Source organism: Lelliottia jeotgali, from assembly GCF_977070485.1.
On record NZ_CDRVFO010000005.1, the window covers coordinates 112,342 to 169,011 of the forward strand.

Consider the following 56,670-nt stretch of genomic DNA (forward strand, 5'->3'; position numbering starts at 1 on the left):
CCCGGCGTTGGCTTTTGTCGAGCGCTTGGACAACCCGCCGGAGTTTCCGGATGCCGATCCGGCGGGGGGCTTGAAGGCCTTGGTATTTCGCGGTAAGTCACCGGCCTGATGCTCTGGGACAGATTCACTGAGCGTCATAATGGCGCCCAGTGAGGGCAGAGCTCAATTACTGGCCGGTATAGATCTGGTCAAACACCCCACCATCGTTGAAGTGGGTCTTCTGCACGGTGCGCCAGTCACCGAAGGTTTTCTCCACCGACAGGAAGTCGACCTTCGGGAAGCGGTCGGTGTACTTGGCCAGTACGGTTGCATCACGCGGACGCAGGTAGTTCTGTGCCGCGATTTCCTGGGCTGCCGGCGACCATAGGTACTTGAGGTACTCCTCGGCCACGGCCTGGGTGCCCTTCTTCGCTACCACTTTGTCGACCACACTCACCGGTGGTTCGGCCTCGGCCGACACGCTCGGGTAGACCACTTCGAACTGGTCGCGGCCGAATTCGCGGGCGATCATTTCGGCTTCGTTCTCGAAGGTCACCAGCACATCGCCGATCTGGTTGGTCATGAAAGTCGTGGTCGCGGCACGGCCACCAGTATCGAGTACCGGTGCCTGCTTGAACAGCTTGCCGACGAAGTCCTTGGCCTTGTTTTCGTCACCACCTTGCTTGAGCACATAGCCCCAGGCCGACAGGTAGGTGTAGCGGCCGTTACCCGAGGTCTTCGGGTTGGGCACGATTACCTGCACGCCGTCCTTGAGCAGGTCGGGCCAGTCTTTCAGTGCCTTGGGGTTGCCCTTGCGCACGATGAACACAGTGGCTGAGGTGAACGGGGCGCTATTGTTGGGCAAACGTGTCACCCAATTGTCCGCTACCCGTTGGCCGTTGTCGGCCAGGGCGTTGATGTCGGTGGCCATGTTCATGGTGATGACGTCGGCCGGCAGGCCGTCGATCACTGCACGCGCCTGCTTGCTCGAGCCACCGAAGGACATCTGCACGTTGACCTTCTCGTTGTGCTCGGCTTCCCAGTGCTTCTGGAACGCTGGGTTGTAGTCCTTATAGAAGTCGCGCATCACGTCGTAGGAAACGTTGAGCAGGGTCGGAGCGGCCTGAGCGAGAGTGCCGAGCGTCAGGCCGGCGGCCAGTAGCGAAGCAGTGAAGATTTTTTTCACGATGCGTCCTTGTTCCGAAGTGTTTAGTAATTTTTCGCGACTATAGCGTTTCGTTATTGAATGACTAAAGACCGAATGGCTCTTTGCTTATTCTGTTTTTGGGAACAGCACGTTGCCACAGCGCGAGCAGAATGCTGCGCCATGTTCATGGCTGTCCTTGTGGCAGGTAGGGCAGTCATGGTGCAGCCGCTCCCCGCGCATGGCATTGGCCAGCTCGGCAGTGAAGATCCCGGTGGGCACGGCAATGATCGAGTAACCCGTGATCATTACCAGGGACGACAGCACCTGCCCCAGCGGTGTTTTCGGCACAATATCGCCAAAGCCCACGGTCGTGAGCGTGACAATGGCCCAGTAGATGCCTTTGGGGATGCTGGTAAAGCCGTGCTCGGGGCCCTCGATCACATACATCAAGGTGCCAAACACAGTGACCAGTGTCGACACGCTGAGCAGAAACACGATGATCTTCTGCTTGCTGCCGCGCAGTGCCGCCATCAGGTAATTCGCTTGGTTCAAATACTGGCCGAGCTTGAGCACCCGGAAAATCCGCAGCATGCGGATCACCCGGATGATCAGCAGGTACTGCGCGTCGCTGTAGTACAGGGCGATGATCCCCGGCACGATCGCCAGCAGGTCGACCAGGCCGTAGAAGCTGAAGGCGTAGCGCATGGGCTTGGGCGAGCAGTAAAGGCGCGTGATGTACTCGGCGAGAAAGATCGCGGTGAAGCCCCACTCGATACCCGCCAACAGGCCTGCGTAGTTCTGGTGAATCTCGTCGATGCTGTCGAGGATCACCGTGACCAGGCTGGCCAGGATGATCAGCAGGAGGGTCTTGTCGAAGCGCCGGCCGGCGACGGTGTCGGTCTGGAAAACGATGACGTAGAGCCGTTCGCGCAGGCTCTCAGGGTTATTCATGGGCTCGTTCCACAAAAGCAATGGGCTGAGCCTAGGGGTTGCGTTTCAGCTGTGCAAGCGGCTGGCATTGCGATGCCTGGGCTGGGCCAGGTGGCTGCCCAAGTGCATCAGCCAGCAGGCGGCGACGAACGGGGCGGTCAGGCCAGGTACCGGTAGCAGCTTGAACAGCGGTTGCAGCATTAGAGCCAGGGCAATCGCCAGTAGGGTTACCCATGGCTTTTCACCCTGCCTGCTGAAGGCCAGCGCCGCCAGTGCCGCGTTGAAGCCGTACAGACCCAGCCAGGCAGATTGCGCTTCGGCGAACAAGGCCACGCTGCCACCGATGGCCGAGCCGATCACCGCCCACATTGCCGCATAAGGGTTGGCGATGAACATGCCGACGATGATCAGCAACCCGGCCAGGGGCTGGTCGAGCAGGAAGATCTGGCCTACGCCACGCGCCAGGGCATACAGCGGGTCGGCTTCGACGAAGCCGCTGGGCGAGGGGCTGGCGAAGAGCAGCACGGCCCAGCCCAGCAGCACAAACGGTGCGGTATAGGCGATCAGCAGCTTGCCCCCGCGCTTGCGCCACTGGTGGGTAATGATGCTGGACAGCCCGCCGGCAGCGATGATCAGCGGTGGCAATATGGCCGACCAGGGCAGCACGGCGCTGATCAGGATGCCGATCAACACGCCGTTGTAGCTGTACAGCCCGGCCTGACGGTCGGCGCGGTCGTAGCCGCGGGCCTGGGCGGTAAGCAGGCCGGCCAGGGCGCCGAGCAGGGCGCCGCCGACCAGGTTGGGCGCGGTCAGCAGAATGGCCAGCAGGCAGCACAGACCGCATAGGGGATTGCGCAGCAGCAGCACCTGGCTGAAACCGTTGAGTAGCGCCGTGGCCCAGTCGGGGGACGGGTTGACGAAATTTTTGGTGTACATGGGCAGTCGGTAAGGTTGAGGGAGGAGCGGTGGGCCTCTTTGGGCCTCGGTTTTCCGCGTGTCTGTTGTTGTAGTGCCAGGGGAGGGCTTTGCCCTCCTTTCGCGACGCAAGGCCGCTCCTACAGGGTTTCGCGTTCGCCGGTAGGAGCGGCCTTGTGTCGCGAAAGGGGCGCAAAGCGCCCCCGGCAATCTCAGACCAAGGTCTCGATCCGCAGGCTGTTGGTCGAGCCCGGCTTGCCGAACGGCACACCGGCAGTGATCAGCAACGTATCACCACGGCTGGCCATGCCTTGCGCCTGGGCAATTTCCAGTGCGGTGGAGACCACCTCATCTACCTGGCGCAAACGGTCATTGACCACCGAGTGCACGCCCCAGGTCACGCTCAGGCGGCGGGCAGTGACCAGGTTCGGCGTCAGGTTGAGGATCGGCGCCCGTGGCCGCTCGCGTGCTGCGCGCAGGGTCGAAGCCCCCGACTCGCTGTAGTTGACCAGCACCGCCACCGGCAGGATGCCGCTGATGCGGCGGATCGCGCAGCTGATGGCGTCCGACACCGTAGCTTCAGCCTTGGGCCGGCCAACGTCGAGTTGCGCCTGGTAGTCCGGGCCGTTCTCCACCTGGCGGATGATCTTGCTCATCATCTGCACGGCTTCCAGTGGGTAATCACCCGAGGCGGTCTCGGCCGACAGCATCACCGCATCGGCGCCCTCGGCCACGGCATTGGCCACGTCAGTGACTTCGGCGCGGGTCGGGGCCGGCGAGAAACGCATGGATTCGAGCATCTGCGTGGCCACCACCACCGGTTTACCCAGCTGACGGCAGGTGCCGATGATGCGTTTCTGGATTTGCGGCACGCTTTCGGCCGGCACTTCCACGCCAAGGTCACCGCGGGCCACCATGATCGCGTCTGCCAGTTCGGCGATGGCTTGCAGCTGTTCGACTGCCGATGGCTTCTCGATCTTGGCCATCAGGTAGGCGCGATCGCCAATCAGCTGGCGTGCTTCGACGATGTCCTCAGGGCGCTGCACGAACGACAGGGCCACCCAGTCCACGCCCAGTTCCAGGCCAAAGGCCAGGTCGCGGCGGTCCTTTTCAGTAAGCGGGGAGAGGTCGAGTACTGCCTGCGGTACGTTGACGCCCTTGCGATCGGACAGCTCGCCACCGTTCAGCACTTCAGTGTCGATGGCGTCGTTGTGCTTGGCGGTGACGCGCAGCCGCAGCTTGCCGTCGTCCAGCAGCAGGTCCATGCCGGGCTCCAGCGCGGCGATGATCTCTGGGTGTGGCAGGTTGACCCGGCGGCTGTCGCCCGGGGTCTTGTCCAGGTCCAGGCGCAGGGCCTGGCCGCGTTGCAGCTGCACCTTGCCTTCCGCGAAGCGGCCCACGCGCAGCTTGGGCCCTTGCAAGTCCATGAGAATGCCCAGCGGGTAGTTCAGTTGCTGCTCGACCTCGCGGATCCACTGGTAGCGCAGGGCGTGGTCGGCGTGCTCGCCGTGGCTGAAGTTGAGGCGGAAGATGTTCACTCCGGCTTCTACCAGCTGGCGGATATCGTCGATGCCATTGATCGCAGGGCCGAGGGTGGCGAGGATTTTGACTTTTTTATCAGGCGTCATGATTGTGCAGTCTCAAGGATCAGGATGGCGCGGAAGTCGTTGACGTTGGTGCGGGTCGGTTCAGTGACGATCAGCGCATCGAGTGCGGCGAAATAGCCGTAGCCGTTGTTGTTGTCCAGCTCGTCACTGGCCGACAGGCCCAGTGCCTCGGCGCGGGCAAAGCTGTCTGGCGTCATGTAGGCGCCGGCGTTTTCTTCCGAGCCGTCGATGCCGTCGGTATCGCCAGCCAGGGCGTATACGCCCGGCAGGCCCTTTAGGCTTTCGGTGAGGCTGAGCAAAAACTCCGCATTGCGCCCACCACGGCCATTGCCGCGTACGGTGACAGTGGTTTCGCCGCCAGAAAGGATCACGCAAGGCGCCTTCAGCGGCTGTCCGTGCTGGACGATCTGCCGGGTGATACCGGCATGCACCTTGGCCACTTCGCGCGATTCACCCTCCAGGTCGCCGAGGATCAGCGGGCTGAAACCGGCCTGGCGGGCTTGCACTGCAGCGGCTTCAAGCGATTGCTGGGGCCTGGCGATCAGCTGGAAGTGGCTGCGGGCCAGGGCCGGGTCATCGGCCTTGACGGTTTCTGAGGCGGGGTTGTTGAGCCAGTCGATGACGGCCTTGGGCGCTTCGATGTTGTAGCGCTTGAGGATCGCCAGGGCATCGGCCGAGGTGCTCGGGTCGGCCACGGTGGGGCCGGAGGCGATGACCGTAGCCAGATCGCCGGGCACATCGGAAATGGCATAGGTGTAGACAGTGGCGGGCCAGCAGGCTTTGGCCAGGCGGCCGCCCTTGATCGCCGAGAGGTGCTTGCGCACACAGTTCATCTCGCCGATGGTAGCGCCAGACTTGAGCAGTGCCTTGTTGATCTGTTGCTTGTCGGCCAGGGTCAGGCCTTCGGCTGGCAGCGCCAGCAGGGCCGAACCACCACCGGAGAGCAGGAAGATGACGCGGTCGTCTTCGTTCAGGTTGCTGACCAGTTCCAGCACACGTTTGGCCACGGCCAGACCAGCGGCGTCGGGGACCGGGTGGGCGGCTTCGACCACTTCGATCTTCTGGCAGTTGGCGCCATGACCGTAACGTGTGACCACCAGCCCGGACACTTCACCCTGCCAGCTCTTCTCGACCACTTCGGCCATGGCCGCTGCGGCTTTGCCGGCGCCGATGACGATGACCCGGCCGCTACGGTCGGCGGGCAGGTAGGGTTCGAGGACTTGACGGGGGTGGGCGGCAGCGATGGCTGTGTCGAACAGGTCGCGGAGAAATTTTTGCGGATCGACCGACATGGCAGGCTCCCAATTATTGTTGTTCTGCAGAATCGAAAACGCCCCTGGAACTGCCTCCGTGCAGGCCGAACCAGGGGCGGTCCCCAGAGCTGCAAGCTTCAAGCTACAAGCCGCAAGTAAAAGCAGACCTGCTTTTGCTTGCCGCTCGAGGCTTACAGCTTGAAGCTTATTTCTCGCCGCGGATCGAGAAGTTGGCCATGTGCTCCAGGCCTTTGATCAGCGCCGAGTGGTCCCAGTTGCCGCCGCCCAGTGCCACGCAGGTGCTGAACACTTGCTGGGCGTTGGAGGTGTTGGGCAGGTTGATGCCCAGCTCCTTGGCGCCTTGCAGGGCCAGGTTCAGGTCTTTCTGGTGCAGGTTGATGCGGAAGCCTGGGTCGAAGGTACCTTTGATCATGCGCTCGGCATGCACTTCGAGGATCTTCGAGGAGGCGAAGCCGCCCATCAGCGCTTCACGCACCTTGGCAGGGTCTGCGCCGTTCTTGGCCGCGAACAGCAGGGCTTCACTGACGGCCTGGATGTTCAGGGCGACGATGATCTGGTTGGCGACCTTGGCGGTCTGGCCGTCACCGTTGCCGCCGACGCGGGTGATGTTCTTGCCCATGGCTTCGAACAGCGGCAGGGCGCGTTCGAAGGCGTTCGGGCAGCCACCGACCATGATGCTCAGGGTCGCGGCCTTGGCACCGACTTCACCACCGGACACTGGCGCGTCCAGATAGGCGGCGCCAGTGGCCTTGATCTTCTCGGCAAAGACTTTGGTGGCGGTCGGGGAGATCGAGCTCATGTCGATCACCACCTTGTTCGGGCCTACACCTTCGGCGACGCCGTTTTCACCGAACAGAACGCTTTCGACCTGCGGGGTGTCCGGCACCATGACGATGATGAACTCGGCTTCCTGGGCAACCTCTTTCGGGTTGGCCAGCGCCACTGCGCCAGCGGCGATCAGGTCAGCCGGTGCGGCCTCGTGGTGGGTGGAAACGAAAATGCTGTGACCTGCTTTTTGCAGGTTCTGAGCCATGGGCTTGCCCATGATGCCGGTGCCGAGGAAACCGATTTTAGCCATGAGAAATTACCTCTTTTATATTTATGTGAGCAGGCGACCCGGCCCCCTGTAGGGGCGGCCTTGTGTCGCGAAGGGGCGCGCAGCGGCCCCTCGATCTCAGTTACGCAGGAAATCTGCCGGGGGTGCTTTGTAGCCCTTCGCGACACAAGGCCGCCCCTGCAGCAGGTTCTGCGAGCGTTCTTAGATTGCGTTGTGTGTCTTCAGCCAGCCCAGGCCTGCTTCGGTGGTGGTCAGCGGCTTGTACTCCGCGCCTACCCAACCCTGGTAACCGATGCGGTCCAGGTGTTCGAACAGGAAGCGGTAGTTGATTTCGCCGGTGCCCGGCTCGTTACGGCCCGGGTTGTCGGCCAGCTGGATGTGGTTGATCAGTTTCAGGTTGGCTTCCATGGTGCGAGCCAGGTCACCTTCCATGATCTGCATGTGGTAGATGTCGTACTGCAGGAACAGGTTGTCGCTGCCCACTTCGGCCTGGATTTCCAGGGCCTGCCGGGTAGTGTTCAGGTAGAAGCCCGGGATGTCGCGGGTGTTGATCATTTCCATGACCAGGCGAATGCCAGCGGCTTTGAGCTTGTCGGCGGCGAACTTCAGGTTGTCGACGAAAGTCTTGCGCACGTCGGCGCACTGCAGACCTTGCGGGCGAATGCCGGCCAGGCAGTTGACCTGGGTGTTGCCCAGCACCTTGGCGTATTCGATGGCCTTGTCGACACCGGCGCGGAATTCTTCGACGCGGTCGGGATGGCAGGCGATTCCGCGCTCACCTTTGCCCCAATCACCGGCCGGCAGGTTGAAAAGCACCTGGGTCAGGCCGTGGGCGTCGAGCTGCTGCTTGATTTCGGCAGCGCTGAAGTCGTACGGGAAGAGGTATTCGACGCCGCTGAAACCAGCATCGGCGGCAGCCTTGAAGCGGGCCAGGAAGTCCTGTTCGGTGAACAGCATGGACAGGTTGGCAGCGAAGCGAGGCATGATGTGTCTCCTTGCGATGAAGGCCCCCGGCGCCCTCAGGTAGGGCGCAGCACGGGGGCGTCAGGCGATCAGTCCAGCATCGAGATGGCGGTTGGCGCGTCGTTGCCGACCAGGGCCAGGTCTTCGAACTCGTTGACCGCGTTGATCTCGGTGCCCATGGAAATGTTGGTCACACGCTCCAGAATCACTTCCACCACGACCGGTACTCGGAACTCTTCGGCCATCTTCTGTGCCTTGAGCAGTGCCGGGGCAATTTCACCCGGCTCGAAGACACGGATGGCCTTGCAGCCCAGGCCTTCGACCACGGCGACGTGATCGACACCGTAGGTGGCGGCGTCGGTGGAGTTGATGTTCTCGAACGCCAGTTGTACACAGTAATCCATGTCGAAGCCACGCTGCGCCTGACGGATCAGGCCCAGGTAGGCGTTGTTCACCAGCACGTGTACGTACGGCAGGTTGAACTGCGCGCCCACGGCCAGCTCTTCGATCATGAACTGGAAGTCGTAGTCACCCGACAGCGCCACAACCTTGCGTTTCGGGTCGGCCTTGACCACACCCAGTGCCGCCGGGATGGTCCAGCCGAGCGGGCCGGCCTGGCCACAGTTGATCCAGTGGCGTGGCTTGTATACGTGCAGGAACTGCGCGCCGGCGATTTGCGACAGGCCAATGGTGCTGACGTAGCAGGTGTCCTTGCCGAACACCTGGTTCATCTCTTCGTAAACGCGCTGCGGCTTGACCGGTACGTTGTCGAAGTGGGTCTTGCGCTGCAGGCTCGATTTACGCTGCTGGCAGTCTTCCAGCCAGGCTTTGCGGCACTGCAGCTTGCCGGCGGCTTTCCACTCGCGGGCCACTTCGATGAACACGTCCAGCGCCAGGCCTGCATCGGAAACGATACCCAGGTCAGGAGTGAACACGCGGCCGATCTGGGTAGGCTCGATGTCGACGTGAACGAATTTGCGGCCTTCGGTGTAAACGTCAACGGAACCGGTGTGACGGTTGGCCCAACGGTTACCGATACCGAACACCAGGTCGGACTTGAGCAGGGTGGCGTTGCCGTAGCGGTGCGAGGTCTGCAGGCCGACCATGCCGACCATCTGGGCGTGGTCGTCCGGGATGGTGCCCCAGCCCATCAGGGTCGGGATGACTGGCACGCCGGTCAGTTCGGCGAACTCCACCAGCTTGTCGCTGGCGTCGGCGTTGATGATGCCGCCACCGGCCACCAGCAGTGGGCGCTCGGCGTCGTTGAGCAGGGCCAGGGCTTTTTCAGCCTGCACGCGAGTGGCGCAGGGCTTGTTGACGGCCAGCGGCTCGTAGGCGTCGATGTCGAACTCGATTTCGGCCATCTGCACGTCGAACGGCAGGTCGATCAACACAGGGCCTGGGCGGCCGGTACGCATTTCGTAGAAGGCTTTCTGGAAGGCATAAGGCACTTGGCCTGGTTCCAGAACGGTGGTCGCCCACTTGGTGACGGGCTTGACGATGCTGGTGATGTCGACAGCCTGGAAGTCTTCCTTGTGCAGACGGGCACGTGGCGCCTGGCCAGTGATGCAGAGAATCGGGATGGAGTCGGCCGATGCGCTGTACAGGCCGGTGACCATGTCGGTGCCGGCGGGGCCGGAGGTGCCGATGCACACGCCGATGTTGCCTGGGTTGGCGCGGGTGTAACCCTCGGCCATGTGCGAGGCGCCTTCAACGTGACGAGCGAGGACGTGATCGATGCCACCGACTTTTTTCAGGGCCGAGTACAACGGGTTGATGGCAGCCCCTGGGATGCCGAACGCGGTATCTACACCTTCACGGCGCATGACCAGAACGGCTGCATCGATTGCTCTCATTTTGCTCATGGGTTGTGCCTCATCGATTTTGTAATTGTATACAACTTGCTTTGTGCCAGAGTGTATTCACGGCTGGCGGTTCAGGTCAATGGGTTTTCATCGGGGGAGGTTGCTTTCGTCCGAGCGCCCATGAAAACGGCGATTTGCGTCATCGCATACGATCGTTTCAATTTATTGTATACAAAAGTGATTGCAGTTGTGTTCTATTTGAATGATCGATTTTCAACTGCCCTCCGGGCTTCTCACAACAAGAAGAGGACCTTTCCATGAACGCTTTGAACCTGAAAGTCGCTGTCAGCCTGGTGAACGCAGCGCTGGCGGCGGGCCGCAAGATCAATGCTGCGCCGTTGACGGTGGTGGTGCTGGATGCCGGTGGGCATGTGCTGGCCCTGCAGCGCGAAGATGGCGCCAGCCTGATTCGCCCTGAGGTGGCCACGGGCAAGGCCTGGGGCGCGATTGCCCTGGGCAAGGGCTCGCGCTTGCTGGCGCTGGATGCGCAGCAGCGGCCGGCGTTTTTTGCCGCGTTGAATGGTGTGGGTGAGCGGCCGGTGGTGCCGGCGCCAGGTGGCGTGCTGATTCGCGATCAGGACGGCAAGGTGCTGGGTGCGGTAGGGATCAGCGGCGATACGTCGGATATCGACGAGCAGTGTGCGATCAGTGCGATCGAAGAGGCGGGGTTGACGGCGGATGCGGGTGTAGCTGCGTAAGGCTTTAAATTGCCGGGGCCGCGTTGCGGCCCTTTCGCGACACGAGGCCGCTCCTACAGAGGTTACCCAATCTCTTGTAGGAGCGGCCTTGTCTCGCGATAGGGCTGCAGAGCAGCCCCACTGGCCTTGTCAGGCCGCCTCGGGCTCACAGCCTTTGAGCACCAGCCGAATGATGGTTTCGGCTGCTGCTTCGTAATCACTGTCGGCCAGCTTGGCCTTGCCGGTGATCACCGAAATTTGCCAGTCGAAATCGGCATAGGTCTGAGTTGCCGCCCAGATGCTGAACATCAGGTGGTGCGCGTCGACCTTGGCAATCTGCCCGCGCTCGATCCAGCGCTCGATGCACTCGATGTTGTGGCGTGCCTGCTCGTTGAGCTGTTCCACCTGGTTGGGCGAGAGGTGCGGCGCACCGTGCATGATCTCGCTGGCGAACACCTTCGAGGCATGCGGCAGGTCGCGCGAAATGCGGATCTTCGAGCGGATGTACGAACTCAGCACTTCCTTGGGGTCGCCGTCGGCATTGAACGGCGTGGACGCCTGCATGATCGGCGCGATGATGCTCTCCAGGACCTCGCGGTAGAGGTTGTCCTTGGACTTGAAGTAGTAGTACACGTTCGGCTTGGGCAGGCCGGCCTTGGCCGCGATATCGCTGGTCTTGGTGGCGGCGAAGCCCTTGTCGGCGAATTCCTCGCTGGCCGCGCGCAGGATCAGTTCCTTGTTGCGCTCGCGAATGGTGCTCATGGTCAGGGATCTTCCTCGTGTCTGGCCACCTCTAAGAGGGATCGGGCATGGTAGCACCGGGCCCGAGGGGGGCTCAAGGCAGCGACTTTGGGCTAGACTCCGGCCCATTCATTTCACGGGAAACAGGCAGACATGGCAGGAAGCAGTTTACTGGTACTGATCGACGACATTGCTACGGTACTTGACGATGTCTCGTTGATGACCAAGGTTGCGGCGAAGAAAACCGCGGGTGTGCTGGGCGACGACCTGGCACTCAACGCCCAGCAGGTCACCGGTGTGCGCGCCGAGCGCGAGATCCCGGTGGTGTGGGCGGTGGCCAAGGGCTCGTTCGTCAACAAGGCGATCCTGGTGCCGGCGGCGCTGCTGATCAGCGCGTTCATCCCATGGGCGGTGACGCCGTTGCTGATGATTGGTGGCGCCTACCTGTGTTTCGAAGGCTTCGAAAAGCTGGCACACAAGTTCTTGCACAGCAAGGAGGAGGATGCTGCCGAGCACAGTGCGCGCAGCGAAGCCGTTGCCGATGCGAACGTCGACCTGGTGGCCTTCGAGAAGACCAAGATCAAGGGGGCGGTGCGCACCGACTTCATCCTTTCGGCAGAAATCATCGCCATCACCTTGGGCACTGTGGCCGATGCGCCGCTGACTCAGCAGATCATCGTGCTGTCGGGCATTGCGATCGTCATGACCGTGGGTGTCTATGGGTTGGTGGGCGGTATCGTCAAGCTAGATGACCTGGGCTTGTGGATGACTCAGAAAGCCTCGAAAGCGGCCCAGGTGGTGGGCAACGGCATTCTACGGGCGGCGCCTTACATGATGAAGAGCCTGTCGGTGATCGGGACTGCGGCGATGTTCCTGGTAGGTGGCGGGATTCTGGTGCACGGTGTTGCGCCGCTGCATCATGCCATCGAGGCGTTCAGTGAAGGGCGGGGTGGGGCGCTTACTGGAGCGTTGCTCAATGGTGGGGTGGGGATTGTTGCGGGGGCCGTGGTGTTGGCGGTGGTCAGCGGATTTGGCAAGTTGTGGCGAGTGCTGCGCCCGGCTCGATGAAGGTGAATTGGGCCGCTTTGCGGCCCTTCGCGACACAAGGCCGCTCCTACGGCGATCATTGCAGGAGCGGCCTTGTGTCGCGATGGGGCTGCACAGCAGCCCTCAGGATCAGAAGTGAACCTTGACCAGGAAGCTTGCAGTGTTCTGATCGGTGGTGAACCCGTCGGAATCCTTGATCCCGTACTTGTTCTTCCAGTAGTCGTACTCAAAGCCCACATACAACTGCTTCTCACCCAGGTGCAGCGCCTTGCCCAGGTCATATTTGACCTGCGGGTTGAAGTGCAGGTTGGCCTGGTAGGTACCGCGGCGGTTCTCGTCGTTGTCGACCACCCAGTCCATGAAACCGTCGATGAGGATGTCGGAGGAGCCCACAGGGATGGTGTACGACCACACCGGGGTGATCTGCCAGACGTTGTCACCGGCCCGGCTGCCGTCGGTGGTGCGCTGGTAGAAGTTCAGCTGGAAGTAGTCGAAGCCCGGGATGTCCAGGTCGAAGCCAGGGCCGATCAGGTAGGACTCGGTATCACCCTCGCCAAACTCATAGGTCATTGCCAGCAGCACGTCCTTGACCGGGCCGAAGGCGAGCTTCTGGTCGAAGATCTTGCCGAACGACAGGCGCGGGCTGATTTCACCATAGTAGGTGTTGTCGCCGTTACCCGAGTCCTTCTTGCCGTTGTAGAAGATCTTGTCGACGAAGACGAAGTTGTCGCCGTACTTCCAGCCATCGGCGTGCTCGAAGGTGACGGTTTGCTGGATCGCCGGGTTGACCTTGAAGTTCTTGCCCCACAGGTAGGTCAGGCTGTTGTTCTGCCACTGCAGCAGGTCATCGGCGTAGGTGGTGCCGCAGGCCAGCAGGCCGCCCGCGAGAATCAGGCTATTGATGGTACGCATTGCGAGTGTCGCTCCCTTGATTGGTCTGTTGTCAGCGCTCGGTATTGGCGCTTTTTTTGTCTTTTGAGTCAGCTTTTTTCGATTGGCCACAGTTGTTTGGCAAGAGCTGCGCCAACTTTCCGGATTGGCTACAACCTTCCTGCTCGACTCGTTCTGAACGGCTGAAAATGGGTATTTCCGGCTGGCAACACGTCGGCCAACCGCCCGAATTCATTGACTGAGCGGTCAGTAAACGCGGGCAGGATCCATCCTGCCCTGTTCGAGGGGGCGCGCAGATTACTGGCTTGCGCGCCTGGCCTCAAGTGCTCCGTCCTGGAGCAGCGTGTATCAAACTTGGGCGTTTGATCAGGTTTTCAGAAATGTACCTTGATCAGGGCGCTGGCGACACTCTGGTTACTCTCCAGATTGCCGCGGCTGTCGATGCCGTACTTGTCCTTCCAATAGCTGTACTCAAAGCCCACATACAGCTGTTTGGCGCCCAGGTTGAGCGCCTTGCCCAGGTCGTATTTGACCTGGGGGTTGAAGTGCAGGTTGGCGTGATAGGTACCGCGGCTGTTCTGGTCGTTGTCGGGAACCCAGTCCATGTAGCCGTCGATCAGAATGTCCGATCTGCCCACAGGAATGGTGTACGACCAACCGGGGGTGATCTGCCAGACGTCGTCGCCAGGGCGGCCGCCTTCGGTGTTGCGCAGGTAGAAATTGAGGGTGAAATAGTTGAAGCCGGGAATGTTCAGGTCGAAACCGGGGCCGATCAGGTAGGCCTCGTTGTCGCCTTCGCCACGCTCGTAGGTCATGGCCAGCAGCACGTCCTTGATCGGCCCGAAGGCGAGCTTCTGGTCGAAGATCTTGCCGAACGACAGTCGCGGGCTGAACTCACCGTAGTAGGTGGTCACGCCTTTGCTGGCATCGGGCTTGCCGTTGTAGAAGATCTTGTCGACGAACAGGAAGGTGTCGCCGTACTTCCATTTGTTGGCGTGCTCGAACGTGATGGTCTGCTGGATGTCTGGGTTGACCTTGAAGTCCTTGCCATACAGATAGGTCAGGCTTTCGCCGTGCCACAGCAGCCATTCGCCTGCATGCGAGGGGAGGGTGGCCAGCAGGCTGCTGCCCAGCAACAGGGTTGATGCGATGCGCTTCATGTTGTGATTCCCGGACTTATTGTTTTTGTTGGCGGATTTTTCGGCGCGCAGGCGCCCCGGGCGGCCCATTCCGGCGGGCCGACGGTGTGGCAGTTACAACGGATAGGCGCAGGGGCGACGCACGGCGCCGCCCCGCTTGGCTTAATGCTGGTGACAGGCGTCGTTGTGCGCCGCGCGGTCGGCACCACCGAGGATGTTGAACAGTACGTTCAACACCAAGGCACTGACCGTGGCCATGGCGATACCGCTGTGGGTGATGGGTTCCATCCACTGCGGCATCTGTGCGAAGAACTCCGGACGGACCACCGGGATCAGGCCGAAACCGACGCTGACCGCAACCAGCAGCTGGTTGCGTCGGTCGCCGATGTCTGCCTCCTGAAGGATCTTGATCCCGGTGGCGGTGACCATGCCGAACATGGCAATGGACGCACCGCCCAGCACTGCAGGCGGGATCGAGGCGATCAGGTATGCCGCCTTGGGCAGCAGGCTGAGCAGGATCAGCAGCGCGCCGGCCACCACAGTGACATAACGGCAGCGTACCCCGGTCATCTGCACCAGGCCGATGTTCTGGGCGAACGAGGAGTGGGTGAAGGTGTTGAAGAACCCGGCGATGAACGACGCGCCGGCATCGCACAGCAGGCCCCGGCGCAGCATCCCTGGGGTGACTTCGCGATCGGTCACCTTGCCCAGGGCGAGGAACATGCCTGTGGACTCGACGAAGATGATCACCACCACAAGGCACATCGACAGGATCGGTGCCAGGCTGAAGGTCGGCATGCCGAAGTGCAGTGGCGTCACCACTTGCAGCCACGGTGCCAGGCCCAGGCCGGACAGGTCGACCATGCCGATGGAGCCGGCCAGGATGTAACCCAGGCCCATGCCTACCAGCACCGACACGTTGACCCAGAAACCGCGCATGAAGCGGTTGATCAGCAGGATCACGGCCAGCACCAGGCCTGCCACCATCAGGTAGATCGGCGAGCCGAAGGCTTCTGCCTCATGGCCGCCACCGGCCCAGTTGACGGCGACCGGGAACAGCGAGAGGCCGATAGAGGTGATCACGGTACCTGTGACCAGCGGCGGGAAGAAGCGTACGACCTTGGACATGAACGGCGCGATGAGCATGCCGAAGAACCCGGCGGCGATGGTCGCACCGAATATCCCCTGCAGGCCTACGCCAGGCATACCGGCCATGGCCACCATGCTGCCGACGGCAGCGAAACTGGCGCCCATCATCACCGGCATGCGGATCCCTACCGGGCCGATACCGAACGACTGGATGATGGTAGCTACGCCTGCGACCAGCAGGTCGGCGTTGATCAGGAAAGCGACTTCTTCACGGGACAATCCGGCTGCCTGGCCGATGATCAAAGGCACGGCAATCGCGCCTCCGTACATCAGCAGAACGTGTTGCAGGCCAACCAGGATCAGTTGGAACAGGGGCAGAGGTTCTCGCGGTGGCGCCACAGGAATGTACGCCTTGCGTGACTCGGACATGCAGCACCTCGAGTTTTGTTTTTATTCTCGGATCCAAGCGGCAAGCTCCAAGCGGCAAGTTTCAAGAAGAAACTTGGTGATCCGCGTTGGAGCCTGACGCTCGATGCTTGCTTGTTACCTACGACTTACAGCTTGAGGCTTGAAGCGTGCGGCTTCGATCAGTTGACCTGGGCGCCTTTGGCGATCCAGTCACCGACGAGCTTGCGTTCCTCGACGGTCATCTGGGTGATGTTGCCCAGCGGCATGATCTGGCTGGCGACCGCTTGCGCCTGAATGCGCGCGGCCTGGGCCTGGATCTGCTGCGGGGTGTCGAACACCACGCCGCCAGGGGCGGTGCTGAACAGCGGGCTGGTCGGCTTCGACGAGTGGCACACTGTGCAGCGTTCCTGGATGACGGTGTGGATCTTGTCGAAGGCACCGCCACCGGCCTGAGCCGTCGCCTGGGCTGGGGCTTGAGCCGGCGCGGCAGGAGCTTGGGCCGCCTTGGCAGCGTCCTCGGCGCGCTGTTCGGCAGCGGTCTTGCCACCCACTGCAGTTGCTGGCAGTGGCTGGTACTCGACCTTCGCCGCGGCCTGCTCAGGGTCAACGGCCATCGGTTTCGGGCCGGTGACGTAAGCCAGGCAGATCATCGCCAGGGCACCGGCCGGCAGGGTCCAGGCGTACTTGCTGCTGTCGTGGCGGGTGTTGAAGTAGTGGCGGATCAGTACCGCGGCTACGGCAATGCCGGCCAGGATCAGCCAGTTGTACTGGCTACCGTAGGTGCTCGGGAAGTGGTTGCTGATCATGATGAACAGCACCGGCAGGGTGAAGTAGTTGTTGTGACGCGAACGCAGCAGGCCTTTGGCCGGCAGGCGCGGGTCGGGGGTGGTGTTGTTCTCGATCGCTGCCACCAGCTGGCGCTGGGCCGGCATGATGATGCGGAACACGTTACCGACCATGATGGTGCCGATGATCGCGCCGGTGTGCAGGTACGCGCCACGGCCGCTGAACACCAGGCTGAAGCCCCAGCAAGCGGCGATGATCAGTACGAACAGCACGGCGCCAAGCAGCGCCGGGCGTTTGCCCAGTGGCGAATCGCAGAGCAGGTCGTAGATGAACCAGCCGGCCACCAGCGAACCGATACCGATGGCCACGCCCTCGGCACCGCTCAGGGTGCTGCCAGGGGCCAGCAGGTACAGGGTCGGGTTCCAGTAGAACACCACGCACAGCAGGGCGATACCGGACATCCAGGTGAAGTAGGCTTCCCATTTGAACCAGTGCAGGTTCTCGGGCATTTTCGGCGGCGCCAGCTTGTACTTCTCAAGGTGGTAGATACCACCGCCGTGGATGGCCCAAAGGTCACCCGACAGCCCGTCACGCGGATTGCTCCGGTTCAGGTTGTTTTCCAGCCAGACGAAGTAGAACGATGCACCGATCCAGGCCACGCCGGTGATCATGTGAACCCAGCGAATGCTCAGGTTCAGCCATTCGTGAAGGTGTGCTTCCACAGTATGTACCTCTGCCGATCACCGAACGATGATCGACCTTTTCTTATTGGTGGGGATTGAGGATCAGCATCTGTTCCTCGGTGAAGTAATGCTCATCGCAGTTGTTGCCGGAACCACTGCGATCAACCACCAGGAAATCATCCCGCTTTTCGATCGTAAGCACCGGGTGGTGCCAAACGCCGCGATGGTAATTGACGCCCTGCCTGCCATTACTGCGGAAGGCACGGACCAAGCCTGATACAGGTGCATCGCCAACGGGCGCGACCACGATCAGAAAGGGATTGCCGAGCAGCGGGATGAAAGCCTGGCTGCCCAGCGGATGGCGTTCCAGCATGCGCACGGTCAGCGGCATGTCCAGCGCGTCGGCGCGGAAGATGCTGATGATCGCTTTGTCTTCAGGCTCGGCGGTCTCGACCGTGGCGAGCTTGTGGAAGCGCATGGTCGAGCCGTTGTTGATCATGAAGTGGTCACTGCCATCGGTTTCGATCACGTCACCGAAGGGGGCGAAGGCTTCTTTGGTCAGGGGCTCGATCATCAGGGTGCGCATGCGGTTATCTCTTCTATGTTCGTTGTTCTGGATAAGGCTCTAACGTTGCCGCGCCGGTTACAGCTGCAGCAGACGGAACAGGGCGATCAGGTTGATCTGCGCCAGGGCTTCCTTGAATTCGGCATCGGTGTCGTTATGGATGCGTTTTTCGAAAGCGGCGAGGATCTGGTGCCGGTTGCTGCCCTTGACTGCCATGATGAACGGGAACTGGAACTTGGCCTTGTAGGCATCGTTCAGTTCGGTGAACCGGGCGAACTCTTCGGCGGTGCACTGGTGGATACCGGCGCCGGCCTGTTCGTTGGTGCTCGATTCGGTCAGCTCGCCCTGGATGGCGGCCTTGCCGGCCAGGTCCGGGTGAGCATTGATCAGCGCCAACTGGTCGGCGTGGTTGGCGCTGAGCAGGATGTCGCTCATGCGCTGGTGCAGCGCTTCGATCTCGTTCAGCTCGTCCAGCTGGCCCAGGTCGTAGGCTTTTTCGGCGACCCACGGCGAATGCTCGTAGATGTCGGCGAAGACCTTGACGAAGGTGTCACGGTCCAGGGTCGATGGCTTGAGGGTCTTGAAGGCGGTCATCAGGCGTTCTCTTTCTTGTACGGGTGGGTGGCGTGCCAGTGGCGGGCGATGTCCGCGCGACGGGCGAACCAGACCTGGTCATGGCTCTTGGCGTAGTCGACGAAACGCTTGAGCGCGGCCAGGCGCGCCGGGCGGCCGACCAGCCGGCAGTGCAGGCCGATGGAAAGCATCTTCGGCGCTTCGGCACCTTCGGCGTACAGCACATCGAAGGCGTCCTTGAGGTACTGGAAGAACTGCTCGCCGCAGTTGAAGCCCTGTACCTGGGTGAAGCGCATGTCATTGGTGTCCAGGGTATAGGGGATCACCAGGTGCGGCTTGCCGGTCGGGTTGTTCGGTTCCCAGTAGGGCAGGTCGTCATCGTAGGTATCGCTGTCGTAGAGGAAGCCACCTTCCTCCATGACCAGGCGGCGGGTATTGGGGCCGGTGCGGCCGGTGTACCAGCCTACCGGGCGCTCGCCGGTCAGTTCGGTGAGGATGCGGATGGCCTCGAGCATGTGCTCGCGCTCCTGGGCCTCATCCATGTTCTGGTAGTCGATCCAGCGGTAGCCGTGGCTGCAGATCTCGTGGCCGGCTTCGACCATGGCGCGGATCACGTCCGGGTGGCGCTGGGCGGCCATGGCCACGGCGAACACGGTCAGCGGCACGCCGCTGTCCTTGAACAGCTTGAGCAGGCGCCATACGCCGGCACGGCTGCCATATTCGTACAGCGACTCCATGCTCATGTTGCGCTGGCCCTGCAGCGGCTGGGCAGCGACCATCTCGGACAGGAAAGCTTCAGACTCTTTGTCGCCGTGCAGGATGTTGCGCTCGCCACCCTCTTCGTAGTTCAGGACGAAAGACAGCGCGATGCGGGCATTGCCCGGCCATTGCGGGTGAGGAGGGTTGTTGCCGTAACCGATCAGGTCGCGAGGGTAGTCAGCGCTCACTGCAGTCTTCCTTCTTGTGCGTTAGTGCGGGGGGTGGGCGGGCCGCGTCGGGATGTCGCACCACCGGATGGGCTGATTGTATACAACTTCTGAAATCATTTGTAAGCCTGTTTTTCCGCATTTCTTCCCTTTTGTCGCCTGAGAATCTGTTGCAAGAAACCTGCCTGATTGGTCAGTTAATAAGATTGGCGTCGGCACTGCGCCTGTATTTGCGACTATTGGCCTGTATGAGGGGGCCTCGACGGAAGGGCTCAAAAAATTGTGTACAATCTGTTGGTGAAATGTCTTAATAACGGCATTCCCGCCCGTCGCAGGTTCATTGCCGTGCGGATGGCTGTGTATTTTTTGCCCACAGATTGAACAAGAGGCGACAAGCAATGGGACGTTTGACTACACACGTACTGGATGCAGCTCATGGTTGCCCGGGCAGCGCGATCAAGGTCGAGCTGTACCGTGTCGAAGGCCAGCAGCTTGAGCTGGTGAACACTGCCCTGACCAACAGCGATGGCCGCGTCGATGCGCCTCTGTTGCAGGGTGACGATTACCGTACTGGCGTTTACCAGCTGCAATTCAGTGCTGGCGCCTACTACCGTGCTCGCGGCGTACAGCTGCCGGAGCCGGCGTTTCTGGATGTTGTTGTGCTGCGCTTTGGCATCGACGAGAAGCAGGAGCACTACCATGTGCCGCTGCTGATTTCGCCGTATAGCTATTCGACCTATCGCGGGAGCTAGTTGGTCGCTAGAAGAATCTTCGTAGGTCCTTGGCCCGCTCTCACACTGGCGGGCTTTTTTTCGTCTGCTGTTTTGTTTTCCTCACTGGCCTCATCGCCGGCAAGCCGGCTCCCCCACAAGGTACGGCGTTGGCCATATCGAATGGTATCCAAGCGATTTCGCCACCTACCGGGGCTCTGACCTATTCAATTTCTACAACTGACGCCACTCCTGTAGGGGCCGGCTTGCCGGCGATGAGGGGGGCAAACAGCACAAAAAGGGCGCCGAAGCGCCCTGTTCTGGTGCAATTGTCAGCTCAGAGGAACACGAACTTGGCAATGAAGATCGCGCACAGCACCCACAGGCTCGCCGAGATCTCTTTGTACCTGCCGGTACCGGCCTTCAGCGCCACATAGGTGATGAAGCCCATTGCAATACCGTCTGCCACCGAGAAGGTCAGCGGCATCATGATCACCGTGACGATCGCCGGAATGCTGTCGGTGGCTTCATCCCAGTGGATGTGCGCCATGCTGCCCATCATAAGCATGGCCACGTAAATCAGTGCACCTGCAGTCGCGTAGGCTGGAATCATCCCGGCCAGCGGTGCAAAGAACATCGCCGCCACGAACAGCAGGCCAACCACCACTGCGGTCAAGCCAGTGCGGCCACCTGCGGCAACACCCGCGGCACTTTCCACATAGCTGGTTACCGGCGGCACCCCGACCACGGCACCGAACACGCTGGATGCGCTGTCCGCCTTCAATGCCTTCGACAGGCCTTCGATACGGCCGTCCGGCGCCACCAGGTTGGCCCGCTGGGCGACGCCCATCAAGGTGCCGGCGGTATCGAACATGTGCACGAAGAGGAACGCCAGCACCACGCTGATCATACTCACGTTGAACACGCCGGCCACGTCCATGGCCATCCAGGTGGGGGCCAGGCTCGGCGGCATCGACATCACCCCGCCAAACTTCACCAGGCCCAGGCCCCAGCCCGCCAAGGTGACGCCGATGATGCTGATCAGGATGGCGCCGAACACGCGTTTGTAGCTGAGGATGGCAATCGACAGGAAGCACAGTGCCGCCAGCAGTGGGCCTGGTTCATGCATAGAGCCCAGCTTGATCAGCGTGGCCGGGCTGTCGACGATGATGCCTGCGGTCTTGAGGCCGATCAGTCCGAGAAACAATCCGACGCCGGCCCCCATGGCATGCCGCAGGCTTACCGGGATGCTGTTGAGCAGCCACTCGCGGACTTTGGAGAGGGTCAGGAACATGAACAGCACACCCGATACGAATACCGCGCCCAGCGCTGTCTCCCAGTTGTAGCCCATGGTCCCGACCACGGTGTAGGTGAAAAACGCGTTGAGGCCCATGCCCGGCGCCAGGCCCACCGGCCAGTTGGCGTACAGGCCCATCAGCAGGCAGCCCAGTGCTGCGGCAATGCAGGTGGCGACGAATGCTGCGCCGTGATCGATGCCGGCATCAGCCATGATGTTGGGGTTGACGAAGATGATGTACGCCATGGTGATGAAGGTGGTCACCCCGGCGATCATTTCGGTTTTGACGGTACTGCCGTGTTGCTTGAGTTTGAAAATCCGCTCCAGCCAGCTCGTTTCGAGCGGCGGAGCGAGATCCAGCGTAGGTGCGTCGGATTTGCGGCTTTCCACAGCGGTACTCCTCAAGTCTTTCTTGTTGTTCTTGGAGCCAGTGACCTGCGCAATGCACTTGGTGGCTCCGCGAGGGATGGCAGACGTCTGACGCCGCTTTGTTGACTTACGGGTCAAGAAGTTGCTCGATGGATTATGCTTTTGTGTACAAAGAAAGCAAATAATGTTTTATCTTTTGTGCGCACAATATGCCGCGCATCGGCTATATAGCTAAAAGCCCACCTGCAGAAACGGCTCAGCCTGTGTACAATGCCGCCATACTTTCCTTCGTGCCTCGAGAGCCCATGAACGAACAGCTGCAACCTCTGAAGAAACCTGCACGTGCCGGCAAGGCTGGCCGCAGCGGTACCCAGGACGATATCGTATATGCGCATATCTTCGAGGCGATCCTCGAGCAGCGACTCGCACCGGGCACCAAATTGAGCGAGGAAGCGCTGGGCGAGATATTCGGCGTCAGCCGTACCATCATCCGTCGTGCCTTGTCGCGCCTGGCCCACGAAAGCGTTGTGCTGCTGCGGCCCAACCGCGGTGCCGTGGTGGCCAGCCCGACGGTCGAAGAAGCGCGCCAGGTGTTCTTCTCGCGGCGCATGGTCGAACGCGCCATCACCGAACTGGCCGTACAGCACGCCACCCTCGAGCAGCTCAACGAACTGCGGCACATGGTGCGTGAGGAGCGTGACAGCTTCTCGCGGGGCGACCGTGGTGCCGGTATCCGGCTATCCGGTGAGTTTCACCTGAAGCTGGCCGAGGCGGCCGGCAATGCTCCGCTGGTCAGCTTCCAGCGCAGCCTGGTGTCGCAGACGTCGTTGATCATTGCCCAGTACGAAAGCGGCAACCGCTCGCACTGCTCCTACGACGAGCACATGCAACTGATCGATGCCATCGAGGCGCGTGATGCCGAGCAGGCGGTCAGCCTGATGATGCATCACATGGACCATATCGACAGCAAGCTCAACCTGGACGAGGAGAGTGCCTCGGACGATCTGCATGCGGTGTTTTCGCATCTGCTGAAAAAACCCAAGGTTTCGCTCAAGGGTTGATCGTTTGCCTGGCTGAATGAGGGGCGGCTTCGCGCCCCATCGCCGGCAAACCGGCCCTACAATGCTGTGTGGGGGCCGGTTTGCCGGCGATGGGGTGCGAAGCGGCCCCTTGTTATTACTGGCCATAAACCAAACGTCTGCTAAATTCTTGTGGGCAAACCTTCATCAAGTAGTTGGGCTTGCGCAGTCTCCTGCGTTCAACTACATGAGGAAAGGTTCATGTCGACGTCTTTGGGTGTGCGCATGGGAGCCGAGCTGATCGGCACCTTCTGGTTGGTACTCGGCGGCTGCGGCAGTGCGGTAATCGCAGCCAGCTCTCCCCTCGGCATCGGCGTTCTCGGTGTCGCTTTCGCTTTCGGTCTTACCGTCCTGACGATGGCATTCGCCATCGGCCACATCTCCGGATGCCATCTGAACCCTGCCGTTTCCTTCGGGCTGGTAGTAGGCGGGCGTTTTCCGGCCAAAGAGTTGCTGCCTTACGTCATCGCTCAGGTGATCGGTGCGATCTGCGCGGCAGCGGTGATCTACTTCATTGCCAGTGGCAAGGCCGGCTTCGAGCTGTCGGCGGGCCTGGCGTCCAACGGCTATGCCGACCACTCGCCAGGCGGTTACTCGCTGGGCGCAGGTTTTGTCAGTGAAGTGGTGATGACGGCGATGTTCCTGGTGGTGATCATGGGCGCAACCGACGCTCGGGCCCCGGCGGGTTTTGCACCCATCGCCATCGGCTTGGCCCTGACACTGATCCACCTGATCTCGATCCCGGTGACCAATACCTCGGTCAACCCCGCGCGCAGCACGGGGCCGGCGCTGTTCGTCGGTGGCTGGGCCTTGCAGCAGCTGTGGCTGTTCTGGCTGGCGCCGCTGATCGGGGCAGCGATCGGCGGCGCGTTGTACCGGGGCCTGGCGAAACAGCCTTAGCGCTGGTGCACGCAGCGCCCGGCAGCGTAGGTTTCACGCACCGTGCGGTCGTCGCCCAGGGTGGTGAGCACGAACAGGGTCTCTTCGATGCTGCCTGACTGCTGGATACGGTAGTCAAGCAGCGGCGTGGCCTTGTAATCGAGCACCACGAAGTCGGCATCGTTGCCGGGGCGCAGGCTGCCGATCCGGTCATCCAGGCGCAGCGCACGGGCACCGCCCAGGGTGGCCAGGTACAGCGACTTGTAGGGGTGCAGGCGCGCGCCTTGCAGCTGCATGACCTTGTACGCCTCGTTCAGGGTATTGAGCAGCGAGAAGCTGGTGCCGGCGCCGACGTCGGTGCCCAGGCCTACGTTTACCTTGAAACGTTCGGCCTGGGGCAGGTTGAACAGGCCGCTGCCCAGGAACAGGTTCGAGGTTGGGCAGAACGCGATCGCCGAGCCGGTTTCTGACAGGCGTTGGCATTCGTCGTCGCACAGGTGCACGCCGTGGGCGAAAACGGAGCGCTCGCCGAGCAGTTCGAAGTGGTCGTAGACGTCCAGGTAACCTTTCTGCTCAGGGAACAGTTCCTTGACCCAGTCGATTTCCTTGAGGTTCTCGGACAGGTGGGTGTGCATGTAGACGCCCGGGTGCTCCTTGAGCAACTGCCCGGCCAGCTTCAATTGCTGCGGGGTGCTGGTGGGCGCGAAGCGCGGGGTTACCGCGTAGTGCAGGCGGCCCTTGCCGTGCCAGCGCTCGATCAGCGCCTTGCTGTCGGTGTAGCTGGTTTCAGCGGTGTCGGTCAGATAGTCGGGGGCGTTGCGGTCCATCATCACCTTGCCGGCGATCATCCGCAGGTCCAGGCGCTCGGCCTCCTCGAACAGCGCATTGACCGACTGCGGGTGCACACTGCCGAACACCAGGGCAGTGGTGGTGCCGTTGCGCAGCAGTTCCTTGAGGAAGATCTTCGCCACTTTGTCGGCGTGATCCTTGTCGGCGAACTGCTTTTCACAGGGGAAGGTATAGGTATTGAGCCAGTCCAGCAGTTGCTCGCCGTAGGAACCGATCATGCCGGTCTGCGGGAAGTGAATGTGGGTGTCGATAAAGCCCGGGGTAATAAGAGCGTCCTGGTAATGCACCACTTCGATGTCGGCATCCAGCGTCGGCAGCAGTTCGCTGGCATGCCCCAGGGCACTGATGCGACCCTCGTCGATCACCAGCAGGCCGTCCTCGTAGTACTCATGGGAGGCGTCCAGGCCCACCTCGGCCGGGTCGGCGATGCTGTGCAGGATGGCGGCACGGTAGGCTTTGCGGGTAACGGTCATAACTCACTCGTCAATTGGCTTGGCTGCGCCGGGAGGGCGGCAGCAACTGGGCGATGGGGCCCGCATTGACGCCAGCGTCATGCTGGCCAAAGCAGGCGTTGTAGGTGGCAATGATTTCGCCGGCGATGGACACGGCGATCTCGATCGGCAGCTTGCCCTTGACCTCGGCGATGCCCATCGGGCAGCGCATGCGCGCCATCACGGCTTCGTCAAAGCCGCGCTCGCGCAGGCGGTGCTCGAACTTGACCCGTTTGGTCTTCGAGCCGATCAGGCCGAACCAGGTGAAATCGTTGCGCTTGAGAATGGCGGCGGTCAGCTCCAGGTCGAGCTGATGATTGTGGGTCATGACGATGCAGTAGCAACCAGGTGGCAGCTCGGCCACTTCGTCGACCGGCTCCTCGCTGACCACCTTGGTCACCCCGTTGGGGATGAGCTCGGGGAATTCCTGTTCACGCGAATCGATCCAGCGCACCCGGCAGGGCAGGGCGGCGAGCAAGGGTACCAGAGCACGGCCGACATGGCCCGCACCGAACACGGCGATTTGCGCCTGTACAGCGGTCATGGGCTCGAACAGCAGCACGGTTACGCCGCCACAGCACTGTCCGAGGCTGGCGCCGAGGCTGAAGCGCTCCAGATGCGGCGTGGTGCGGTGTTCTTCGAGCATCGCCCGGGCAATGTGCAGCGCCTTGAATTCCAGATGGCCGCCGCCGATGGTGTCATACAGGGCCGTGGCACTGACGACCATTTTCGAACCGGCGTTGCGCGGGGTCGAGCCGCGCTCCTCGATGATGGTTACCAGCACGCAGGGTTCGCCGCGGGCCTGGTGGTCGGCGAGGGCGTTGATCCATTGGTGCATGATTCAAAATCCTCTATGGGCGACTCGGTCCTCTGGTAGGAGCGGCCTTGTGTCGCGAAAGGGGCGCGCAGCGGCCCCAAGAATCTCCATTGCTGCATAGATCTTGGGGCCGCTGCGCAGCCCTTTCGCGACACAAGGCCGCTCCTACACAGGGCTGCGGCGTCAGTGAGTGGAGGTTTCCAGTTCTTGCAAGGCAGGCTGCGAAGCAGCTACTTCCTTGCGCATCTGCTCGCACCCCCACAGCACCCGCTCCGGTGTCGCCGGTGCGTCGATGTTCGGTTGCAGGCGGTAATCGGCAATGCTGGCCACGGCATCCTTGATCGCACACCAGGCAGCGATGCCGAGCATGAACGGTGGCTCGCCAACAGCCTTGGAGTGGAACACGGTGTCTTCCGGGTTCTTGCGGTTTTCCACCAGTTTCACCCGCAGGTCCAGCGGCATGTCGGCCACGGCCGGGATCTTGTAGCTGGCCGGGCCATTGGTCATCAGCTTGCCCTTGGTGTTCCACACCAACTCTTCGGTGGTCAGCCAGCCCATGCCCTGGATGAAGCCGCCTTCCACCTGGCCAATGTCGATGGCCGGGTTCAGCGAATCGCCGACGTCGTGCAGGATGTCGGCGCGCAGCATCTTGTACTCGCCGGTCAGGGTATCGACGACCACTTCCACGCAGGCGGCGCCGAAGGCGAAGTAGTAGAACGGCCGGCCGCGTGCCTGGCTACGATCGTAGAAGATCTTCGGCGTGCGATAGAAGCCGGTACTCGACAGCGACACCTGGGCGAAGTATGCCTGCTGTACCAGTTGTTCGAAACTGACGATCTGGTCGCGCACGCGCACATGGCCATTGCGGAACTCGACGTCTTCCTCGGTGACCTGATAATGCCGCGCGGCGAACTCGGTAAGGCGCTTTTTGAGAATCTCGGCGGCATTCTGCGCCGCTTTGCCGTTCAGGTCGGCGCCGCTGGATGCCGCAGTTGGCGAGGTGTTGGGCACCTTGTCGGTATTGGTGGCGGTGATCTGGATGCGGCTGAAATCAACCTGGAAAATCTGTGCCACGACCTGGGCCACCTTGGTGTTCAGGCCCTGGCCCATCTCGGTGCCGCCGTGGTTCAGGTGGATGCTGCCATCGGTGTAGATATGGATCAGCGCACCGGCCTGGTTGAGGAAGGTGGCGGTGAACGAGATGCCGAACTTGACCGGGGTCAGCGCCAGGCCTTTCTTGAGGACCGGGCTGTTGGCGTTGAAGCGGCGGATCGATTCGCGGCGTTCTGCGTAGTCGCTGCTGGCTTCCAGCTCGGCCGTCATCTCCTCGAGCATGTTGTGCTCGACGGTCTGGTAATAGTGGGTGACGTTGCGCTCGGTCTTGCCGTAGTAGTTGGCCTTGCGCACTGCCAGCGGGTCACGGCCCAGGTGACGGGCGATATGGTCCATCACCTGCTCGATGGCAACCATGCCCTGTGGGCCGCCGAAGCCGCGGTAGGCGGTGTTGGAGGCGGTGTTGGTCTTGCAGCGGTGGCCGTGCACGGTGGCATCGCCCAGGTAGTAGGCGTTGTCGGAGTGGAACATGGCACGGTCGACGATCGAGCCGGAAAGGTCGGGCGAGTAGCCACAGTTCCCGGCCAGGTCCATGTTTATGCCGTGCAGGCGCCCCTCGTCATCGAAGCCGACGTCGTACTCGACATAGAAGGGGTGGCGCTTGCCGGTCATCATCATGTCTTCGACGCGCGGCAGGCGCATCTTGGTCGGCTGGCCGGTCAGGCGCGCGATAACGGCGCACAGGCAGGCCGGGCTGGCGGCCTGGGTTTCCTTGCCGCCGAAGCCGCCGCCCATGCGGCGCATGTCGAGCACCACCTTGTTCATCGGCACGTCGAGCACTTCGGCGACCAGCTTCTGCACTTCGGTAGGGTTTTGCGTGGAGCAGAAGACGATCATGCCGCCGTCTTCGGTGGGCATCACCGAGGAAATCTGCGTCTCCAGGTAGAAATGTTCCTGGCCGCCGATATGCAGGGTGCCCTGCAGTCGGTGCGGGGCGCTGGCCAGGGCGGTGGCCGAATCACCGCGCTGGTGGGTGTGGCTGTCGAGTACGAAGTGCTTCTTGCGCAATGCCTCGACCACGTCCAGTACCGGTTCCAGGTCTTCGTATTCGATGATCGCCGCCATTGCTGCACGGCGCGCGGTGTCCAGGTCGCGCGCGGCCACGGCGAGCACCGGCTGGCCGAAGAACTCGACCTTGTCGATAGCCAGCAGCGGGTCACCGGCCACCACCGGGCCTATGTCTTTCAGGCCAGGGATGTCCTCGTGGGTGATGGCGATGCGCACCCCTTCGAAGGCATAGCAAGGTGTGGTATCGATGCGCAGGATGCGTGCGTGGGCACGGTCGGCGGTGCGCGCATAGACGTGCAACTGGTTGGGAAACTCCAGGCGGTCGTCGATGTACACCGCTTCACCTGCCACGTGCTTATCGGCGCTGTCGTGCTTGACGCTGCGGCCGACCCCGGTGGTCAGGTCCTGGCTGAACAGTTCGGCCATCTCGGCCTGGCTCTTGACGGCGTGATGGTTAGACATAGTCGGTCACCCGGGTTTCGATGTGCGGCGTTTGCTGTTCGATGAAGTACTTGCGCAGCAGGTTCTGCGCGGTCAGCAGGCGGTATTCCTTGCTGGCGCGGAAGTCGCTGAGCGGGGTGAAGTCCTCGGCCAGGGCCTGGCAGGCGCGCTCCAGGCTCGCCTGGTTCCAGGGCTTGCCGCGCAGGGCTGCTTCACAGGCGCGGGCACGTTTGGGGATCGCGGCCATGCCACCAAAGGCAATGCGCACGCCGCTGACCACGCCGTCTTCGATGCTCAGATTGAAGGCGCCGCACACGGCCGAGATGTCGTCATCCAGGCGCTTGGAGACTTTATAGGCGCGGAATGCCCAGTCATTGCTGGCACGCGGTACGATGATCTTCTCGATGAATTCGCTGTCCTGGCGGGCAGTGATGCGGTAGTCGATGAAGTAGTCCTCCAGCGGCATCGTGCGCTGGCGGTCGCCCTGGCGCAGAACGATCTGCGCATCGAGGGCGATCAGCAAGGGCGGTGAGTCGCCAATCGGTGAGGCGTTGCCGATGTTGCCGCCGAGGGTGCCCTGATTGCGGATCTGCAGCGATGCAAAGCGGTGCAGCAGGTCGCCGAAATCGGGGTATTCCTCGTTGAGCGCGCCATAGCAATCGGTGAGCGACGTAGCGGCGCCGATTTCCAGGTGGCTGGCGGTCTTGTCGATGCGTTTGAGTTCGGCCACGTGGCCGACATAGATCATCACCGGCAAGGTCTTGTGGAACTGGGTGACTTCCAGCGCCAGGTCGGTGCCGCCTGCCAGCAAGCGCGCTTCGGGGTGCGAGCTGTACAGGTCGGCGAGGTCGGCCACGGTCAGCGGCACCAGGCAGCGCTTGTCGCCGCTGTTGAGCTCGCCGGTCTGGGTTGGTGTGATGGCTTTCAGGCGGCTGATGGTCTGCGCTTTTTGCGCGTCGAACTGATCGCGGCAGGGTTGGCGGCAGCTCTGTTCGGCAGCATCGAGAATCGGCCGGTAGCCGGTGCAGCGGCACAGGTTGCCCGCCAGCGCCTCCTGGGCCTGATGCAGGTCGTGGCCCTGGCTGTTTTTCTGCAGGGCGAACAACGACATGACGAAGCCTGGGGTACAGAAGCCGCATTGTGAACCGTGGCAGTCGGCCATGGCTTGTTGCACGCTATGCAGTTCACCTTGGTGCTTGAGGCCCTCGACGCTGATCAGTTGCTTGCCGTGCAGCGACGAAACGAAGGTCAGGCAGGAGTTGAGGCTGCGGTAGCGCAGAGTGTCCTGGCCTTGATCATCCTGGGTCAGCTCGCCGACCACCACGGTGCATGCGCCGCAGTCGCCACTGGCGCAGCCTTCTTTGGTGCCGGGTTTGCCCAGGTGCTCACGCAGGTACTGCAGCACCGTCATGTTCGGGTCCAGGGCGTGCTCGCTGCGCAGCTCCTGGTTGACGAGAAACTGGATCACGGGGATGGCCTCGCAATGGTTTTATTGTTGTTGAGCGGACAATAAGCAGAGCTGACACGATGGTCAATAATTTTCTGACTTGAGGGTCAAGAAATTCTTCGCACGGTAGTCTGGCCGCCCAGCCTGCCCATATACAAAGCATAGATCGGGCCGCCTTGACCGTTGTCTGGCGGCTCAAATAAAGGCTGTCGCCCCTCTGCGCGACTGCTGGCCAAGTGCGCTACAATCGTCCACTTGTGCCCAGTTCAATGATTTTGAAGGAAAACCATGACGTTCAAGGCGCCGGACAGCCTCTCCGAGCAGATTGCCGACTACCTGGCCGAACGCATCATCCGCGGCGAGCTTGAGCCGGGTGAGCGCATCCAGGAGCAGAAGGTCACCCAGGCGTTGAATGTCAGCCGCGGCTCGGTGCGTGAAGCGTTGTTGATCCTCGAACGTCGTCATCTGGTTGCGATCCTGCCACGCCGCGGCGCCCATGTGACCAGGCTCGACGAGCGCAGCGTGCGCAGCCTGTGCGCCCTCATGGGCGAGTTCTACATTCTGCTGGGCAATGCAGTTGCGCAGAAATGGCGCACCGACGCAGACCTGCGCCCGTTCCTGGACATCCAGCAGCGCCTGCAGCAGGCCCGTGAACAAGGTGACATCAAGGCCTTCGTCGCCGACAGTTTTGCCGTGATGCGCGCCGCCTACCCGTTTGCCGACAATCCATACCTGCAGGAAACCGTCGAAAACCTGCAGCCCGCCATGAGCCGAGCCTATTATCTGGCTCTCGATCAGCGCCAAGCCAACATGCTCGATTACCTTGACCTGTTCGCCCACCTGCTTGACGCCGTGGTCGCCCGTGATCTGCCGCGCATCCGCGAGGTACTCACCGCCTATTGCCAGCGCAGTTGCGAGCTGGTGCTGGCGGCGCTGGCCCGAGGCTGACCGATGCGCCTGAAGTGCATCCGCCTGGCCGGGTTCAAGTCGTTCGTCGACCCGACCACTGTCAACTTCCCCAGCAACATGGCGGCCGTGGTCGGCCCCAATGGCTGCGGCAAGTCCAACATCATCGATGCGGTGCGCTGGGTGATGGGCGAAAGCTCGGCGAAGAACCTGCGTGGCGAGTCGATGACCGATGTCATCTTCAACGGCTCCACCAGCCGCAAACCGGTCAGCCAGGCCAGCATCGAGCTGATCTTCGACAACAGCGAGACCACGCTGCTGGGCGAATATGCTGCCTATGCGGAAATCTCCATCCGCCGCAAGGTCACCCGTGACGGGCAGAACACCTATTATCTGAACGGCACCAAATGCCGCCGCCGCGACATCACCGACATCTTCCTCGGCACCGGCCTGGGCCCGCGCAGCTACTCGATCATCGAACAGGGCATGATCTCCAAGCTGATCGAGGCCAAGCCCGAGGAGCTGCGCAACTTCATCGAAGAGGCGGCGGGCATCTCCAAGTACAAGGAGCGCCGCCGCGAGACCGAAAGCCGTATCCGACGCACCCAGGAGAACCTGGCGCGCCTGACCGACCTGCGCGATGAACTGGAGCGCCAGCTCGAACGCCTGCACCGCCAGGCGCAGGCCGCTGAGAAATACCGTGAGTACAAGGCCCAGGAACGGCAGCTCAAAGCACGCTTGGCGGCGCTGCGCTGGCGTGACCTGGATGAACGCGTACGCCAGCGCGAGTCGGTGATCGGCGATCAGGATGTGGCCCATGAGGCGCTGGTTGCCGAACAGCGCAATGCCGATGCGAGCATCGAGCGGCTGCGTGACGGCCATCACGAACTGTCCGAGCGCTTCAACCAGGTGCAGGGCCGCTTCTATTCGGTGGCCGGTGACATCGCCCGGGTCGAGCAGAGCATTCAGCACGGCCAGCAGCGCCTGCGCCAATTGCAGGACGACCTGAAGGAAGCCGAGCGCACGCGCCAGGAAACCGAGTCGCACCTGGGGCATGACCGCACCCTGCTGGCGACTCTCGGTGAAGAGCTGGCGATGCTCGAACCGGAGCAGGAAATGACCTTGGCCGCAGCCCAAGAGGCTGCCGCCACCCTCGAAGAGGCCGAGTTGGGCATGCACGGCTGGCAGGAGCAGTGGGACAGCTTCAACACCCGCTCCGCCGAGCCGCGGCGCCAGGCCGAGGTGCAGCAGTCGCGCCTGCAGCAACTTGAAGCCAGCCTGGAGCGCATGGCCGAGCGCCAGCGCAAGTTGGGCGAGGAGCGCGACCAGTTGGGCGCTGACCCGCAGGACGGCGCCATGCTTGAGCTGGCCGAGCAGCTGGCTGCCAGCGAGATATTGCTTGAAGAGCTGCAGCTGTCCGAAGAGCAGGTGGTCGAGCGCCTGGAGGGCGTACGCGCGCAATTGCAGCAGGCGACCCAGGCCCAGCAGCAACAGCAAGGCGACTTGCAGCGCCTGGGTGGCCGTCTGGCATCCCTGGAGGCATTGCAACAGGCCGCGCTCGAACCCGGGGCCGGTGCTGCCGACTGGCTTCGCGGTCAAGGCCTGGAGCAGCGGCCGCGCCTGGCACAAGGGCTGCGTGTGGAGCCGGGTTGGGAGCTGGCGGTGGAAACCGTGTTGGGCGCTGACCTGCAGGCCGTGCTGGTGGAGGACTTCAGCGGCCTGGATTTTGCCGAGCTGGAGCAAGGCGAGCTGCGTCTGTTGGTGGCGGGGCAGGAAGGTCCACGCCGGCCCGGCAGCTTGCTCGACAAAGTTGAGGGGCACACCGACCTGGCCCCTTGGCTGGCCCAGGTCCGGCCGGTTGAAGACCTGGCTCAAGCCCTCGCTGAACGCGCCGGGCTTGGCGAAGGCCAGAGCCTGGTCAGCCGCGATGGTTACTGGGTTGGTCGGCATTTTCTGCGCGTCAGCCGGGGGGGCGAATCCCAGGGTGGGGTGCTGGCACGGGGTCAGGAAATCGAGCGCCTCGGCCAGGAGCAGCTGGAGCTGGAAGCTACGCTGGAGCAGATGGAGCAACAGCTGCAAGCCTTGCGTGAGCAGCAATTGGGCCTGGAGGAGCAGCGCGAGCAGCTACGCCGTCGCACCCAGGAAGAGAGCCGCCAGCATGGCGAGCTCAAGGCCAGCCTTTCGGCAGGGCGTGCCCGTGCCGAACAGGTCGAGCTGCGTCGGCGCCGGCTGCAGGAAGAATTGAGCGAACTTCAGGAGCAGCGCGCTCTGGAGCATGAGCAACTGGGCGAAGCGCGGCTGGTGCTGCAGGAGGCCCTGGACCTGATGGCCCAGGACACCGAGCAACGCGAACAGTTGATGGCCCGCCGCGATACCCTGCGCGAGGGCCTTGACCGGATCCGCCAGGAAGCTCGCCAGCACAAGGATCACGCCCACCAGTTGGCTGTGCGCCTGGGATCACTGCGCGCACAGCACGACTCGACCCGCCAGGCACTGGAACGTCTGGAGCTGCAGGCGGCACGCCTGAGCGAGCGGCAGGAGCAGCTGAGCCTTAACCTGGAGGAGGGTGAGGCGCCGCTGGAAGAGTTGCGCCTGAAGCTGGAAGAACTGTTGGAGCGGCGCATGAGCGTCGACGAGGAAATGCGCCAGGCCCGCCTGCACATGGACGAAGCCGATCGCGCCCTGCGCGACGCCGAAAAGCGCCGCACCCAGGCCGAGCAGCAGGCACAGTTGCTGCGTGGCCAGCTTGAGCAGATGCGCCTGGAGTGCCAGGGGCTGGATGTGCGGCGCAAGACCTTGCAGGAGCAATTGCTGGCCGACGGCTACGATCTGCAGGGTGTGCTTGCCACTGTCGAGGCTGAGGCCAGCGAGCAGGGCACCGAACAGGAGCTGGAGCAGATCGACGCCCGTATTCAGCGCCTGGGCGCGATCAACCTGGCCGCGATCGAGGAGTACGAACAACAGTCCGAGCGCAAGCGCTACCTTGATGCCCAGGACGCCGATCTGGTCGAGGCGCTGGAGACGCTGGAAAGCGTCATCCGCAAGATCGACAAGGAAACCCGCAATCGCTTCAAGGATACCTTTGATCAGATAAATGCCGGATTACAGGCACTTTTCCCAAAAGTTTTCGGTGGTGGCAGCGCTTATCTGGAACTGACGGGCGAAGATCTACTCGATACAGGGGTGACGATCATGGCGCGCCCACCGGGCAAGAAGAACAGCACCATCCATTTGCTGTCCGGCGGCGAGAAGGCACTGACCGCATTGGCGCTGGTGTTTGCCATCTTCAAGTTGAACCCCGCACCGTTCTGCATGCTCGACGAGGTCGATGCGCCGCTGGACGATGCCAACGTCGGCCGGTATGCCCGGTTGGTCAAGGAGATGAGTGAAAGCGTGCAGTTCATCTACATCACGCATAACAAGATTGCCATGGAGATGGCGGATCAATTGATGGGGGTGACCATGCACGAGCCTGGGTGTTCACGTCTTGTTGCAGTGGATGTGGAGGAGGCACTGGCCATGGTCGACGCCTGATTAGCGAAGAGAAGGCGGATTGTGCAGGTAAATGCCCCCGCCATGTGCGACAGACGGTGTAAAGTTGTCTTTGGTCGTGCTAGCTTAATGTCACTCGTTTTTTGCGTGGGTAAAACGCCTGTCAGAACATAGAGTTGGCGCCACGTGTTAAAGGGCTTTAAAGCCTTTGTTTTCAAGCATATTTTTATAGAGGCACGGGATTACATGGAAATCGGTCTGCGCGAGTGGCTGATCCTCATCGGCATCATTGTCATCGCCGGTATTCTTTTCGACGGCTGGCGCCGTATGCGCGGCGGAAAAGGCAAGTTGAAATTCCGTCTGGATCGCAGTTATTCCAACCTCCCGGACGAGGAAGGCAGCGCTGAGGTGCTGGGCCCGTCGCGGGTGCTCGATACCCAGAAGGAGCCGGAGCTGGACGAAAGCGACCTGCCGTCGCTCAGTGCGCCGGCGCGTGAGCGCGAGCGCGAGCAGAAACCGGCTAAAGCCAGCAAGCGTGGCAAACGTGCCGCTGAAATGCAGCCGCAGGGTGATCTGGACCTGGTGGCCGAACCGCGCGAGCCCGACCTGTTCGCCGATGCCGATGACGATTTTGCTGGCGACAACAACCGCAACAGTGGTTTTGCTGCTGCGGGCAGTGCTGCCAAGGAGCTGCCGCCGGTCGAAGAGGTGCTGGTGATCAGCGTGATCTCCCGCGACGAAGGTGGCTTCAAGGGCCCGGCGCTGCTGCAGAATATTCTTGAAAGCGGTTTGCGCTTCGGTGAAATGGACATTTTCCACCGTCACGAAAGCATGGCCGGTCACGGCGAAGTCCTGTTCTCCATGGCCAATGCGGTCAAGCCCGGCATTTTCGACCTGGACGACATCGATCACTTCAGCACCCGTGCGGTGAGCTTCTTCCTCGGGCTGCCAGGCCCGCGCCATCCGAAACAGGCCTTCGATGTGATGGTCGCTGCGGCGCGCAAGCTGGCCCACGAGCTCAATGGCGAGCTCAAGGATGATCAGCGCAGCGTGCTCACCGCCCAGACCATCGAGCATTACCGCCAGCGCATCGTCGAGTTCGAGCGCCGCGCGCTGACCCAGAAACGCTGATGTCATTGAGCGAGCAGACCATGCCCTGGTCTTGCTCGCTTCGTTTCAAGCGCAAGAGCAGCCTGGGGCTAATGCCAGTCAGTTAGCGTTATCAGGGCTGCTACGCAGCCCATCGCCGGCAAGCCGGCTCCCACAGATACCATGCAGTTCTTGAGGTCGGAGCTGTGCCTGTGGGAGCTGGCTTGCCGGCGATGGGCCGCAAAGCGGCCCCAAATCGTTTAACTGACTGGCATTGAGCCTAGGGCTGCTCTTTTGCTTTGCAAGAGAACCTGAAGAATGAACGCCGAATCCCGAATCCACGCACTGCGCGCCGAACTCGACCAGCACAACTACCGCTACTACGTACTCGACGAGCCCAGCGTGCCGGATGCCGAGTACGACCGCCTGTTCAACGAGCTCAAGGCCCTCGAAGCCGAACACCCGCACCTGGTCACGCCCGACTCGCCCACTCAGCGCGTCGGCGGTGCCGCCTTGGCCGCGTTCAGCCAGGTGCGCCACGAAGTACCCATGCTCAGCCTGGGTAACGCCTTCAAGGAAGCCGACCTGCGTGAATTCGGCCGCCGCGTAGTGGACGGCCTCGACCAGCCAGGCGCGGTCGACTACAGCTGCGAGCCCAAGCTCGATGGCCTGGCGGTCAGCCTGCTTTATCGCGATGGTCAGCTGGTCCAGGGCGCGACCCGGGGTGACGGCACCACCGGCGAAGACATCAGCGCCAATGTACGTACCGTGCGCAACATCCCGCTCAAGCTGCAGGGCAAAGGTTGGCCCGCTGTGCTCGAAGTGCGGGGTGAAGTGTTCATGAGCAAGGCGGGTTTCGACCGCCTCAATGCCGCACAGGCCGAAGCCGGGGGCAAGACCTTCGCCAACCCGCGCAACGCAGCTGCCGGTAGCCTGCGCCAGTTGGACTCGAAGATCACCGCCAGCCGCCCGCTGGAATTCTGCTGCTATGGCGTTGGCCAGGTCTCGGCAAGCATTGGTGAAAGCCATATCGGTATCCTCGAGCAGCTCAAGGCATGGGGCTTGCCGATCAGTCGCGAGCTCAGGCATGCGGCTGGTATCGAGGAGTGCCTGGCTTACTACCGCGATATCGGCGAGCGGCGCAACAGCCTGCCGTACGAAATCGATGGGGTAGTGTTCAAGGTCAACAGCCTGGCCTCCCAGCGCGAGCTGGGCTTTCGCGCCCGCGAGCCACGTTGGGCCATCGCCCATAAGTTCCCGGCCATGGAAGAGCTCACCGAGGTGCTGGATGTCGAATTCCAGGTCGGGCGTACCGGTGCGGTCACGCCGGTTGCGCGGCTCAAGCCGGTCAAGGTGGCTGGCGTGACCGTGTCCAACGCCACCCTGCACAACATGGACGAGATTGCCCGCCTGGGCCTGCGCATCGGCGATACGGTGATCATCCGCCGTGCCGGTGACGTGATCCCGCAAGTCATGCAGGTGGTGCTTGAGCGCCGTCCTGAAGACGCCCGCCCGGTGCAGGTGCCAAGCGCGTGCCCGGTGTGTGGCTCCCAGGTCGAGCGTACCCAGCTGGTCAAGCGCAGCAAAGGCAAGGAAACCACCAGCGAAGGCGCGGTGTACCGCTGTGTCGGCCGCTTGGCCTGTGGTGCCCAGCTCAAGCAGGCGATCATTCACTATGTTTCGCGGCGGGCCATGGATATCGACGGCCTGGGCGAGAAGAGCGTTGAGCAGTTGGTGGACGAAGGCCTGATCGGTTCGCCGGCGGACCTCTACAAGCTGCAATTCGACCAGATCGTCGGGCTGGAGGGGTTTGCCGAAGTCTCCAGCAAGAAACTGCTGGATGCCATCGAGGCCAGCAAGCGCCCGAGCCTGGCGCGCTTCATCTATGCCTTGGGCATCCCGGATGTGGGCGAGGAGACCGCCAAGGTGCTGGCCCGCTCGCTGGGCAGCCTGGCACGGGTGCAGCAGGCGTTGCCGCAGGTGCTGACGTACCTGCCGGACATTGGTCTGGAAGTGGCCTACGAGATCCACAACTTCTTTGAAGACGAACACAACTGCAAGGTCATTGAGCAGTTGCTCGGTTGCGGCATGCAATTGCAGGACGAAGGTGAGCTGGCTGCCGAATTCGCTGCCAGCACTACCCTGGCCGGGATGATCGCCAAGCTCGACATCGCTTCGGTCGGGCCCACGGGCGCGGAAAAGCTGGTCGCCAAGCTGGACAGCCTGGACAAGATCATCGCGGCCGACGGCATCGACCTGCGTCAGGCGCTGGCAGCGAAACAGGCCGAAGCCGTGCGCGAATTTTTCAAGGACGAGGCCAACCAGAAACTGGCCCGAGACATCGAGGCTCAGTTGCTGGCGTTCGGCATGCACTGGAACAGCGAAAAGAAGGTCGCCGAGGGCTTGCCCCTGGCTGGCCAGACCTGGGTGCTGACCGGCACGTTGGAGCGCATGAGCCGCGACATCGCCAAAGAGAAGCTGGAAAGCCTGGGGGCCAAGGTGGCCGGTTCGGTGTCGGGCAAGACACACTGCGTGGTCGCTGGCCCTGGCGCCGGTTCCAAGTTGGCCAAGGCCAGTGAGCTGGGGGTCAAGGTGCTGGATGAGGATGCGTTCGTCGTGTTCCTGGACGAGCAGGGCATTGCCATCTGATTGTACTGGCCCCCTCGATCTGGACAAGTCATTGAGAAATGATGACTTTTTCTCCGGTTAAAGGTTGTAACTTCGCCCCAGACCGGTACAATGGCGCGGCTCGCTGCTTGGCGAGCCGCGTAGTGGTGGCCCCATCGGTCCCCCCGCATTGATTACCCGTTAACCTGGTCAGGCCCGGAAGGGAGCAGCCATAGCGGGAACATCGAGTGCCGGGGTGTGGCTGGTGGGGCCGCCTCCATTTCTGGGGTTCAAAAACCTCAGCCTGTCACGATACGGCCTTTCCTCTGGCCCGTTTTCCCCGCAGCGCCCCTGCTGCTGACAGCTTCATCAAGCGCTGAAATTTCGGACAGGCCAGGTGGTTTTCCTCTGGACACTGCGCTGCATGCCGTAGCCCCTTGCCAAGTGCCTGCAAGCGTTTGACCTGTGCATCGATTTCGTCAGCCTTGGCTATCAGCATCTGCCGATCGACCTGCTGGTCCATCAGCATCGCTCCCACTTCATCCAGAGAAAAACCAGCGGCCTGTCCCAGGGCGATCAGTGCCAGCCTGTCCGCAACATCGGCGGCGAACTGGCGCCGCTGGCCACGCGCGGCAAGTGACTCGAGCAGGCCTTTCTTTTCGTAGTAACGCAGTGTCGACGCAGGGACGCCTGTGCGTTTGGCGACATCGGCAATGTCCATTGAGGGGCCTTGACTTGAAGTTGACTTCAACTTCTATGCTGCGTGGCAGGTTGCTTAATGTCAATTTCAGAGGGCTGAATCAATGACGCTTGCCATGCTACAAGCTGCTTTGCTGATCGGGGTCGGTGCTACCGTGATCATGGACCTGTGGGGGATCTTGCTGCGGCGCTTGGGTATCGCCACGCTGAACTTCGCCATGGTGGGGCGTTGGGTAGGGCATCTGCTGCGGGGGCGCGTACGGCATCAGGCAATTGCCAGGGCCGAACCGGTGGCGAACGAGCTGATCTGGGGGTGGTTGATCCATTATGGGATTGGCGTGTTGTTTGCGGTAGTGCTGGTAGCAGTGGCCGGCGAGGGCTGGTTGCGCGCGCCGACGGTGTGGCCTGCATTGGCGTGGGGTGTGGTGACGGTGGCGGCGCCGCTGTGCTTCATGCAGCCATTGATGGGGGCAGGGTTCTTTGCCGCCAGGACGCCGAAGCCTTGGCGTAATTGTCTGAAGAGTTTGGTTACGCACTTGGTATTTGGGTTTGGGTTGTACTTGAGTGCCGGTTTTATTTCAGCTCTTTGAAGAAAGTGCAGGGGATTACAGGTGTCCCAGGATCGTGCGCCAGTTACTCCGCGTAGGTGAGCCATGCAGGGTGCAATTTCGGCCCCGCTCCGCTAGCATTAGCGATCTTCCGCTCGATCAGGCTACGATGGTTTTTCGATGAGTTATCAGGTTCTTGCACGTAAATGGCGTCCGCGCTCGTTCCGCGAAATGGTCGGCCAGGCCCATGTGCTCAAGGCCTTGATCAATGCCTTGGACAATCAGCGCCTGCACCACGCCTACCTGTTCACCGGTACCCGGGGCGTGGGCAAGACGACCATCGCCCGTATTATCGCCAAGTGCCTGAACTGCGAAACCGGCATCACCTCCACGCCATGTGGCACCTGTTCGGTGTGCCGTGAAATCGACGAAGGCCGCTTCGTCGACCTGATCGAGATCGACGCCGCCAGCCGTACCAAGGTCGAGGACACCCGCGAACTGCTCGACAACGTGCAGTACGCTCCCAGCCGCGGGCGCTTCAAGGTCTACCTGATCGACGAAGTGCACATGCTGTCCACGCACTCGTTCAACGCCTTGCTCAAGACGCTGGAAGAGCCACCGCCCTACGTCAAGTTCATCCTTGCCACCACCGACCCGCAAAAGCTGCCGGCCACCATCCTTTCGCGCTGTCTGCAGTTCTCGCTGAAGAACATGAGCCCGGAGCGGGTGGTCGAACACCTGAGCCACGTCCTGGAGGCCGAGAACGTTCCGTTCGAGCCTGATGCCCTGTGGTTGCTTGGCCGCGCTGCCGATGGTTCGATGCGTGACGCCATGAGCCTCACCGACCAGGCTATCGCGTTCGGTGAGGGCCGGGTGTTGGCCGCCGATGTGCGGGCAATGCTCGGCAGCCTCGATCACGGCCAGGTCTATGGTGTGCTGCAGGCGCTGCTGGAAGGGGATGCGCGGGCGTTGCTGGTGGCGGTGCGCAACCTCGCCGAGCAGGGGCCGGACTGGAGTGGCGTTCTGGCCGAAATGCTCAATGTGTTGCACCGGGTCGCCATCGCCCAAGCGCTGCCCGAGGCGGTGGACAATGGTCAGGGTGATCGCGACCGAGTGCTGGCGCTGGCGTCGGCCTTGCCTGCCGAAGATGTGCAGTTCTATTACCAGATGGGCCTGATTGGTCGACGCGACCTGCCCTTGGCACCCGACCCGCGGGGCGGTTTCGAAATGGTCCTGCTGCGGATGCTGGCGTTCCGACCGGCCGATAGCGACGATGCGCCGAAACCGGTACTAAAGCCGGTGGGGATCAGCCAGGCCACAGCTGATCCTGCAACCCCTGTGGCAGCGCCTGCGGTGGTCCCCGAGGCGTCTGTCGCTGCCGACGCAGCACCCGCTGCAGTGGTTGCGGCCCCGCAAGCCGAGCCTGCGGCTGTCGTCGAGGCAATGTCGGCTGTGCCACCACAACCTGAGCCCAAGGCCGAGCTGGCCGAGCCCGAGCCGGCACCGCAAGAGGAAGTCATCGACCTGCCCTGGGAGGAGCCTGCTGCCAAGCCTGCCACGGTTGCCGTTAAGCCCGCGCCCGCGCCTGCGCCTGCGCCGGCTGCCGCGCCCCAGCCCCCAGTCGCCGAGCCGCAAGATGCCCAGCCAGCCTACGACGAGCCGCCATTCGATCCGTCTGCCTACGCCTCGTCGGGCATGGAGCGTGATGACGAGCCGCCGATGGATGAAGATTACTATGGCGGCGAAAGTGACCCGGTGGGCTTCAGCTATCTGGACGAACTGGTCGAGCACGTTCAGGAAGAGGCCCCCATCGCTGCGCCTGAGCCGCTGCCGGCCGCGAAGCCCGCCACCGGCCTGGCCCTGCAATGGCTGGAATTATTCCCACAGTTGCCTGTGTCCGGGATGACAGGCAACATCGCCGCAAACTGTACGCTGATCGCTGCAGACGGTGACGACTGGCTGCTGCACCTTGACCCGGGTCAGGGTGCCTTGTTCAACGCCACCCAGCAACGGCGCTTGAATGACGCGCTCAACCAGCACCTGGGGCGCACGCTGAACCTGCGCATCGAGCTTATCCTGCCCGAGCAGGAAACCCCGGCCCAGGCAGCCTCGCGCAAGCGTGCCGAGCGCCAGCAGGACGCCGTGGCGTCGATCGAGCAGGATCCGTTGATCCAGCAGATGATCAAGCAGTTCGGCGCCACCGTGCGACAGGATACTATTGAACCTGTAGAAGCCCTGGTCAGTCAGGGTCAGTAACGGATAACCATGCGGCCGGCCTGTGGCGGGCTGCATCACACGACCCAATCGAGGTATACCCCCATGATGAAAGGTGGCATGGCCGGCCTGATGAAGCAGGCCCAGCAGATGCAGGAAAAAATGGCCAAGATGCAGGAAGAGCTGGCCAACGCCGAAGTGACCGGCCAATCCGGCGGTGGCTTGGTCAGCGTGGTGATGACCGGTCGTCATGACGTCAAGCGCGTCAGCATCGATCAAAGCCTGATGTCGACTGAAGAAGACGACAAGGAAGTGCTCGAAGACCTGATTGCTGCTGCACTGAACGATGCCGTACGCAAGGTCGAGCAGAGCAGCCAGGAAAAAATGGGTGGCATGACTGCAGGCATGCAGCTGCCGCCGGGCTTCAAGATGCCGTTCTAAGGCATTTGCAGTTGAAAAGCCGCCACTGGGTTCCAGGGCGGCTTTTTTTGTGGTGTTGTTTACAGGTCGTTGCTGATGCTGCCTGGTGTATGCCTGGATGTTCTGGCGGCCTTTGGATCGAGCGCCGCTTGTGATAGGTGAGATTTGACGCTGCCAGGCTGCGCCGGTATAAACCGCCTCTTATAGAATTATCAGGCCTTTCCCATGAGCTTCAGCCCCCTTATCCGCCAACTGATCGACGCCCTGCGCACGCTGCCGGGCGTCGGCCAGAAAACCGCCCAGCGCATGGCCCTGCAGTTGCTAGAACGCGACCGCAGCGGTGGTGTGCGCCTGGCCCAGGCACTTAGCCTGGCCATGGAAGGGGTTGGCCATTGCCGCCAGTGTCGCACCTTGACCGAGCAGGAGTTGTGCCCGCAATGCGCTGATACGCGCCGCGACGATACCCAGCTGTGCGTGGTGGAGGGGCCGATGGATGTGTATGCGGTGGAGCAGACCGGCTATCGCGGTCGCTACTTCGTACTCAAGGGGCATCTGTCGCCGCTTGATGGCCTGGGGCCTGATGCTATCGGCGTGCCGCAGTTGATGGCGCGGATCGAGGAGCAGGGCAGCTTTACCGAGGTGATCCTGGCCACCAACCCGACTGTGGAAGGGGAGGCGACAGCACATTACATCGCGCAGTTGCTGGCCGAGAAGGGGCTGGTAGCCTCGCGGATTGCCCATGGCGTGCCGCTGGGCGGCGAGCTGGAGCTGGTCGACGGCGGCACCCTGGCACATGCCTTTGCGGGGCGTAAGCCGATTTCCCTTTGATTTGAATTGCTGGGGCCGCTGTGCGGCCCTTTCGCGACATAAGGCCGTACGCGGTCCCCTGTGGAGCGGCCTTGTGTCGCGAAAGGGGTGCAAAGCACCCCAAGAATCACTCAGTACTCGCTCAGCGAAAACTCGGTCAGGCAGAAGGTCGGCACACCCGCCGCCTGCAGCCGGCGCGAACCGTCCAGCTCAGGCAGGTCGATGATCGCCGCCGCCTCGAACACCTGTGCACCGGTGCGGCGCACTAGGTTGGCTGCGGCCAGCAGTGTGCCGCCGGTGGCGATCAGGTCATCGAAGATCAGCACCGAATCGCCTTCGCACAGGCTGTCGGCATGCACTTCCAGGAAGGCTTCACCGTACTCGGTCTGATACCCCTCAGACAGTACGTCAGCCGGCAGTTTGCCTTGCTTGCGGAACAGGATCAGCGGCTTGTTCAACTGGTGGGCGATGATCGAGCCGATCAGAAAGCCCCGGGCATCCATGGCGCCGATGTGGCTGAACTCCGCCTCGACATAACGTTCGATGAACTGGTCGGCGACATAACGCAGCCCGCGTGGCGACTGGAACAGCGGGGTGATGTCGCGGAAGATCACACCCGGCTTGGGGAAGTCCACTACCGGGCGGATCAGGGCTTTGAGGTCGAAGGCTTCGCTGTGCATTGTTGCAGGTATCCTGAAAAACGAATGCGCCAGTATACCTTTTTCAAGCAGGCTTTCAGGCCTCCATCGCACCACCGGCCAGCGCACACAGCTGGATCGGGTCGAGGATGTGCACTTCCTTGCCCTCGGCGCGCAGCAGGCCGTTCTGCTGGAAGCGGGTGAACACCCGCGACACGGTTTCAACGGCCAGGCCCAGGTAATTGCCGATTTCGTTGCGCGACATGCTCAGGCGGAACTGGTTGGCCGAATAGCCGCGGGCGCGGAAGCGTGCCGACAGGTTGACCAGGAAGGTGGCAATGCGCTCATCGGCAGTCTTTTTCGACAGCAACAGCATCATTTGCTGATCGTCACGGATCTCGCGGCTCATCACCCGCATCAACTGGCGGCGCAGCTGGGGTAGTTGCACCGACAGTTCATCAAGGCGCTCGAACGGGATTTCGCACACCGAGGTGGTTTCCTGCGCCTGGGCCGAGACCGGGTAGGCTTCAGTGTCCACTCCGGACAGGCCCACCAGTTCGCTGGGCAGGTGGAAGCCGGTGATCTGCTCCTCGCCGCTGTCGCTCAGGCTGAACGTCTTGAGGGCGCCGGAACGTACGGCGTAAACCGAGCCGAAATTGTCACCCTGGCGGAACAGGAACTCGCCCTTTTTCAGCGGGCGTCCGCGTTTGACGATTTCATCCAGTGCATCCATGTCTTCCAGGTTGAGCGAAAGAGGCAGGCACAGGGGGGCCAGGCTGCAATCCTTGCAATGGGCCTGGCCGTGGGCGCGCAGTTTGACTGGCTCGGACATTTGAATCGATCCTTGTGGGAAAGCACACATAAGTCGTAAGGGTAACCTACGGCATAGGGTGTAGGCCAGTGTGCGCGAGGATGATGCGCCTTGGCCGAACCCCAGCTGCATCATGCCGGGGGTCCGTTCTTGCCCATAGTGTGCTCGGCAAGCGGGCTTGTCCACACGGTCAACGACTCGCTTGGCTAGATCACTCGTGAAAATCGCTGACGGTCGTGCATCGCCAGATACGCGTCGAACACCATGCATACCGAGCGGACCAGCAGGCGCCCGGCCGGCAGGATGCGTATGCCCTTTTCGTCGAGGTGGATCAGGCCGTCCCTTTGCATGTTCAGCAGCGCTGGCCAAAGATCGTTGAAATAGCCCCGAAAATCGATGGTGAACGCGCTTTCGATCGGCTCGAAGTCGAGCTCGAAGTGGCAGATCAGTTGCTGGATCACTGCCCGTCGCAGGCGGTCATCGTGATTGCACAGCAGGCCGCGCTGGGTTGCCAGCTGGGAGCCGGAAAGCGCGTCCTGATAAGTGTTGAGGTCGCTGCTGTTCTGGCAGTACAGGTCGCCGATCTGGCTGATTGCCGAAACCCCCAGGCCGATCAGGTCGCAGTGGCCGTGGGTGGTGTAGCCCTGGAAGTTGCGCTGCAGGGTGCCTTCTTCCTGGGCGACGGCCAGCTCGTCGTCGGGCAGGGCGAAGTGGTCCATGCCGATGTAGCGATAGCCGGCGGTAGTGAGCTGCTCGATGGTGGCCCGGAGCATCTCCAGCTTGGCGGCCGGGGCCGGCAGGTCGTTGCTGTCGATACGCCGTTGCGGCATGAAGCGCTCAGGCAGGTGGGCGTAGTTGAAAACCGAGAGGCGGTCGGGCTGCAGGCGGATCACTTCCTCGACGGTGCGGGCGAAACCTTCCGGGGTCTGCTTGGGCAGGCCGTAGATCAGGTCCAGGTTGACCGAGCGGAACTGCAAGGTGCGCGCCGCCTCGATCAGGGTGCGGGTCTGTTCCAGGCTCTGCAGGCGGTTGATCGCGCGCTGCACCGCAGGGTCCAGGTCCTGCACACCGAGGCTCACGCGGTTGAAGCCCAGTTCGCGCAACAGGCCCATGGTCGACCAGTCGGCCTCGCGCGGGTCCAGTTCGATGCCGTAGTCGCCGGAATCATCGTCCAGCAGGTTGAAGTGCTGGCGCAGGGTGGCCATCAGCTGGCGCAGCTCCACATGGCTGAGGAAGGTCGGCGTGCCGCCGCCCAAATGCAGCTGTTCAACACGCTGTTTAGGGTCCAGGTGGCAGGCGATCAGCTGGATTTCCTGCTCCAGGCGCTGCAGGTAGGGTGCGGCTCGGGCACGGTCCTTGGTGATGACCTTGTTGCAGGCGCAGTAGTAGCAGATGTTGGCGCAGAACGGCACGTGTACGTACACAGACAACGGGCGCACGGCCCGGCGGCTTTCGCGCAGGGCGTGGAGCAGGTCGAACGAGCCGACTCCGCTGTGCAGCTGCACCGCAGTCGGGTAGGAGGTGTAGCGCGGGCCGGCCAGATCGTAGCGGCGGATCAGGTCGGCATCCCAGCGTAGATCTTCGAGCATGTGGGCGGTCCCCGGAATGAGCAGCAGTGCCCCGGAGTCTATGGCCGTCTGTAGGAATCTGTGTTGATTTGTATCAAGAGCTACGGGGGGCGCTGCCCAGCAGCCCTGTCAGTGCCCCATCAGCCAATGCTGGTGCGGCCCGGGCAGTGTCCACAGGCCGAACAGGATGACCAGCAGTCCTCCTGCCATACGCACGCTACGCCGCCGCAACAGGCTGTTGACCCGCTCCGCCGCCAGCCCTGTGGCCAGCAGCACAGGCCAGGTACCCAGCCCGAACGCCAGCATCAGCGTCGCACTGTACCCCGCATTGCCCTGGCTGGCTGCCCACAGCAGGGTGCTGTAAACCAGCCCGCATGGCAGCCAGCCCCACAGCGCGCCAAGCAGCAGGGCCCGGGGCAGGCTGGAGACCGGCAACAGGCGCGTGGCCACTGGCTGGATATGCCGCCAAAGCCCCCTGCCCAGTGCTTCGATGCGCGTCAGCCCGCTCCACCAGCCGGCCAGGTACAGGCCCATGGCGATCAGCAGCAACGCTGCCACCACCCGCAGTGCCAGGGCGGCAGGGCTGCTTGCCACCGCCCAGCCGGCCAGGCCCAGCAGCAGGCCGGCGCAGGCATAACTGAGGACCCGCCCAAGGTTGTACGCCAGCAGCAGGCGCAGGCGCCGACCGCGTTGCTCCCGCGGGATCGCCAGGGTGAGTGCGCCCATCAGGCCGCCGCACATGCCCAGGCAGTGGCCGCCGCCGAGCAGGCCGAGGACCAGCGCGGAGCCGAGCAGGGGAAGCAGGTCAGGCACGGGGTGGTTGGTCCCTGTCTTGCGGCTCGGCGGGGTCTTGTTTGACGGCAGCCTGGTGGCGTGGGTCCTGGTCGTCGAACAGGATGCTGTGGGCAGGGCTTTCAAGATCGTCGTACTGGCCGCTGTCGACCGCCCAGAAAAAGATGTACACGGCGACGCCGACAAGCAGCAGGGCGGCCGGGATCATGACATAGAGGGCTGGCATGGGCGGCTCCTGATCAGGCAATGGCAGGTTGTGGGGCGCTGGCTGTGGCCGCCACGCCAGGCAGCCGGGTCAGGCGCAGGGCATTGAGGACCACGATCAGCGAGCTGACCGACATGCCGACGGCGGCCCACACCGGGGTGATCCAGCCGAGCGCGGCAAACGGCAGCATGAGGCCATTATACAGCGTCGCCCAAAGCAGGTTCTCGAGGATGTTGCGGCGGGTGCGGCGGGCCAGGTCGAAGGCATGTACCAGCGCTTGCAGACGGTTGCTCAACAGCACTGCATCGGCACTGGTCTTGGCAAGATCGGTGGCACTGCCCATGGCAATGCTGATATCGGCGGCGGCCAGCACCGGCACGTCGTTCACCCCGTCACCCAGCATCAGAACCTTGCGCCCGGAGGTCTGCAGAGCCTTGAGCCGGTCCAGCTTGTCGTCCGGGCGCAGGCCGCCAATGGCCTGGTCGATACCCAGCTGAGCGGCCACTTCAGCGACCATGGGCGAGCTGTCGCCCGATAGCAGCAGGGTGCGCCAGCCGCGCGCCTTGCAGGCCGCCAGCAGAGCAGGGGCGTCCTCGCGCAGGCGATCGTCCAGGCCGAACCAGGCCAGCGGGCCTTGGCGATCCCCTAGCAGCAGCCATTGACCACGAGGCTCCGGGACAGTCGGGATTTCGGCGCCGCTGAGGGCGCAAACGAACGTGGGCTGACCGATGCGCAGGCGCTGCCCGCCGGCCAGCCCTTCCAGGCCCAGCCCGGGTACCGTTTGCACATCGTCCGCAGGCTCGGCATTGCGGCCGAAGGCGCGGGCGATGGGGTGCTCGGAGCGGTTTTCCAGGGCGGCGGCAAGGGCCAGGCAGCGGTCGGCGGCCACTGCGCCCAGCGGGCGAATGCTGCGCAGCGTGAGGCGGCCCTCGGTGAGCGTGCCGGTTTTGTCGAAAATGACCGTGTCGATCTGGTTGAGGCCTTCCAGGACATGACCTCGGGTGACCAGCAGGCCGAGCTTGTGCAGCGTACCGGTGGCGGCTGTCAGTGCTGTAGGGGTGGCGAGCGAGAGCGCGCATGGGCAGGTGGCTACCAGCATGGCCAGGACAATCCAGAACGCTCGTGTGGGGTCCAGGTGCCACCACCACAGGCCTATGACGATAGCGGCCACCAGCGTGAACAGCAGGAACCACTGCGATGCACGGTCGGCTATTTGCGCCAGGCGTGGCTTTTCCGTCTGCGCGCGTTCCAGCAGGCGGACGATGGCCGACAGTCGCGACTCCTGGCCAAGGGCTTCGATTTCTACGTTCAGCGTGCTTTCGACATTCAGGGTGCCGCCGGTGACCCGGTCGCCGACCCGCCGCGGTTGCGGCAGGTATTCACCGGTCAGCAGCGACTCGTCGACGCTGGAGCGGCCTTCGACAATGCGCCCGTCAGCCGGGATCACTGCGCCGGGCAGCACCTGCACGGTGTCGCCGCGTTGCAGTTCGCTGAGCAGGATGCGCTCGCTGCGGCCAAGGCTGTCCAGGCGCAGGCAAGAGGCCGGTAGCAGGTTGACCAGTTGCGCGGTCGCCGCCGCGGTGCGCTCGCGGGCGCGGCGTTCAAGGTAGCGGCCGGTGAGCAGAAACAGTGCGAACATGCCCACGGTGTCGAAATACAGCTCGCCACTGCCGGTGACGGCCGTCCATATCCCGGCACCGAAGGCCAGGGCGATGGCCAGCGATACCGACACGTCCATGGTCAGGTGGCGGGTGCGCAGGTCGCGTGCGGCTCCTTTGAAGAAGGGCGCGCAGCTGTAGAACACGATCGGGATGGTGAGAAACAGCGCCACCCAGCGCAGGATGGTGTGCAGCTCGGGCGACAGGTCGATGTTGAATTCCGGCCAGGTGGCCATGGTCGCCATCATCGCCTGGAACCACAGCAGCCCGGCCACGCCCAGCCTGCGCAGGGCGCTGCGGTTTTCGCGGGCCAGTTGCTCGGCGGCCTGGTCGGGCTGGTAGGGATGGGCGGCGTAGCCGATCTGGCGCAGCTCGGCCAACAATCGCGAGAGCGGCAGGCGTTGGTCTTCCCAACTGAGCAGCAGGCGATGGTTGGACAGGTTAAGACGTGCGTCGGCCACGCCGGGCAGGTTGCGCAAATGCTTTTCGATCAACCAGCCGCAGGCGGCGCAGCTGATGCCTTCGACCAGCAGGGTGGTTTCGGCCAGGTCGCCTTGGTGACGGACGAAGGTCTGTTGCACGTCACTGCGGTCGTACAGGGCCAGTTCGTCCTGCAACTGCTTGGGCAGGGCCTCGGGGTTGGCGCTGTTGTCGCTGCGGTGCTGGTAGTAGTGCTCCAGGCCACCGGCGACGATCGACTCGGCCACTGCCTGGCAGCCGGGACAGCAGAAGTGCCGGGGCTGGCCGAGGACCACGGCGGTGAAGCGGCTGCCGGCGGGGACGGGCAGGGCGCAGTGGTAGCAGGGGGTGGGCTGGGTCATCACATCATTGCCTTACATATATCGGCTGGCCGGCGCGTTCCCCTGTAGGAGCGGCCTTGTGTCGCGAAAGGGGCGCTCCTACAAGTGTTCAGCGCCCTGGATGGCTTCATCGCCCAACTGCAAGGTCACACCATGCGCCACTTTTTCCTCCTCGAACAAGCGCCACACCTGGCCGCTTTCGCTACCCAGCAGCTCGACAAAGCGGCGCCCGTCGACCTTGTCTTCCAGTTGCCCCACATAGCGCCCTGCCTCGACCCGGCTCAGCAGCACCTTGCGATCCTTTTCTGGCTGGGTGGGTGAAATCAGGTTCAGCTCCAGGCTCTGCGGGTTGCTGCTGCCGGCCAGGCGCAGGTCCACTTCGCCTGTCAGCTCGTCCAGGTGCACGCTGGCCTTCAAGCCCAGGTTCTGCGCCAGCAATTCACGGTCCAGCGAGCGGTTGATGCCTTTGCCAGCCTCGTAGTAGTTGTCGTTGACCAGGTTGTCGGGGTTGTTCACGGCGATGCTGACCATGGTCAGGCTCAGGCACACCGAGGTGGTGAGGATGCCGATGATGATCCAGGGCCAGAGGTGCTTGTACCAAGGGCTGGTGGCGGTGGCGGCAGGCATGGTTCGCGTTCTCTCTCAGCGGATCTGTGGGCCGATGAAGCGGCTCTTGGCTTCGACCTCGGCAGCGCTGTCATCGGCGCTCTTGAGGGTGAAGGTGATTTCGTTGGTGGTCGAGGGCAGTTTCTCGGGGGCGACCGACAACTGCACCGGCAGGCTGACGATATCGCCGGCGGCCACGCGGATTTCCCGCTGGCCTTCGAGCCGCAGATCAGGCAGACCAGCGGCGTCCAGCACGTAGACGTGGTCACGCTGGTCCTTGTTCATGACCTTGAGGCTGTACACGTTCTCGATCCGCCCCTGGGCGTTCTCGCGGTACAGCACGCGGTCCTTGCTAACGTCGAAGCCCACCAGCGAGCGGGTGGCGAAGGCGGTGGCCAGGGCGCCGATCATCACCAGCAGTACCAGTGCGTAGCCGATCAGCCTTGGGCGCAGCATGTGGGTCTTTTGCCCCGACAGGTTGTGCTCGGTGGTGTAGCTGATCAGGCCTTTGGGGTAGTTCATCTTGTCCATGATGCTGTCGCACGCGTCGATGCAGGCGGCGCAGCCGATGCACTCGATCTGCAGCCCGTCGCGGATGTCGATGCCGGTGGGGCAGACCTGTACGCACATGGTGCAGTCGATGCAGTCGCCCAGACCCTGGGCCTTGTAGTCCGCGTCCTTCTTGCGCGGGCCGCGGGTTTCACCGCGGCGCGGGTCGTAGGAGACGATCAAGGTGTCCTTGTCGAACATCACGCTCTGGAAACGTGCGTAGGGGCACATGTACACGCACACCTGCTCGCGCAGCCAGCCGGCGTTACCGTAGGTGGCCAAGGTGAAGAAGCCGACCCAGAAGTAGGCCCAGCCATCGGCCTGGCCTGTGAAGAATTCGATGACCAGTTCGCGAATCGGCGAGAAGTAGCCGACGAAGGTCATGCCGGTGACGAAGCCGATCAGCAGCCACAGGCTGTGCTTGGTGAACTTGCGCAGGAACTTGTTGGCGCTCATCGGGGCCCGGTCAAGCTTCATGCGCTGATTGCGGTCGCCTTCGGTGACCTTCTCGCACCACATGAAGATCCACGTCCACACGCTTTGCGGGCAGGTGTAGCCGCACCACACGCGGCCGGCATACACGGTAACGAAGAACAGGCCGAAGGCGGCGACGATGAGGATGCCCGAGAGCAGGATGAAGTCTTGCGGCCAGATGGTGGTGCCGAAGATGTAGAACTTGCGTTCGGGCAGGTTCCACCATACCGCCTGATGGCCGCCCCAGTTCAGCCAGACAGTGCCGAAGTACAAAAGGAACAGCGCTGCCCCGCCGACCATCCGCAATCTGCGGAACAGGCCGGTGAAGGCGCGGGTGTAGATTTTCTCGCGAGAGGCGTAGAGGTCGACGGAATCCTTCCCTTTGCTGGCAGGCGGGGTAACGTCATGTACCGGAATTTGCTTGCTCATCATCAAGTCCCACGGCAGTGGAGAAATGCCGCGGCCAGTGCGTGCCGGCCGCAGTCTCGCGCGTTCTGCTAACGCTGCGACCCATGATACGCCGCTGATGGCACGCCGGGGTCGCCATGCGACCTTTAGTCGCGTTGGTTTCGTGGTGTTAGTCGTGTTAAGGCGGGTGTCAATTGATCCAGGTCAGCTAGCGCTGAATCTACCGGCCCTTTCGCCGGCAAGCCGGCTCCCACAAGGTGCGGGAACCGGCTTGCCGGCGATAGGGCCGGTGCAGGCATCACTCGGCCTTTTCAGGCTCCTGCTCCTGATGCGACAGGCTGTACACATAAGCCGCCAGCAGGTGCACTTTGTCATTGCCCTGCAGTTGCTCCTGCGCCGGCATCTGCCCCTGGCGACCATAACGGATGGTCTGTTGCAACTGAGCGAAGCTCGAACCGTAGATGAACGCCTGCGGGTGAGTCAGGTTCGGTGCGCCCATGGCGGGTGTGCCCTTGCCTTCAGGGCCATGGCACGCCACGCAGTTGGCGGCGAAGATCTTCTGCCCGTTCTCGACATCGGCCTTGGCGCCTTCGGGCAGGCTGCGACCATCGAGCTTGCTGATGACGAAGGCCGAAACGTCGGCCACGCCTTGCTCGCCGATCACCTCCGCCCACGCCGGCATCACGCCATGGCGGCCACCCATGATGCTGGCCTTGATGGTTTCCGGCTCGCCGCCCCAGCGCCAGTCGTTGTCGGTGAGGTTGGGGAAACCGTAGGCGCCCTTGGCGTCGGAGCCGTGGCACACCGAGCAGTTGGATGCGAACAGCCGCGCACCCATCTTCAGTGCTTGCGGCTGCTTGGCCACTTCTTCGATAGGCATGGCCGCGTACTTGGCGAAGATCGGCCCGAAGCGGGCATCGGCCTTGGCCATTTCCTTTTCCCACTCGTGCACGCCGGTCCAACCGGGCTGACCGTTGGTGAACTCGGTCTGCTTGTCGTTATCCAGGTACGAATACCCGGGCAGCACGCCTTTCCAGTTGCCCAGGCCCGGGTACAGCACCAGGTAGCCGAGGGCGAAAATGATGGTGCCGACGAACAGCCAGAACCACCATTTGGGCAGCGGGTTGTCATATTCCTCGATGCCATCGAAGGCATGCCCGACGGTTTCGTCGGTGACCTCTTCGCGCTGGCCCTTGCGGGTCGACAGCAGTAGCCAGGTCAACGCGAAGATGGTGCCCAGGGTCAGGACGGTGACGTACAGACTCCAGAAGGTTGTCATTGTTGTTTGCTCCCAGAAGCTTTTGCTTGCGCTTGCTCGACGTGCGTTTTGGCCTCGGGGTCATCGGCGAACGGCAGTTGGGTTGCCTCGTCGAACTCCTGCTTGCGCCGTGGGTTGAACACCCACAGCGCCAGGCCCACGAAGGCCACCATCACCACGACGGTGCCCAGGCCGCGAATCATCCCGATATCCATCAGCGTCACCGTTTGCTTTTGATGATGGTGCCAAGACCCTGCAGGTACGCGACCAGTGCGTCCATTTCGGTCTTGCCCTTGACCGCGTCGCGGGCACCGGCGATATCGGCATCGGTGTACGGCGTGCCCAGGGTACGCAGCACTTCCAGCTTCTTCGCGGTGTCTTTGCCGTCGAGCGTGTTCTCCACCAGCCACGGGTAGGCCGGCATCTTCGACTCCGGCACGACGTTGCGCGGGTTGTACAGGTGCGCGCGGTGCCAATCATCGGAGTAGCGGCCGCCGACGCGGGCCAGGTCCGGGCCGGTGCGCTTGGAGCCCCACAGGAACGGGTGATCCCACACGCTTTCACCGGCCACCGAGTAGTGGCCGTAGCGCTCGGTTTCAGCGCGGAACGGGCGGATCATCTGCGAGTGGCAGCCCACGCAACCTTCGCGGATGTAGATGTCACGGCCTTCGACTTCCAGCGCGGTGCGCGGCTTCATGCCTTCGACGGGTTTGTTGGTGACGTCCTGGAAGAACAGCGGGACGATCTGGGTGAGGCCACCGACGCTCACGGCGATGACCATGAAGAAGGCCAGCAGGCCGATGTTCTTCTCGACAGCTTCATGCTTCATCAGTGGGCTCCCACAACAACGATCTTGGCGGCTTCATCCGCTTCTGCCGGGTTGGCGGCGCGTACGGTGCGCAACACGTTGTAAGCCATCAGCAGCATGCCGGAGGCGAAGAACGCACCGCCCAGGGCGCGGACGATGTAGCCCGGGTGGCTGGCCTGCAGGGCTTCGACGAAGGAGTAGGTCAGCGTGCCGTCATCGTTGATGGCGCGCCACATCAGGCCTTGGGTGATGCCGTTGACCCACATCGAGGCGATGTACAGCACGGTGCCGATGGTCGCCAGCCAGAAGTGCGCGTTGATCAGGCCCACGCTGTGCATCTGATCGCGGCCATACAGGCGCGGGATCATGTGGTACACGGCGCCGATCGAGATCATCGCCACCCAGCCGAGCGCGCCAGCGTGTACGTGGCCGATGGTCCAGTCGGTGTAGTGCGACAGCGAGTTCACGGTCTTGATGGCCATCATCGGGCCTTCGAAGGTGGACATGCCGTAGAACGCCAGCGATACCACGAGGAAGCGCAGGATCGGGTCGGTGCGCAGTTTGTGCCAGGCACCGGACAGGGTCATCATGCCGTTGATCATGCCGCCCCAGCTCGGCGCCAGGAGGATGATCGACATCACCATGCCCAGCGACTGCGCCCAGTCGGGCAGCGCGGTGTAGTGCAGGTGGTGCGGGCCTGCCCAGATGTACAGGGTGATCAGTGCCCAGAAGTGGACGATCGACAGGCGATACGAGTAGATCGGCCGCTCGGCCTGCTTGGGCACGAAGTAGTACATCATCCCCAGAAAGCCCGTGGTGAGGAAGAAGCCCACGGCGTTGTGGCCGTACCACCACTGGATCATCGCGTCGGTGGCGCCGGAGTAGGCCGAGTAGGACTTGAACAGGCTTACCGGCAGCGAGATGTGGTTGACGATGTGCAGCATCGCGGTAACCACGATGAAGGCGCCGTAGAACCAGTTGCCGACGTAGATGTGCTTGGTCTTGCGCTTGACGATGGTGCCGAAGAACACCAGCCCGTAGGTGACCCAGACGATGGCCAGCAGGATCGCCAGTGGCCACTCGAGCTCGGCGTATTCCTTGGTGGTGGTGTAGCCCATCGGCAAGGTGATCAGCGCACCGACGATGACGGCCTGCCAACCCCAGAAGGTGAAGGCAGCCATGCTGTCGGAGATCAGCCGGGTCTGGCAGGTTCGCTGCACCACGTAGTAGCTGGTGCCGAACAACGCACAGCCGCCGAAGGCGAAGATGACCAGGTTGGTATGCAAGGGGCGCAGGCGGCCGAAGCTGGTCCAGGGCAGGTCCAGGTTCAGTTGCGGCCACACCAGCTGCGAGGCGATGAAAACGCCCAGGCCCATGCCAAGGATCCCCCAGACCACCGTCATGATGGCGAACTGGCGGACGACCTTATAGTTATAAGCAGTCGGACTGATTGCTGTGCTCATTCTAAGGTTCCACGGTTTTGGTGTTCTTGTTGGTTGAAAAATCGGCGCCAGTATCGATAACCGCCAGGGTTATGGCAACGCAAGGAGCCCTGCGCCGACCCGTGCCCGGGCCCTGTTGCCGGTGTCCCGCGGCAATAGGGTCTGGGCGATTGTACACAAATAAATATTTGTAATGTGTACCGTTTTTCACCTTTTTCTGATCGATCGGTCAAGCTTTTTTTCCAGGCGGCGTCAGGCGATGCACCGCGTCTGCTTCGCTGGATTGACAGCGAAGGCCACTGTGGCAACAAGCTTAGTTCTGTTCGGAGGGGGTGCAAGGCGGGGCTAGGGGCGGGGAGGTGCCGGGGCCGCTTTGCGGCCCAATCGCCGGCAAGCCGGCGAATGGGCTGCAGAGCAACCCCGGGTTGTTACTTGGCAGTCACGGTTTCAGTCATGTCACCCTGCGAAAGGCTGTACACATAAGCCGCCAGCAAATGCACCTTGTCATTGCCCTGAATTTCCACCTGGGCCGGCATTTGCCCCTGGCGGCCATAGCGGATGGTCTGCTGCAGTTGGGCAAAGCTCGAACCGTAGATGAACGCCTGCGGATGGTTCAGGTTAGGTGCGCCCATGGCTGGGGTGCCATTGCCCTCGGGCCCGTGGCAGGCCACGCAGTTGCCGGCGAAGATCTCCTTGCCCTTGGCCACATCAGCCTTGGCGCCTTCCGGCAGGCTGCGGCCATCAAGGTTCGTCAGCACGTAGGCGGCCACATCCGCCACGCCCTGTTCGCCGATCACCTCAGCCCAGGCCGGCATCACGCCGTGGCGGCCATTCATGATCGACGCCTTGATGGTTTCGGGCTCGCCGCCCCAGCGCCAGTCATTGTCGGTCAGGTTGGGGAAACCATAGGCGCCTTTGGCGTCCGAGCCGTGACATACCGAGCAGTTGGAGGCGAACAGGCGGCCGCCCATCTTCAATGCCTGCGGGTCCTTGGCCACTTCCTCGACTGGCATGGCTGCATACTTGGCGAAGATCGGGCCGAATCTGGCGTCGGCCTTGTCCATTTCCTTCTGCCATTCGTTCACGCCGGTCCAACCATTCTCGTAGCCGGGCAGGATGCCCTTCCAGTTGCCCAGGCCCGGGTAGAGAATCAGGTAGCCGACTGCGAACACCAGGGTGCCGACGAACAGCCAGAACCACCACTTGGGCAGCGGATTGTCATACTCCTCGATGCCGTCGAAGCTGTGCCCCATGGTCTGGTCGGTGGTATTGCTGCTCTGGCCCTTGCGGGTCGACAGCAGCAGCCAGGTCAGCCCGATCAGGCTGCCGATGGTCAGTACGCAGATGTACGTACTCCAGAAGGTAGTCATTGGGGATTACTCCTCATGCCAGTGTCCTGCCCGGCAGGGGGCAGGCGGTCGTCGACGAAAGGCAGCAGGCGCGCTTCGGCGAAATCATGGTCGCGACGGCGGTTGAAAACCCACAGCGAAAGGCCGATGAAGGCAATCATCACCACCAGGGTGCCCACGCCGCGGATCATGCCGATATCCATTTCCATCGCACTCACCTCTTGTTCTTGATCGCGGTGCCGAGCACCTGCAGGTAGGCGACCAGGGCGTCCATCTCGGTCTTGCCCTTGACCGCATCACGCGCACCGGCAATGTCCTGGTCGGTGTACGGCACCCCCAGGGTGCGCAGGGTGCGCATCTTGGTGTCGGTGTGGCTGTTGTCGACCTGCTGGGCGACGAGCCATGGGTAGGACGGCATCTTCGACTCCGGCACCACGTTGCGCGGGTTGTACAGGTGCGCGCGGTGCCAGTCGTCTGAGTAGCGCCCGCCGACCCGGGCCAGGTCCGGGCCGGTGCGTTTGGAGCCCCACAGGAACGGGTGGTCCCACACACTTTCACCGGCCACCGAGTAGTGGCCGTACCGTTCGGTCTCGGCGCGGAACGGGCGGATCATCTGCGAGTGGCAGCCCACGCAACCTTCGCGGATATAGATATCGCGGCCTTCAAGCTGCAGCGCGGTGTAAGGCTTCATGCCTTCGACCGGCTTGTTGGTGACGTCCTGGAAGAACAGCGGGACGATCTGGGTCAGGCCGCCGATGCT

At 62.5% G+C, this 56,670-nt stretch carries 51 protein-coding genes and 1 other RNA gene (2 of these 52 cut by a window edge); 15 read left to right on the top strand and 37 right to left on the bottom strand.

Going from position 1 to position 56,670, the window contains the following annotated elements; translation table 11 throughout:
• Positions 1-109 carry the 3' portion of a class I SAM-dependent methyltransferase gene (locus ACW4TB_RS09430; protein ID WP_279929911.1) on the top strand. 827 nt of this gene lie to the left of the window's left edge, so only the last 109 of its 936 coding nucleotides appear in the window; the start codon falls outside the window, past its left edge; it ends in the stop codon at positions 107-109.
• Between the two features lie 57 nt (positions 110-166).
• On the opposite strand, the gene ACW4TB_RS09435 is transcribed toward ACW4TB_RS09430, so the two are convergent.
• The 8 genes from ACW4TB_RS09435 to gcl all read right to left on the bottom strand — a co-directional run bounded on the left by ACW4TB_RS09435 (position 167) and on the right by gcl (position 9,737).
• Positions 167-1,156 carry a sulfate ABC transporter substrate-binding protein gene (locus ACW4TB_RS09435; RefSeq protein WP_455842963.1) on the bottom strand — a complete coding sequence of 330 codons (990 nt, stop codon included), beginning with the start codon at positions 1,154-1,156 and terminating at the stop codon, positions 167-169.
• Between the two features lie 96 nt (positions 1,157-1,252).
• Positions 1,253-2,077, bottom strand: a complete 825-nt coding sequence (locus tag ACW4TB_RS09440) for an ion transporter (protein WP_279929915.1) — start codon at positions 2,075-2,077, stop codon at positions 1,253-1,255.
• A 45-nt stretch (positions 2,078-2,122) separates the two neighbouring features.
• Positions 2,123-2,992 (bottom strand): urea transporter, encoded by an 870-nt coding sequence (locus ACW4TB_RS09445; RefSeq protein WP_279929917.1) that lies wholly within the window; start codon positions 2,990-2,992, stop codon positions 2,123-2,125.
• 191 nt (positions 2,993-3,183) lie between these two features.
• Positions 3,184-4,599, bottom strand: a complete 1,416-nt coding sequence (pyk, locus tag ACW4TB_RS09450) for a pyruvate kinase (RefSeq protein WP_012315458.1) — start codon at positions 4,597-4,599, stop codon at positions 3,184-3,186.
• Positions 4,596-5,870: a glycerate kinase type-2 family protein gene (locus ACW4TB_RS09455; RefSeq protein ID WP_279929921.1), complete on the bottom strand. Its 1,275-nt coding sequence runs from the start codon at positions 5,868-5,870 to the stop codon at positions 4,596-4,598. Before ACW4TB_RS09455 ends, pyk begins: the two co-directional genes overlap by 4 nt.
• Before the next feature lie 166 nt (positions 5,871-6,036).
• Entirely contained in the window at positions 6,037-6,930 is an 894-nt protein-coding gene (locus ACW4TB_RS09460) for a 2-hydroxy-3-oxopropionate reductase (RefSeq protein WP_254466200.1), read from the bottom strand.
• Between the two features lie 180 nt (positions 6,931-7,110).
• On the bottom strand, positions 7,111-7,893 hold the full coding sequence (hyi, locus tag ACW4TB_RS09465) for a hydroxypyruvate isomerase (protein WP_012315455.1): 783 nt from the start codon (positions 7,891-7,893) through the stop codon (positions 7,111-7,113).
• 68 nt (positions 7,894-7,961) lie between these two features.
• Positions 7,962-9,737 (bottom strand): glyoxylate carboligase, encoded by a 1,776-nt coding sequence (gcl, locus tag ACW4TB_RS09470; protein ID WP_012315454.1) that lies wholly within the window; start codon positions 9,735-9,737, stop codon positions 7,962-7,964.
• Between the two features lie 257 nt (positions 9,738-9,994).
• Between gcl and ACW4TB_RS09475 the strand changes: the two genes are divergently transcribed.
• Positions 9,995-10,435 (top strand): GlcG/HbpS family heme-binding protein, encoded by a 441-nt coding sequence (locus ACW4TB_RS09475; protein ID WP_012315453.1) that lies wholly within the window; start codon positions 9,995-9,997, stop codon positions 10,433-10,435.
• 129 nt (positions 10,436-10,564) lie between these two features.
• Here ACW4TB_RS09475 and ACW4TB_RS09480 read toward each other — a convergent pair whose 3' ends face one another.
• Positions 10,565-11,176 (bottom strand): TetR/AcrR family transcriptional regulator, encoded by a 612-nt coding sequence (locus ACW4TB_RS09480; RefSeq protein ID WP_012315452.1) that lies wholly within the window; start codon positions 11,174-11,176, stop codon positions 10,565-10,567.
• 132 nt (positions 11,177-11,308) lie between these two features.
• On the opposite strand from ACW4TB_RS09480, the gene ACW4TB_RS09485 reads away from it, so the two are divergent.
• Positions 11,309-12,223 (top strand): DUF808 domain-containing protein, encoded by a 915-nt coding sequence (locus ACW4TB_RS09485; protein ID WP_046785312.1) that lies wholly within the window; start codon positions 11,309-11,311, stop codon positions 12,221-12,223.
• Positions 12,224-12,331: 108 nt separating this feature from the next.
• Here the strand turns inward: ACW4TB_RS09485 and ACW4TB_RS09490 are convergent, their stop codons facing one another.
• The 7 genes from ACW4TB_RS09490 to puuE form a co-directional block, all read right to left on the bottom strand.
• Positions 12,332-13,114 carry an outer membrane protein OmpK gene (locus ACW4TB_RS09490; RefSeq protein WP_039601601.1) on the bottom strand — a complete coding sequence of 261 codons (783 nt, stop codon included), beginning with the start codon at positions 13,112-13,114 and terminating at the stop codon, positions 12,332-12,334.
• Between the two features lie 353 nt (positions 13,115-13,467).
• Positions 13,468-14,253, bottom strand: a complete 786-nt coding sequence (locus ACW4TB_RS09495) for an outer membrane protein OmpK (protein ID WP_012315449.1) — start codon at positions 14,251-14,253, stop codon at positions 13,468-13,470.
• Positions 14,254-14,394: 141 nt separating this feature from the next.
• Entirely contained in the window at positions 14,395-15,750 is a 1,356-nt protein-coding gene (locus ACW4TB_RS09500; protein ID WP_279929936.1) for a nucleobase:cation symporter-2 family protein, read from the bottom strand.
• A 158-nt stretch (positions 15,751-15,908) separates the two neighbouring features.
• A complete protein-coding gene (locus tag ACW4TB_RS09505; protein ID WP_012315447.1) occupies positions 15,909-17,237 on the bottom strand; it encodes a urate hydroxylase PuuD in 1,329 nt (442 codons plus the stop codon).
• A 43-nt stretch (positions 17,238-17,280) separates the two neighbouring features.
• A complete protein-coding gene (locus ACW4TB_RS09510; RefSeq protein WP_012315446.1) occupies positions 17,281-17,784 on the bottom strand; it encodes an ureidoglycolate lyase in 504 nt (167 codons plus the stop codon).
• A 57-nt stretch (positions 17,785-17,841) separates the two neighbouring features.
• On the bottom strand, positions 17,842-18,357 hold the full coding sequence (uraD, locus tag ACW4TB_RS09515) for a 2-oxo-4-hydroxy-4-carboxy-5-ureidoimidazoline decarboxylase (protein ID WP_012315445.1): 516 nt from the start codon (positions 18,355-18,357) through the stop codon (positions 17,842-17,844).
• Entirely contained in the window at positions 18,357-19,283 is a 927-nt protein-coding gene (gene puuE / locus ACW4TB_RS09520; RefSeq protein ID WP_012315444.1) for an allantoinase PuuE, read from the bottom strand. Before puuE ends, uraD begins: the two co-directional genes overlap by 1 nt.
• Before the next feature lie 377 nt (positions 19,284-19,660).
• On the opposite strand from puuE, the gene uraH reads away from it, so the two are divergent.
• Complete coding sequence (gene uraH, locus ACW4TB_RS09525; RefSeq protein ID WP_012315443.1) at positions 19,661-20,014, top strand: hydroxyisourate hydrolase; 354 nt, start codon at positions 19,661-19,663, stop codon at positions 20,012-20,014.
• Positions 20,015-20,309: 295 nt separating this feature from the next.
• Here the strand turns inward: uraH and ACW4TB_RS09530 are convergent, their stop codons facing one another.
• A complete protein-coding gene (locus ACW4TB_RS09530; protein WP_455842964.1) occupies positions 20,310-21,545 on the bottom strand; it encodes an NCS2 family permease in 1,236 nt (411 codons plus the stop codon).
• A 398-nt stretch (positions 21,546-21,943) separates the two neighbouring features.
• Here ACW4TB_RS09530 and ACW4TB_RS09535 point away from each other — a divergent pair, with 398 nt between their 5' ends.
• A complete protein-coding gene (locus ACW4TB_RS09535) occupies positions 21,944-22,699 on the top strand; it encodes a GntR family transcriptional regulator (protein ID WP_012315441.1) in 756 nt (251 codons plus the stop codon).
• A 219-nt stretch (positions 22,700-22,918) separates the two neighbouring features.
• Positions 22,919-23,617 (top strand): aquaporin Z, encoded by a 699-nt coding sequence (gene aqpZ / locus ACW4TB_RS09540; protein ID WP_039601595.1) that lies wholly within the window; start codon positions 22,919-22,921, stop codon positions 23,615-23,617.
• On the opposite strand, the gene guaD is transcribed toward aqpZ, so the two are convergent.
• The 4 genes from guaD to xdhA all read right to left on the bottom strand — a co-directional run bounded on the left by guaD (position 23,614) and on the right by xdhA (position 29,783).
• On the bottom strand, positions 23,614-24,918 hold the full coding sequence (gene guaD / locus ACW4TB_RS09545; RefSeq protein WP_012315439.1) for a guanine deaminase: 1,305 nt from the start codon (positions 24,916-24,918) through the stop codon (positions 23,614-23,616). The genes aqpZ and guaD overlap by 4 nt on opposite strands.
• Before the next feature lie 10 nt (positions 24,919-24,928).
• Positions 24,929-25,774, bottom strand: coding sequence for a xanthine dehydrogenase accessory protein XdhC (gene xdhC, locus ACW4TB_RS09550; RefSeq protein ID WP_012315438.1), 846 nt, complete (start codon positions 25,772-25,774; stop codon positions 24,929-24,931).
• A gap of 162 nt (positions 25,775-25,936) precedes the next feature.
• Entirely contained in the window at positions 25,937-28,336 is a 2,400-nt protein-coding gene (gene xdhB, locus ACW4TB_RS09555; RefSeq protein ID WP_455828324.1) for a xanthine dehydrogenase molybdopterin binding subunit, read from the bottom strand.
• Positions 28,329-29,783 (bottom strand): xanthine dehydrogenase small subunit, encoded by a 1,455-nt coding sequence (gene xdhA, locus ACW4TB_RS09560; protein WP_279929948.1) that lies wholly within the window; start codon positions 29,781-29,783, stop codon positions 28,329-28,331. The genes xdhB and xdhA overlap by 8 nt, the downstream gene beginning before the upstream one ends.
• A 267-nt stretch (positions 29,784-30,050) precedes the next feature.
• Between xdhA and ACW4TB_RS09565 the strand changes: the two genes are divergently transcribed.
• From ACW4TB_RS09565 to ffs, 5 genes are all read left to right on the top strand, one after another.
• Positions 30,051-30,710, top strand: a complete 660-nt coding sequence (locus ACW4TB_RS09565) for a GntR family transcriptional regulator (RefSeq protein ID WP_012315435.1) — start codon at positions 30,051-30,053, stop codon at positions 30,708-30,710.
• A 3-nt stretch (positions 30,711-30,713) separates the two neighbouring features.
• The gene (gene smc, locus ACW4TB_RS09570; RefSeq protein WP_279929951.1) at positions 30,714-34,202 is read left to right on the top strand and encodes a chromosome segregation protein SMC; all 3,489 of its coding nucleotides are present in this window, start codon (positions 30,714-30,716) and stop codon (positions 34,200-34,202) included.
• A 204-nt stretch (positions 34,203-34,406) separates the two neighbouring features.
• Positions 34,407-35,291, top strand: coding sequence for a cell division protein ZipA (gene zipA / locus ACW4TB_RS09575; protein WP_254466195.1), 885 nt, complete (start codon positions 34,407-34,409; stop codon positions 35,289-35,291).
• A 276-nt stretch (positions 35,292-35,567) separates the two neighbouring features.
• A complete protein-coding gene (gene ligA / locus ACW4TB_RS09580; RefSeq protein WP_455828323.1) occupies positions 35,568-37,898 on the top strand; it encodes an NAD-dependent DNA ligase LigA in 2,331 nt (776 codons plus the stop codon).
• A 132-nt stretch (positions 37,899-38,030) separates the two neighbouring features.
• An RNA gene (ffs, locus tag ACW4TB_RS09585) (signal recognition particle sRNA small type) lies at positions 38,031-38,127 on the top strand.
• Positions 38,128-38,163: 36 nt separating this feature from the next.
• On the opposite strand, the gene ACW4TB_RS09590 is transcribed toward ffs, so the two are convergent.
• Positions 38,164-38,577, bottom strand: a complete 414-nt coding sequence (locus ACW4TB_RS09590; protein WP_279929954.1) for a helix-turn-helix domain-containing protein — start codon at positions 38,575-38,577, stop codon at positions 38,164-38,166.
• 94 nt (positions 38,578-38,671) lie between these two features.
• On the opposite strand from ACW4TB_RS09590, the gene ACW4TB_RS09595 reads away from it, so the two are divergent.
• From ACW4TB_RS09595 to recR, 4 genes are all read left to right on the top strand, one after another.
• The gene (locus tag ACW4TB_RS09595) at positions 38,672-39,145 is read left to right on the top strand and encodes a DUF2938 domain-containing protein (protein ID WP_455828322.1); all 474 of its coding nucleotides are present in this window, start codon (positions 38,672-38,674) and stop codon (positions 39,143-39,145) included.
• 138 nt (positions 39,146-39,283) lie between these two features.
• Positions 39,284-41,359, top strand: a complete 2,076-nt coding sequence (gene dnaX / locus ACW4TB_RS09600; protein WP_279929958.1) for a DNA polymerase III subunit gamma/tau — start codon at positions 39,284-39,286, stop codon at positions 41,357-41,359.
• Between the two features lie 63 nt (positions 41,360-41,422).
• Positions 41,423-41,758 (top strand): YbaB/EbfC family nucleoid-associated protein, encoded by a 336-nt coding sequence (locus ACW4TB_RS09605; protein ID WP_012315418.1) that lies wholly within the window; start codon positions 41,423-41,425, stop codon positions 41,756-41,758.
• A gap of 204 nt (positions 41,759-41,962) precedes the next feature.
• Positions 41,963-42,565: a recombination mediator RecR gene (gene recR, locus ACW4TB_RS09610; RefSeq protein WP_012315417.1), complete on the top strand. Its 603-nt coding sequence runs from the start codon at positions 41,963-41,965 to the stop codon at positions 42,563-42,565.
• Positions 42,566-42,675: 110 nt separating this feature from the next.
• On the opposite strand, the gene ACW4TB_RS09615 is transcribed toward recR, so the two are convergent.
• From ACW4TB_RS09615 to ccoO (ACW4TB_RS09685), 15 genes are all read right to left on the bottom strand, one after another.
• Positions 42,676-43,224, bottom strand: coding sequence for an adenine phosphoribosyltransferase (locus tag ACW4TB_RS09615; protein WP_003254303.1), 549 nt, complete (start codon positions 43,222-43,224; stop codon positions 42,676-42,678).
• Between the two features lie 55 nt (positions 43,225-43,279).
• Complete coding sequence (fnrA, locus tag ACW4TB_RS09620) at positions 43,280-44,014, bottom strand: Crp/Fnr family transcriptional regulator FnrA (protein ID WP_279929961.1); 735 nt, start codon at positions 44,012-44,014, stop codon at positions 43,280-43,282.
• Positions 44,015-44,199: 185 nt separating this feature from the next.
• On the bottom strand, positions 44,200-45,582 hold the full coding sequence (gene hemN, locus ACW4TB_RS09625) for an oxygen-independent coproporphyrinogen III oxidase (RefSeq protein WP_012315415.1): 1,383 nt from the start codon (positions 45,580-45,582) through the stop codon (positions 44,200-44,202).
• Between the two features lie 108 nt (positions 45,583-45,690).
• Positions 45,691-46,374 carry a sulfite exporter TauE/SafE family protein gene (locus ACW4TB_RS09630; RefSeq protein ID WP_279929965.1) on the bottom strand — a complete coding sequence of 228 codons (684 nt, stop codon included), beginning with the start codon at positions 46,372-46,374 and terminating at the stop codon, positions 45,691-45,693.
• A complete protein-coding gene (gene ccoS / locus ACW4TB_RS09635) occupies positions 46,367-46,579 on the bottom strand; it encodes a cbb3-type cytochrome oxidase assembly protein CcoS (RefSeq protein WP_279929967.1) in 213 nt (70 codons plus the stop codon). Before ccoS ends, ACW4TB_RS09630 begins: the two co-directional genes overlap by 8 nt.
• A 13-nt stretch (positions 46,580-46,592) precedes the next feature.
• Positions 46,593-49,037: a heavy metal translocating P-type ATPase gene (locus ACW4TB_RS09640; protein WP_279929970.1), complete on the bottom strand. Its 2,445-nt coding sequence runs from the start codon at positions 49,035-49,037 to the stop codon at positions 46,593-46,595.
• A gap of 78 nt (positions 49,038-49,115) precedes the next feature.
• Positions 49,116-49,643, bottom strand: a complete 528-nt coding sequence (locus tag ACW4TB_RS09645; RefSeq protein WP_012315411.1) for a FixH family protein — start codon at positions 49,641-49,643, stop codon at positions 49,116-49,118.
• Between the two features lie 15 nt (positions 49,644-49,658).
• Positions 49,659-51,074 (bottom strand): cytochrome c oxidase accessory protein CcoG, encoded by a 1,416-nt coding sequence (ccoG, locus tag ACW4TB_RS09650; RefSeq protein ID WP_254466189.1) that lies wholly within the window; start codon positions 51,072-51,074, stop codon positions 49,659-49,661.
• Positions 51,075-51,351: 277 nt separating this feature from the next.
• A complete protein-coding gene (gene ccoP / locus ACW4TB_RS09655) occupies positions 51,352-52,332 on the bottom strand; it encodes a cytochrome-c oxidase, cbb3-type subunit III (RefSeq protein ID WP_039604994.1) in 981 nt (326 codons plus the stop codon).
• The gene (locus ACW4TB_RS09660; protein ID WP_012315408.1) at positions 52,329-52,526 is read right to left on the bottom strand and encodes a CcoQ/FixQ family Cbb3-type cytochrome c oxidase assembly chaperone; all 198 of its coding nucleotides are present in this window, start codon (positions 52,524-52,526) and stop codon (positions 52,329-52,331) included. The genes ccoP (ACW4TB_RS09655) and ACW4TB_RS09660 overlap by 4 nt, the downstream gene beginning before the upstream one ends.
• 5 nt (positions 52,527-52,531) lie before the next feature.
• A complete protein-coding gene (gene ccoO / locus ACW4TB_RS09665; RefSeq protein WP_012315407.1) occupies positions 52,532-53,140 on the bottom strand; it encodes a cytochrome-c oxidase, cbb3-type subunit II in 609 nt (202 codons plus the stop codon).
• Positions 53,140-54,582 carry a cytochrome-c oxidase, cbb3-type subunit I gene (gene ccoN / locus ACW4TB_RS09670; protein ID WP_012315406.1) on the bottom strand — a complete coding sequence of 481 codons (1,443 nt, stop codon included), beginning with the start codon at positions 54,580-54,582 and terminating at the stop codon, positions 53,140-53,142. The genes ccoO (ACW4TB_RS09665) and ccoN overlap by 1 nt, the downstream gene beginning before the upstream one ends.
• 407 nt (positions 54,583-54,989) lie before the next feature.
• The gene (gene ccoP, locus ACW4TB_RS09675; RefSeq protein WP_012315405.1) at positions 54,990-55,931 is read right to left on the bottom strand and encodes a cytochrome-c oxidase, cbb3-type subunit III; all 942 of its coding nucleotides are present in this window, start codon (positions 55,929-55,931) and stop codon (positions 54,990-54,992) included.
• Positions 55,928-56,119, bottom strand: coding sequence for a cbb3-type cytochrome oxidase subunit 3 (locus tag ACW4TB_RS09680; RefSeq protein WP_012315404.1), 192 nt, complete (start codon positions 56,117-56,119; stop codon positions 55,928-55,930). The genes ccoP (ACW4TB_RS09675) and ACW4TB_RS09680 overlap by 4 nt, the downstream gene beginning before the upstream one ends.
• A 5-nt stretch (positions 56,120-56,124) precedes the next feature.
• Positions 56,125-56,670, bottom strand: the 3' portion of a protein-coding gene (gene ccoO / locus ACW4TB_RS09685; RefSeq protein WP_012315403.1) for a cytochrome-c oxidase, cbb3-type subunit II. It continues 63 nt past the right edge of the window; 546 of the gene's 609 nt are visible here — the last part of the coding sequence; the start codon falls outside the window, past its right edge — the gene reads right to left on this strand; its stop codon occupies positions 56,125-56,127.

Bases quoted from the DNA above. Each gene is read 5' to 3' on its own strand.
- ACW4TB_RS09440 (WP_279929915.1), bottom strand. From the start codon at position 2,077: ATGAATAACCCTGAGAGCCTGCGCGAACGGCTCTACGTCATCGTTTTC.
- ACW4TB_RS09445 (WP_279929917.1), bottom strand. From the start codon at position 2,992: ATGTACACCAAAAATTTCGTCAACCCGTCCCCCGACTGGGCCACGGCG.
- pyk (WP_012315458.1), bottom strand. From the start codon at position 4,599: ATGACGCCTGATAAAAAAGTCAAAATCCTCGCCACCCTCGGCCCTGCG.
- ACW4TB_RS09455 (WP_279929921.1), bottom strand. From the start codon at position 5,870: ATGTCGGTCGATCCGCAAAAATTTCTCCGCGACCTGTTCGACACAGCC.
- ACW4TB_RS09460 (WP_254466200.1), bottom strand. From the start codon at position 6,930: ATGGCTAAAATCGGTTTCCTCGGCACCGGCATCATGGGCAAGCCCATG.
- hyi (WP_012315455.1), bottom strand. From the start codon at position 7,893: ATGCCTCGCTTCGCTGCCAACCTGTCCATGCTGTTCACCGAACAGGAC.
- gcl (WP_012315454.1), bottom strand. From the start codon at position 9,737: ATGAGCAAAATGAGAGCAATCGATGCAGCCGTTCTGGTCATGCGCCGT.
- ACW4TB_RS09475 (WP_012315453.1), top strand. From the start codon at position 9,995: ATGAACGCTTTGAACCTGAAAGTCGCTGTCAGCCTGGTGAACGCAGCG.
- ACW4TB_RS09480 (WP_012315452.1), bottom strand. From the start codon at position 11,176: ATGAGCACCATTCGCGAGCGCAACAAGGAACTGATCCTGCGCGCGGCC.
- ACW4TB_RS09485 (WP_046785312.1), top strand. From the start codon at position 11,309: ATGGCAGGAAGCAGTTTACTGGTACTGATCGACGACATTGCTACGGTA.
- ACW4TB_RS09490 (WP_039601601.1), bottom strand. From the start codon at position 13,114: ATGCGTACCATCAATAGCCTGATTCTCGCGGGCGGCCTGCTGGCCTGC.
- ACW4TB_RS09495 (WP_012315449.1), bottom strand. From the start codon at position 14,253: ATGAAGCGCATCGCATCAACCCTGTTGCTGGGCAGCAGCCTGCTGGCC.
- ACW4TB_RS09500 (WP_279929936.1), bottom strand. From the start codon at position 15,750: ATGTCCGAGTCACGCAAGGCGTACATTCCTGTGGCGCCACCGCGAGAA.
- ACW4TB_RS09510 (WP_012315446.1), bottom strand. From the start codon at position 17,784: ATGCGCACCCTGATGATCGAGCCCCTGACCAAAGAAGCCTTCGCCCCC.
- uraD (WP_012315445.1), bottom strand. From the start codon at position 18,357: ATGACCGCCTTCAAGACCCTCAAGCCATCGACCCTGGACCGTGACACC.
- uraH (WP_012315443.1), top strand. From the start codon at position 19,661: ATGGGACGTTTGACTACACACGTACTGGATGCAGCTCATGGTTGCCCG.
- ACW4TB_RS09530 (WP_455842964.1), bottom strand. From the start codon at position 21,545: ATGATCGCCGGGGTGACCACCTTCATCACCATGGCGTACATCATCTTC.
- ACW4TB_RS09535 (WP_012315441.1), top strand. From the start codon at position 21,944: ATGAACGAACAGCTGCAACCTCTGAAGAAACCTGCACGTGCCGGCAAG.
- aqpZ (WP_039601595.1), top strand. From the start codon at position 22,919: ATGTCGACGTCTTTGGGTGTGCGCATGGGAGCCGAGCTGATCGGCACC.
- guaD (WP_012315439.1), bottom strand. From the start codon at position 24,918: ATGACCGTTACCCGCAAAGCCTACCGTGCCGCCATCCTGCACAGCATC.
- xdhC (WP_012315438.1), bottom strand. From the start codon at position 25,774: ATGCACCAATGGATCAACGCCCTCGCCGACCACCAGGCCCGCGGCGAA.
- xdhB (WP_455828324.1), bottom strand. From the start codon at position 28,336: ATGTCTAACCATCACGCCGTCAAGAGCCAGGCCGAGATGGCCGAACTG.
- ACW4TB_RS09565 (WP_012315435.1), top strand. From the start codon at position 30,051: ATGACGTTCAAGGCGCCGGACAGCCTCTCCGAGCAGATTGCCGACTAC.
- smc (WP_279929951.1), top strand. From the start codon at position 30,714: ATGCGCCTGAAGTGCATCCGCCTGGCCGGGTTCAAGTCGTTCGTCGAC.
- zipA (WP_254466195.1), top strand. From the start codon at position 34,407: ATGGAAATCGGTCTGCGCGAGTGGCTGATCCTCATCGGCATCATTGTC.
- ligA (WP_455828323.1), top strand. From the start codon at position 35,568: ATGAACGCCGAATCCCGAATCCACGCACTGCGCGCCGAACTCGACCAG.
- ACW4TB_RS09590 (WP_279929954.1), bottom strand. From the start codon at position 38,577: ATGGACATTGCCGATGTCGCCAAACGCACAGGCGTCCCTGCGTCGACA.
- ACW4TB_RS09595 (WP_455828322.1), top strand. From the start codon at position 38,672: ATGCTACAAGCTGCTTTGCTGATCGGGGTCGGTGCTACCGTGATCATG.
- dnaX (WP_279929958.1), top strand. From the start codon at position 39,284: ATGAGTTATCAGGTTCTTGCACGTAAATGGCGTCCGCGCTCGTTCCGC.
- ACW4TB_RS09605 (WP_012315418.1), top strand. From the start codon at position 41,423: ATGATGAAAGGTGGCATGGCCGGCCTGATGAAGCAGGCCCAGCAGATG.
- recR (WP_012315417.1), top strand. From the start codon at position 41,963: ATGAGCTTCAGCCCCCTTATCCGCCAACTGATCGACGCCCTGCGCACG.
- ACW4TB_RS09615 (WP_003254303.1), bottom strand. From the start codon at position 43,224: ATGCACAGCGAAGCCTTCGACCTCAAAGCCCTGATCCGCCCGGTAGTG.
- fnrA (WP_279929961.1), bottom strand. From the start codon at position 44,014: ATGTCCGAGCCAGTCAAACTGCGCGCCCACGGCCAGGCCCATTGCAAG.
- hemN (WP_012315415.1), bottom strand. From the start codon at position 45,582: ATGCTCGAAGATCTACGCTGGGATGCCGACCTGATCCGCCGCTACGAT.
- ccoS (WP_279929967.1), bottom strand. From the start codon at position 46,579: ATGCCAGCCCTCTATGTCATGATCCCGGCCGCCCTGCTGCTTGTCGGC.
- ACW4TB_RS09640 (WP_279929970.1), bottom strand. From the start codon at position 49,037: ATGACCCAGCCCACCCCCTGCTACCACTGCGCCCTGCCCGTCCCCGCC.
- ACW4TB_RS09645 (WP_012315411.1), bottom strand. From the start codon at position 49,643: ATGCCTGCCGCCACCGCCACCAGCCCTTGGTACAAGCACCTCTGGCCC.
- ccoG (WP_254466189.1), bottom strand. From the start codon at position 51,074: ATGAGCAAGCAAATTCCGGTACATGACGTTACCCCGCCTGCCAGCAAA.
- ccoP (WP_039604994.1), bottom strand. From the start codon at position 52,332: ATGACAACCTTCTGGAGTCTGTACGTCACCGTCCTGACCCTGGGCACC.
- ACW4TB_RS09660 (WP_012315408.1), bottom strand. From the start codon at position 52,526: ATGGATATCGGGATGATTCGCGGCCTGGGCACCGTCGTGGTGATGGTG.
- ccoO (WP_012315407.1), bottom strand. From the start codon at position 53,140: ATGAAGCATGAAGCTGTCGAGAAGAACATCGGCCTGCTGGCCTTCTTC.
- ccoN (WP_012315406.1), bottom strand. From the start codon at position 54,582: ATGAGCACAGCAATCAGTCCGACTGCTTATAACTATAAGGTCGTCCGC.
- ccoP (WP_012315405.1), bottom strand. From the start codon at position 55,931: ATGACTACCTTCTGGAGTACGTACATCTGCGTACTGACCATCGGCAGC.
- ACW4TB_RS09680 (WP_012315404.1), bottom strand. From the start codon at position 56,119: ATGGAAATGGATATCGGCATGATCCGCGGCGTGGGCACCCTGGTGGTG.